Here is a 57,671-nt window from a genome sequence, read left to right on the forward strand (position 1 = left end):
GGTTATTCAACACGCGTGTAATTACGCACCAATTTGTCTGTCCAGGCATTGAGTCCACCTGTCATATTGAGAACCTTGAACCCTTTTTCATTAAGCAGCTCACATGCCTTACCGCTGCGATTTCCACTGCGGCATATAACTATAATTTCTTGTGATGGGTCTAACTCTTCATGTCTGACGTCCAGTTCGCCAAGGGGAATGTGATTAGCACCTGCTACGTGTCCTTCCATCCATTCTTCTGGTTCCCGGACATCCAGCATGGTCAAAGTTTCACCTTTGTTAAGACGTTCTGCTACCTCTTGAGGTGCTATTTCCTTAAATGACATGTGTAAGTTTCCTCCATAGATGATTTATTTCATCGTGTTTTAATTAACGGCTTTTCACAAGAAGCTCTACCGCTTCTTTCACCAATTTACCTGTATCATTATTGCCAGCCTCCTGTTCAGCCATAATGCACTGTTGAAGATTTTCTGCGACGATTTGCGCAAGAGCTCTGTCAGAGGCATTACGGACGGCAGACAGCTGGGCTACGACCTCTTTACAAGGTTTTCCTTCTTCCATCAATCGAAGTACCCCACGAACCTGGCCTTCAATTTTCCGCAAACGTGTTTTTAAGCTATCTGTATAGTTGTATTCCATATATAATCTACTCTCCTTCATAACATACCTGTATAGGTATATTATAGAGCAAAAAATGTTAGCTTACACCTTTAAATGAATAAGTTTACCTTGCCGTTTGTTGCATCACCCAGGTAAGCGGCAACACCAGCATATTCCAATCCATCGATCAGCTCTTCTTGTTTCAGACCCAGAAGGTCCATGGTCATGGTACAAGCAACCAGCTTCACACCCTGCTCCTGTGCCAGCTCCATTAACTGAGTCAGAGATAAAGCATTATGCTTTTTCATCACATGTTTAATCATCTGCGGACCAAGCCCGCCAAAATTCATTTTGGACAGCCCGAGTCTTTTTGCCCCTCGTGGCATCATCCAGCCAAAAGCTTTTTCCAAGAAACCTTTATTTGTATTGATGGTCTCATCCTTCCGAAGAGCATTCAGCCCCCAGAAGGTAAAAAATATGGTTACTGGTTACTTCGTGATCATAGGCAGCTGCGCCATTAGCAATAATAAATGCTGCAATTGCTTTATCTAATTCACCACTAAACAATACGATTGTTGATTTATCAGTCATTAATTAATAATACCCACTTTCTAATTACATATATCCCTATATGTTTATCTAGAGAATCACTACAATACAATTCTTTTTTATTGCTTAAAGGATAGTTGACCAAACCTTAACGGCTGTCAGGGCAATAAGCACGACTAGTCCATAACGAAGGATTTTAACATTTATCTTGGAACTTACTTTAGACCCCAATGGAGCTCCGATCAGACTTCCAACCACCGTGAATAAAGTAGGCCATAAAGGAATATGTCCGCCGGTAAGCTTTCCAATAACCCCCCCAACGGCTGAAACAAAGACGATCGCAAGTGAAGAAGCAATGGTCATGCGGGTTGGAATCTTGAGGAGGGTGAGCATGATGGGAATCAGGATAAAAGCGCCCCCTGCGCCCACAATCCCGGATACAATTCCGACTATAAAGGCAGAAACTATCGCAATCATTTTATTAAATTGAAGGTTCTCTGTGATTTCATCCGAGCCCTTACGAGGAATCAACATCAGAATAACTGCTATCACAGCAAGGATGCCATAGATCAGGTTAATGACGTCTCCTTGAAGCATTCCTGATATATATCCTCCGATCAGGCTTCCCGCCAAAATGCTGATGCCCATATAAAGAACTAATCCCTTATGAACGGCTGATGGCCCCAATTTGCCTTTACTTCGTTTCTGAAGTGCCAAAACGCCTGCAAGAGAGGCAAAAAAAACTTGGAACATACTGATCGAAGAAACCTCATGTGCTGAAAAGTGCGCTGCACCGAATACTGATGGTACATACAGCAGCAAAGGATAGTTAATGATAGCTCCGCCTATTCCAAGCAATCCTGAAAAGAAGGATCCGATTAAGCCAAGAGCGAGCATAATGATCATTAACAAGATATCCATAATCCCCCTCCTTTCTCGGTTGAGGGTATCTATACTTACAAAGTTTGAAATAAGCGAACACACTGCTGCGTGTTTGCTTTATTTCCATTTAGATTTTTTTAACATAAAACTTATAAATACCGTTGTTTTCCTCCTGGGAAATCAATTCGTGTTTGGTTTGTTTAACCCATGCTTGAAAGTCATTAACGGAGCCTTTATCCGTTGAAAGGACTTCCATGATTTGTCCGGATTCAAGACCGTCCAGCGCTTTTTTTGCTTTTACAATCGGCATAGGACATGCCAGTCCTTTCGTATCTACTACCAGGTTTGTTTTCATCATCATTTTTCCTCCTTTTAATGGTCGTGTACAGCACAGCGGTTAGGACCGATCTCCATCTCGCGCTGCTCATCTTCGTTTGGTGTGATTCTCCCCATATTCGTCTGGCGGATTTCTTGGTACGCATTCGGCTGTGGTGGAAGATTTTCAGTCACAATACGCCGGAATTCATCCTCTTCACGTATGTTAAGGCCAGGGTTTTTTTGATACAAGTCAGACAGTTTCCCCATCACTCGACCGCCTTCACTGAGCTCCGTCACCTTTCCGAAGTGAGCAGGTAATACGATCAGATCTTGAGACAATCCTGTGTAGCGCTTGTAAAGCGTGTCTCGAAGATCACTTACCCAATCTTCCGCAAGGCCCGCCAAATCAGGACGACCGATCGATTCAATAAACAAGATATCCCCGGTTAACAGGTACTGGTCATCTACAATAAATGATGTGCTTCCGATTGTGTGTCCAGGAGAGTAAATCGGCTGAATCCGAATTGTTATGGAACCTACCGTGATGTCACGACCTTCTTCAAGCTTTTCATAATTGAAAGTAACTTCGGTCGCATCTTTTGGGGGCAGCCAATAAGTGGCTCCAGTTTGCTCAGCCAGTTTACGTCCGCCTGAAATATGATCGGCATGCAGGTGTGTGTCCAACGTGTGTTTAATCTGTGCACCTTGCTCTTTCGCAAACTGTTCAAACACTTCTGTCATGCGAAGCGTGTCAATAACTGCAGCTTCCCCGCCTGAAACAACCATATAAGACAAGCAACCCTTGCCAATCCTTACGAACTGATACAAATATCCCCCATCCTTTAATTCTCCAATCTTCACTGGCTCCAGGTGCTCACTCCATGATTTCATACCGCCTTCAAGGTAATGCACGTTGCTTCTGCCGGCCTCAACAATTTGCTCTGCTACAAATTTGGAAGACCCCTCTTTCGCACAGACAACAAGCAATTTCTTGCCATCAGGAATCTTGTCGAGGGCATCATCTACACCGTCTAAGAGATCAAAATAAGGAATGTTAATGACATCTACGCTGTCTCCTTCAACTTTCCAATCGTTAAAGTCCGTTTCATTACGAACATCAAGGATAAAAATTTCTTCTTTAGCCAAGACAATACGCGTAAGTTCCTTTGCCGTCATCGCTTTTAATTCCATTTCCGTTTCTCCCTTCATTTAGAAAGTCAATGTAACGTTGGCATCCTTCGCAAAATCCAGAAAAGTGACAGCTCCGCCTACTTCAATGCCTTCGATAAAGTCCTCTTTTGTCAGGTTCATAACATCCATCGTCATCTGACAAGCAATAATCTTGACACCCATCTCCTGAGCCATTTCTACTAGCTGTGGGATCGATGGAACATTTGCATTTTTGAACCCTTCAGCAAAATGTTCAGCCCCTGCAGGCAGCGGCAATTGGTGATGAGCTTGCTTATGAATCAGATTTAATCCTTCAAAAGTGAAGAAAATGGCAACCTCTGCTTCAGTCGCTGCTGAAGCAGTTGCGATATTAAACACTTTATATGCATCGAACATTCCACCATTGCTTGCAATAATTGCTACTTTAGTACTCATTTGTAATACCTCCGTTATTTATTGTTTTTTTATTTATCTGTTGGACCCGTCCAACCAGTCATGCCCGGTTCTACATTATTGACTTTCTTGAATCCTTGTTCAGTAAGCAATTGACAGGCAAGATCACTGCGGCTGCCTGTACGGCACACGACATAAATATCTTCTTCCGGGTTAAGTTCCTGGATCCGATTCTCGAGTTCACCTAGCGGAATAGAAATAGCGCCGGTAATTTGCTTAAACGCATATTCGGCAGGTTCACGGACATCCAGTACGGTAATCTTTTCATTATCAGCAAGTTTTTTCTCCAATTCATGATTGGAAATGACATGTGGATGCTTCTTCTCTTCCTTTGTTTCAGTAACACTTGCTTTACGGACATAATGCTTGAGAACATCGCTATCCTCTACTGTACCGAGATAATGATGTCCGGTATTTTTAGCCCAACCTTGAATATCTGCCAAAGACCCTTTATCTGTAGCTTGTATTTCAATAACTTGACCAGCACCCAGTTGATCCATCGCTTTTTTTGTTCTTACGATTGGCATTGGACATGCAAGCCCTTTGCAATCGAGTGTCTGATCCACTTTAATTTCGGCCACTGCAGAAACCTCCTCAAAATTTGTTATGAACAAGACAAGCCATTAGTCACAGAACTCTTAAAAATAAGTCTTCCCTTTTGGCCTGCGGTTTACCATTTTGAAAAAAATATTATTGGGGTTATTTGCTCATTACATATACCCCTATAGGTATATTACAAAGAGTCTTTGTTCTTGTCAACCTGCATTACTGAATAATTTGATGTTCTCCAAACTTCGGGAAAATAGAAATTAAGCTACATCTCTTTTAAACTTTGTATGTTAAGAAATTTAAGAAACGTTAAAGTTCATAAAAAAAAGCCAACCACTAAGCTAAGCTGGTTTGCTCCGTCTACTCAAATACTCTAAAGAGTTGTTTCATTTTTTTACTTGTAACATAATAACTTCTAGGCCATTCCTCTCGGCGTCAATAATTCCGCGCCAACGAAGTTTACGCAAATTCCCAGACACTGTAGACTGCGGAACTCCAAGAAAGGATTAAATGCAAGTAACATTACAAGAACCTCTTTCCAGTAAACCTTTGATGATAGATAGTCTGATCGATGAGCGATCACCTTGATGGTGTCAGATAGGTAAGGTATAAGATTTGCACTTACTATTCTTATACCTTACCTCCATTTGAAATAATGATTTGCTAAGTATCTAGAATACAATATCGAAGCTTAGTTGAAATCAAGAATAAAAAAATTGAAGAATCAGACTTTTAAACTCCGGATTGAGCAATTCAGTTATTTAACAAAATATCAACGCTCACCAAGACTTGCTGAAGAATATTATCATAATAAGAGCGAACGGTCTCATCCAATCCTATGCTGAATTCCAGAACATTTACCTCAATGCCCAGCAAATAGGTTGTCAGATTGGGATATATTAACGGAATATGTTGTGGGATATGAAAGTTACGGGCTGAAATCCCCCGTTCATTCGGAATCAGATGATGAAGTTTGCAAATGGTCATTGTCCCAACGGGATTTTCTGAAATGACTGCATCAACTTTGAGGAGAACGTGGCATTTTCAATGTATTGCAAACAGAAATCAATGTCCGTCTCTCCAGCTATGTAAGTGACATGCTCATCGGTATTCATGACTCTCAATGCCTCGACCACGTAAACTCCGGTCCCGTCGTTCCCCATTAGTTGGCTTCCAATACCAAGCACGGTTAACCAACTCATCCCATCACCTGGAACGTTCTGAGATGCTTCTGATTAATACATCCATTATATCCTAATCGCTATGATACGCATACACACTAGTACAAGTAGTGACTCTGAATGAAACAATCAAAAATGTTAGAGTGATACGTGAACTATGGAATGACCAGGTTTCTTTTACAAAGGGTCTGCTTGTAAAACCAAAACCTTGTATATCAACGGAATTAAAAGTATTGATATTTTGAGTTTCATGATTTAATTCGCTCGAGCCCTTATGGTTCTAGATAAAAACTCGAAAACATACAATTAGGCTGAGTGATTCCATAAATTGATTTCTTAGCTACTTCTCCAAGATAGTGGGGAACTTTATGTCAAATTCCAACCTGGTAGGGAACTTTATGTCATTATACAACTGAGGACAAGAACTGTACCCATTGAACACTTGCTTCTACGCTTCTTTCTCCTGCAACTCTCAACCAATCAATAAAAAAGTTTGAACTAAATTGAGCTACTATCTTTTCTATTATCCAGAATAATGCGTTCCGATTAATCCCCCCGTACTTCTCATTTGACGACTAACGATTTGGTCTGCAAAGTATTTTAAATGATCTCTTATGATCAATGGTCCTCTATAGAAAGAATCATTAGATTGTCACTAATCTAGTTTGGAAAAATGATTACCGTCTTGGATCAGTATACATTTTAGCATGATTCCAAGACGGTAAATCCTAATTCCAGAAAAACTAAACGACCGTTCCCCGGTAATACGGGAACGGTCGCAACTTAAGTCTTGTTTTTTCTTTTTGTACTATCTACTTGACAAGGTTATGACCACAAATGTGTGCTTTTTCTTCTCATGTTCCTCTCCGGATATCAATACCCAATGCTACAGTTTGCTTGCATACATAATTTCGCCATATCCACCAACAAAAATGAATTTTCCGTACATCTTGATGCCGTCCTGCATTCTTTGTGTATCGACCCCGTCTAAACCTTGGTACTTCGGAGGAAGAGTGACCTGCTTCCACTGCACTCCGTCTTTGGAAAGATAGTACGTATTGGAACCGTTAATCTCCTGCTCATAGCTCGTAGCCATAGCAAAAAAGCTTCCGTCAAAAGAGGTCAGGAAGTCGAATCCGGTATAATCCCCTTTCGTGAACGTCGTCTTTTTCTTCGTCCAGTTCAATCCATCCTTCGATACCCAGTTCTTCAGAGAGTTGCTTTGATCTGCTGCAACATAAGAGCTGCCATTCCAGGCCAGATAAGCCTGATTCAAATCCATAGTCTTTACCAGCTTCCAATGAACACCATCCGTCGTCTGCATGAGCTTCGTCGTACCGACGCCGGTATTGAAGTTATGCACGCGGAAGGTGGCGAGCAGTCGTTTACCGTCCCAAACCATAGAGGTCAGCCAATTGTCGCTGACGTTGGGGATACGGGTCCATTTGAGACCATCTTTAGACGTATAGGTACCATAAGATTGGTCCGACGCTACAAAAAATTTGCCTGTCCACAAGATATTTCGCAATTGACCGTATTGATCTTTGAAAGGTACGCTTGCTTTCTTCCAGGTGTACCCATCCGCGGAATAGTAAATCCCGTTATGGCCCGCCACGACGAATTTATTCGCACCCCAAACCACATCGTATAAATTCGGTCTACCCAGCTTTTCCCGGTAGGCAAACGGCTTGCTGCTACGCCATGTAGTACCGTCATCGGTATATATGACAGTGCCGTTCATGCCAACAGCTACGGTTCTTTTCCCGTTTGTGGCAAGACCGCTTAGCTCGCCTCCCGTGTGCGAGCCAACTAACCGGTAACTCCAAGCAGCACCGTCCTTCGTATATACGGAATATGTGCTGTCGGGTGCATCCTGCCGGTCATTCGATCCAATCCCGGCAAATCCGTTAGCCACTGGATAGATAACATAAATATTGGTATAAAGATAGGAAAGATCTGTCTTCTTCCAATTCACGCCGTCTTTTGACGTATAAGCTACATTTTTATTGACCCCGCCTTTTTGATTGGTTGCACCTGTAACAATGTACTTGTTGTGACCATATACAATGGTCTTTAATTCTGCGCCACTTGGGGATTTGGCTTGCTTCTTCCACGTGAAACCGTCAGAGGACGTATAAATGCCGTTACCGACGCCAATGTATTGCTTTCCAGTCCAGGCCATGTCCCGAATAGCTGCAGACATGTTGTATTTTTTAGTGGACCAACTCTGCCCGTCCTTTGAGACAAGCACATATTGATCATCGTAGATGCTGGTTATAAAGTAAGTCCCATTTATATACTTCAGAGAGTTCGCCCCATACTCGTTAAACAACGAACGCGAGGTTGTCCAGTTCTCCCCATCTACCGACGTAAATATATGCTTTTCCCCCAAGGCTACAAAGCCGCCCTTCTCCCAGACCAATTGATGAATTGTTTCGTCCGGGTTAAAATTGATCTTCGTCCACGTTAACCCGTCTGTTGATATAAATCCTTCGGAAGGTTTCTCGTAAAGAGTAGAGGAATAGTCTGTGTTGGAACCAAACACCACATACTTGGATCCATCCCAATCAATGGCGGTTAAATGATATCCTCCAAACTTCGATAGAGCTTTCCAATTGATTCCGTCCTTTGATTTCATCACTGTACCGTAGGCACCTACGGCTATGTATTCGTTCTTCCCCTTAGCCAATGCATATGGTGCGTTAGAACTATAACTCGCGTCGACGGTCCATCCTTCACCAATAGAGATAGGCTGTTCCTTCAGCGTAATCGAGTCAATCGTCTTATCCTCAGCGCTCGCATCAACCGAACCTACGGGGTGAGACAAAAACAATAAAGATAATGACAAACAAACTCCCCATAAAAATGTGTTTTTTTTTCTCATGTTCTCCTCCTGTTGTTAAAAGCCTTGTTGTTGAAATCATTATTTATCTTACTCGCTTTTCCACAAAATGTAATGGGCCTTTTTGCCTATATAAACAAACGATTAATCCCTTGGACCTATTTTTAGAGTTATAAACCTTCCCGGGAAAATCCCGAAATCGACAAAGTTTCATATCACTTAAACGCAAAAATCCACAACTTCAATTGGTTGTGGATTTCCAGTATGGAAACGAGAGCATTTGAGGCCATGTCCATAAATAAAAACACATAACTACGGGTGTAGTCACAGTTTTGATGTCACCCGACTAATGTCCCGTAATTGACTATACATTCGGGTCTAGCCTGATTGTTTTTCTCTGTTTCCTCCACTGTAAGAAATGCTCCAGTCTACAGCAAGTATAAATCAGCTTCGGGTGCTGCATCGGAAAAATATCCTGAACCAACAGTGACTTCTGCGGTCATTAGTCCATGACAACTTCTCCAAGGAGCTTTGCCCGCTTTCTTAATTCCTAGCCGCCTGTGTTTATTTCTTTTCGAGTCATATGTTCCATAAGATATGTGAAAAATGTCCTTTATAATGCTGCCTATTGAGGTTTTAACTACATCGTTTACTATTTAGATAAGTATCTAATCGAAAATCGGACTATGTCCTTGTCCATTCCGGCAATCGGTACAAGTTCTTGTCCCCCCGACATTTGTTCGGTTAACTTGGACATTGTTATTATTGACAGTATCCTTTTCAACAATTGCACTATCCTGCCCGTTTGTTGAACAAAAAGCAGCTGATCACATTGGTCAGCTGCTTTCTTAGTTTTATTGAGTTAACGTTTCCCGTTACTTCAACGAAATGTTGTAGAGATTTGGCTGAACGACATCGTCTTACTTACACAATACCTCCGAAACCAGTTGTCGGGATCATGTCTTTAGTCGACCCATCCATTTTTTCAAGGGTTTTAGAACTTTCGTTTATGATATGGAAGACCCTCACCTTCTTCGCAATACTGTTTTAGACTGTACAAAAAAATAGCCCAGTTATAATTACATAAACGATAAAATGCGGTCAATTCCCTCCAATTCATCTGACGAAATATGATTGAAGTTTTCCCGTTTTTTTCCTCCATATCAAAAGAAATCGTCGTACCTATCCATTCTGGATCTGAATCGACACACTGCCACAATATCTTTTTATCCGTAGCAAGCTCATCAACGCGCATCATTGTTAAGCCTTTGCCTCCGAATCGGAACTCATTTATACAACCGATCTGATCACTGACTATTAGTTCATTTGTCCATATTTCTGAAAGTCCTTTTTCAGTGGTTAAAGCTTCATATACGGTTGAAGCTGGAACATTCACAGTCTGTAAGTGCTCGATACTTGGCATAGTGCTCATTCCCTTTCTTTAAGGATTTATTTATGAAAATATTAGTCTACGACGATTGAGAGTTTTCAAATTTTCTTTTATTATACGCCATAGTTGATGTGATTTCTTCTCGATTGCTATCCTACCCGTTAGTTAAGAAAACGACAGCCGATCGTCAGACCAACTGCTGTCAACTTAACGTAGCTGCTATTATCATTGAGTAAAACTTTAATTTCTGCATATGTAAGTTTGAACGAAGTAGCCAATTTACATAGGACAGCAGCACGGACTTTAGGAGACTGTGAATTCATCATGAGAGTCTTTAGATTTTCTTTCGACTCTCACTCTGAATGACGGCTGACTCATCAAATTTCTGGGTTTTATAAGTAGTAGTAAATGATTGGGTTGGATAAAATAGCCGCCACGTTCTCCCGGCTCTCCCCATCGTAAAACGACCACAAAAAAAGGCCAACCCGTAATTACTGGCTAACCTGATAATACCGCCAAAATGGCGACTTCTTAAGCGTATATGATTCTCTGGCCAAATTTTAAAACAATCATCCAATATTATTCTTCTTCATAAACAACGACGGTTTTACTTTCTTCTTCCCATTGCACGGTTGCATCCAAGGCCTCACTTATGAAACGTACGGGGACATAAGTACTGCCTTTTGTAATAGTGGCTGGCACATCCAAAGAGACGTTTTTGCCATTAACTGTTGCAGTTTTACTGTCAACCACAAGTTTAATGCTCACCCCATCCTTCGTGACAATGATGGAGCGTTCTTCGGGATTCCATGCCACTTCGGCTTTCAAAGACTCAGCTATGGCTCGAAAAGGAACAAACGTGTTGCCTTTTTTGACAAAAGGTTCGGAGTCAGAAGCTACCCCGTTCACATACAGCTTCACCCCATTTTTTTTACCCGCCTTTTCATTGAGTTTTCCCATTGTTTTGTACAGGTCCAGGTTTTTAAAATTGGCTTTAATGGCCTCTTCCTGCAAATACACCGCGTCAGTCACGCTACCGTTTTTTTCGAGCATTTCTGCTGCAGTTTCCAACGCCTTGTCCTTTTCAATGATTGCTTCAAGTTCTTTGATTTGTTCGTCCGTCAGCCCAGTCGCATATTTTGTAAGCAACATATCGGCTAGTACAGCAGCTGCCGGTTTATCTTCCACATGTTGAATAGCATTTAGCAAACCTTTGTATCCGTTGGAGCCTTTTTTCTTGGATTCGGTTGGATCGGTTGTATTCTCTGTCTCCGATGTTGAGGGATCCTTAACTTTGTCTTCTTCAGTGTTGACCGTTTCCGAAGACTCGACTTCCTCAGTCTGTTTCTCCTCCGTTGGAGTTTCTTTGTCTTTGGTTGCTTTTGACGATACCTCTTTACCTGATTGTCCGGGTGGTGTGTTTCCCGGTTTGGCAGAGGTTGTGCCTTCGGCGGTGGCAAGCATTAGCGCCAGACTGGTTAGCAAGATGACTGTTTTTTTCATAGACGATTCCTCCTGAAGTAAAAAAATATATGCTCCTTCATTATCGGCAGAATAAATACATTCTGATAGAAAATTTGCGAATAATTCGCCTATTTCCTTTTCTTGAATACATTGTATTGGAATCAAACCTGAAGGGCGGAATCAAATATGAATCATGCTGATCGTGAAGCGATCCTTTTTACTTCAAATGTTGGGGGTAGTTCGTACGACATTTGGCTTTATCAACCTTTAACAGGTCAGACGATTAAGCTGACCCAAGATCTTGGTGAGGAATTTTCAATTCCATATTGGTCGCCAGATGTCCGGAACTTCGCCTTTATCGGCAAGAAAAATATCGTGTATGTATTCAATCTAAACAGCAGGGCATGGGCACAAATTGATCAGATTTACCCTTATACTTTACTGAGTTGGTCCCCGGATAGTCTATACTTGTGTTATGTAAAAAACGGACGAATTGTGGTCTACAATATCAACTCCCAGCGGTTCGATCGTTCAAGAAGGAGCCACCGATGTCCAGTGGTTTCCTTCAGGAGAGGCTCTCCTGTATGCAGCTCCAGATGAAGCAGGCAATACCCAACTATATAAAATTAACCGAGATGGCATGAGCAAACAGCAATTAACTCAAAATACTGAGGGGCCTCTCCACAATGTCAGAATATCACCTAACGGAGAGTTTGTCCTATATACATCCCCGGGAGCCAGCATTTCGTTGATCACTACGGTGAACCTGACAACAGGAGCGAGCTACCAACTTAATGGTGGCCCTCAGGCGAAAAACTATTTCCCCGAATGGTCCCCGGACTCTTCACTCATCGCATACAGTGCCACCGACATCGTGGATAATCAATATGTTTCTTTAATCCAGACCGACAGCCGAGTTGGAGGGCAACAAAAAACATGGGCAGTCTCCACCTGCTTCTCTACCCCTTTAAGTTGGTCGCCGGATGGGAACCGACTCGCTTACTTATCAGGATGCAATAAGCAAGAACAAGCAACCGAAATTTGGATTATTGATATAAGAAACCCTAATAATCCGATCAAAATTGTTGAAGCAAGGTGGACTACAGCTCATAGATGGTCACCACGAGTGCATGATGTTCATCCGTATGGATTATATCTCAATCAGGTATACAAGGTGTCTTTCCATTATCCGCGAAGCTGGCACAAAGTTACCGAAGAACGATTCGAAGGAGCGGACGGATTTTTTCAGATATCCGCGATCTCTTCTGAGGAAGGAATTTACGAGGTATGCAGAGCGGAAGCTTTTCATATGTTAAAACCCTATGGGGCCAACCCCCAAATTTTCCCTGCTTTTATTCAAGCCCAAGAAGCCTGTTTCATATTTCCTTCGGAAGACCAACCCGTGGAAATGAGAAATCAGGCGGCACTTATTGTGAAATATCCTGCTCCTGTTGTGATTCAAGGAAATACGTATTCATATTTCATCTTATGGGCTGATCAAAATCACTTGATTTCACTGGGAAAGACACTTACTTTTATTTAACATAACATAATACTGAAATCTAATTATTAACTCATACATGAAAAAGGGTGCAAAACGAAATCATCATTTTGCACCGCAGCAGTATTGCAGAAATTAGCGAGATGTAAGTAAGTCCTCAGCCAATTTGACTAGACCTTCTTTCCGTAGACTGCTGTCCGCATTATCGGAAATTTCGTACAGCAAATGATTGCGATCGTCTCTCCACCCAATCCGGTGATGGGTACCGGAGTCAATTGCCTGATCAGTGGAATCGGATTGAATGTAATAGACTTCAATACATTGAATGTTCAGCTTCTCGGATTTAGCCTGATCCTGAAATATGGTCAACTTGGAGTCCGGGAGTAGTCTCGTAGCTGTAACATTCACATAATTGCTCCTTTTGGCATAGCGTGCTACTCCTTACCAACACTTTTGTGGCCAAAAACAATAAACCGCTCTGTTAAGGCGGTTTATTGTTGGATGGTACTCCATCCGCTTACATCACATTGTACATAATCATTATCACCCACCGCAACCATCGTACCATCAGATTTCAGTCCAATCGTATGGGCACACCCCGCCGAGACAGCTCGAATTTCGTGCCAGCCACTTACATCGCATTGGTGATGTTTATTCGAACCCACAGCAACCGTTGTACCGTCAGACTTAAGACCAACGGTATGACGACGACCCGCCGCTATGGTATAGTTACGGAACCGTTTCGTCTCAAACACCGCTTCCTTCCGTGAATTGTAGTCCATATCATTCCTCTACAAATTGAAATCTTGCTTTTCCTGTTAGCTCAACAGTAAGTCATAAAGTTTAGCGTTCATATCGTTCACAGAAAAGAGGCATGAGGACACCAACCTATTTTTCTTATTCGACGTTGTATTCTAATACTCCTAGCTGTCAAGAAAGCGGAACTACGCCAAGCACTAATCAAGGTACGTTGATGCCACCCGTTTGAAGGACTCATCCTCGTTTCAGTCGATATGGTAGCTGTTAACGTTCTGAGGTTGTTCTGTATTATGGTACTTAATGAGGTTTTAAGTGCATGCGCTCATTGTTTAGAAATATATCTAATTAGTAATCGGACTATGTTCTTGTCCATTCCGGCAATCGGTACAAGTTCTTGTCCTTAGCTTGGGACACGAACTTGTACCGATAATACGAAAAAGCCGCTATAATAGCGACTTTAACGGGTATATGTTCTTGTCCCTAGACATTAAAAGGTTGAAAAATTTGCCCAAGCAAATCTATCTCAATCAAGTCTTCAAAAGAATGTTTCCGTTCTGTCTGAAGACCAGAGACTGGCTGTACTAATCAATCTTATCCAAGTCGGCTATAATGAGACAATAAGTTCCCCTATTTCTACTCTTGCAACGGGCTATTCGGCAACGCGAACTTATACAGCAACTAATCCTCTTGGCGGTACTCTATATACACTTCAACATCAGATCTCTTGGAACTCTGATGGAAGCTGGGTTGTATCCCCCGCTCCTTATAGATCTATTACTCCATCCACGAAAATGCTTGGTTGGTCTTATGAAGGTGCAACAACGGATAAACAACGTGGTGGCGTAGGTCACAATTTTTATGAATCTAACGTGGTTGGACATTTCAAACTGACTCTTGTGTATGATGTACAAAATAGCTACCCAAGAATTTTCCTTAAAGGATGGGCTAACGGGACATTCGATTTTTCGGTTAGTGGATAATTAACTAATTATTGTTGTAACTTTTTTCTCCGCCCCAATACGCATAAAACTATCAGTGTAACGAAAGTTTTTAGTGGAAAGCGGGGCGAAATTTAAAAAGAAGGTTAACGTTTTTTTCGTTAACCTTCTTTTTTGGCGTATTGAAATACCGACCCATTTCGTATACCTTTAGGGACAATATGCAAGCTATCATCACCATACAAAAAAAGCGCCCTCCCTCGTTAATTACTTTTCTTGTTCGAGAATCGTACTTTCAACTACAGCTTTTTCAGAACCTGTAACTGCATTAGATTTTGTTCCTGTCTGCACTGTAAAGACCATTATAACAACGGCTATCAAAGCAAGTCCTCCAAAAGCATAAGCAATGTAACGCCTTAGTTTCTCACTACTTGAAAAGAAAAAGATTACAGCCGAGGCAAGCAACAAAAAAGCTATCATTGAAGCCATCCCCTTTCGTCCAAGTATTCACATTATTACTATTATATACGTTATGGACGAAAAAATTGTTACATCAATCACTTACACTGTAATCTAACACTCCATTGCTCCATCCTTTAAGCCAGATGCGAGGATATTTACTTTGTACTTCATAAACTACTGAAAATTTGAAATGCCCTATAACATTAGATTCATAGAAATTGGAACCTACACCACCACGTTGTTCATCCGTTGTTACACCTTCATAAGACCATCCAACCGTTTTTACCGAAGGGGTAATTGTTCTTGATGGAGCAGGTGAAACCACCTTGCTTCCATCTGATCTGAACGTAATTGAATGTTTGAAGGTATACAACGTAACACCGAATAAATTCGTAACTTCATAAGTTTGTGTCCCTGTGTAAGTACTCACTGCTAAAGGAGTGATAGGGCTATCTGTTGTTACATTGTATCCAACATGGATAAGATTGATTAATACATCCAATGCCTGATCTTCTGGCATTTGGGAGATATTTTGTTTTAATGTCGAGTCACTAACTCGAGCTTGTGTGAATTTCTCAACTTCAGAAGCCCCATTTTGGGCAAATTCACGAACAGCTTCTTTTTCTTCTTTAGACAATCCATCCCATAGGGCAACTGCATCTTCACTAGCAACAAGTTTAACTGCTAAAAGTTTTCCATATTCAGCATTATCTGATGAAAATATAGTATTAGACTGAATGTGCAGAGTACACGCGGCATTACGCATTACATAACCGCTAGACCCCGAAAAATAAGTATTAGACTGATCCCCAAAATCAAACCAGCGGCAGCCATGGACGGAAAAATAAAGTCCTAGACTGCCACTGGTTTAGTGAGCTATCGTACTCCGTTAACTCAATCAAGGATACAAACATACTTGCATGAAACACTCTTTTTCATCCCAAAAATGGGGTGGGACTGCAATAGTGAAATGAACGTAAAGTGTGGGATTCATCTAATAAATTTACTTACAGATGAGATCCACCGCTTGCATCGAGCAATTGACCGGTTACCCAACGGCTGTCCGACGAAGCGAGAAAGGCAACAATATCCGCTACATCCTCGGGTTCTCCCCATCTGTTAAAGGTTGAAAGACCGGCCGCATATTTTTGCCCATTGGGATCTTGCAACGTCCCGGCATTCATCTCTGTGTTAATAATGCCGGGCTGGATGGCGTTTACCGTAATATTGCGGCTACCCAGCTGTTTAGCCAGAAGATACGTAAATGTGTCGATGGCCCCTTTCGACATGCTGTAGGCGAACACACTTGGAGACGCTACGCGCGTCACAAAGGATGAAATATTAATAATGCGCCCTCCGTCTTTTAGACGCGGTAAAGCTTGCTGGGTAACAAAAAGCTGTGCTTTGACGTTAACCTTCATCACCTCTTCAAAAGATTCTTCAGTTGTCTCTTCTAGGCTAACTATTTGACCGATTCCAGCATTGTTGACAAGAATATCGAATCCGCTACCGCCAGTACGTTCCCGAATGTCATCATCCAGTACCGCAAATAAATCATGAATGCCATCGAGAGTGCTCAGGTCAGCGCCAATCGCGCACGCGTTACCTCCGCTTTGCTCGATCTGATGAACGACTGCCTCCGCTTCATTTCGTCTTTTTCCATAGTGCACGACGACAAATGCGCCCTCTTGTGCCAGACGCAATGCGATGCTGCGGCCAATTCCTCGGCTCGCTCCGGTTATTAAAGCGATTTTACCTTCCAACTTACTCATGTTTTCATCTCCTTGTCCGAATTCAAATATAGTTGTATCACAGGACAACTTTTGAAATGTTGCTCTCTCATTCGGTTACAAGGGGATGGCTACTGGTAGGTTTTTCCATGGTTAATCTTAAACTATCCTGCCCGTTTAATGGCCCTTCGTCAGTCTAATACTTTATTTTCTTCTGACACTATACTCTCATAGAGCTCCGTCAAGTAGTACTGTGCAGCAAGAACGTTAAAATCTAAATCGAGCCATGTGGTTGGTTCCAGATTTTTGAGCAGGTATCCTTGTGCTCCTCTTTTGAGCGCCTCAAGTAAATGAAGCATATCGTCTGAAACGGTAATCATAACAATCTTTACATAAGGGAAGATTAGCTTGATTCTCCGAGTTGCTTCAAGTCCATCCATAATGGGCATTTGAATATCCATTAGAATGAGATCTGGAAGCCACTTCTCCATGAAGTTAATCGCCTCTTGACCATTGTTTACCATACCGAGAATCTCAAAGTGCTCGTCTATACTTAAAATTTCACGAATGGCTTCCCTTGCATGCGCGTGATCATCAACCACCAATACTCTTGTTGTGGTCACTGTCATACTAGTCCCCCTTTTTGAATCTCAACTATGGTTTTTCCATCCTTACGATACATGTTCATAATCCATCCCATCTCATTGCAACGCTCCTTCATAATTCGTAAACCGAACTTGTTCTTCTTGGCAAACGGATCTCCCTCAAATCCTTTACCATTATCCGATACCGTAATTTTCCAGCTATGACTCATCCCTACTGCGGTGATTGATCCTTCTGTAGCTAACGCATATTTATCCATATTAATTAGCGCCTCACGTATACAAGCTAACAGCTCTATTTTTTCTTTATCCCCTTGGAGATGCTCCTCCAAATCCCAGCGAACATGGATTGGCGTGCGGATGTCTTTGGACATCGCAAGAATTTGCTTCACTAGTGATGGTGAGGTCTGGTGCACAGGATTTTCGTCCCGATCAAGTCGAAGATTGCTGATCGCTTGTCTGACATAACGGTTCACTTCATGAATCGTTTTACGAATGGATAGGACGTTCTGTTCTTGCTGTTCCCCGGCATTTCCCATTTCAAGCTTTTCTGCCTTAACGGATAATAAGAACAGAGATTGGGCAATTCCGTCATGAAGTTCTCGCGCCAGCTCTTCACGTGCTTCAAGAGCAGCTTTGGCAGAACGTGCACGTTCCAATTCTTTCTGAATGTTTTCAAGGATTCGAAATAGCTTTGTTAGCAATGTAATAGTAACGAGATAGACCAACACCGGTGTTAACCAATTGCCCAAATCCATCGAGATATAGGGAAGTAAAAATTGATGTCTGACATATTCCCAAATAGCGACTGTAATGGTTGGAATGAATAGAATCATCCATTTGATTTGTTTATAGGACATGATGCTCCTCCTGGTATTTAATAAGAAATTAATGGGGCAAACGAAGGATGTAACCAAACCCCCACAGGGTTTGGATGAGATCTTCACGATTCATTACATATTCCGATAATTTATCGCGTAATCGTTTAACATGGGTATCTACGGTTCGATAGTCCAGTTCTTCATCTTTCTCCACCTTCCAGACGATTTTGAGCAAATCCTGTCTGGAGAAAGCGATCTCCGGATGAGTTGCCAGATGGTATAACAAATCAAATTCTTTGGGTGTCATATGAATTTCTTCATCTTTTACCAGCACTTTTCTAGAAGTGGGATTAATTAAAATGGATGAAATCAGTACTTCACTGGCGGAATGATCGGGTATAACATGCCCGTAAAACCCTGTAAAACGTGCCATCATCGATTTGATCCGAAGCACAACTTCCCTGGGGCTGAAGGGTTTCATCACAAAGTCATCTGCTCCTGCCTTAAATGCTTCAATTCGGTCCGCTTCATCAGACTTGCCAGTCAGGAACATCACGGGAATATTTGTGCTCATTCGAAGATAATTGCATAGTTCGATACCTTTAATGTCAGGAAGCATCCAATCGAGAATAATTAATGCATAAGAACCTTTATGAAGTTTGCTCAAAGCTTGCACACCAAGGGAGGCCTCTTCGATAATAAATTGTTCTTTTTCCAGGTACATTCTAAGTAACCTCCGGACCCTTTCATCATCATCTACGATCAATATTCTGTTTTTTTGCAGGGTCCCATTCATATGTCATACCTCCATCTAATCAAACTGAAATAGCGTTCATTTACGTCTTGCTCTAGTGAGAAATGAGTAAAATGAGTTTATCGTAAACAGCATAACTTTAAATAACCCAAAAAAGCATGACTCTATAGAGCCATGCTTTTAGAAGATTCGCACTCAATTGCAAACAATGTATGAACGATGAATGGACATGGTCCCCAGGAGGGGGGGACAGCAACAAAAGGTCCTGGTAATGCCAAACCTCTTGATGCAGTTTCTTTTGTATATCTACTCGCTTTGCACAGCGAATTCATAATAACTTTAAGCCTTACGAAGCATTTGTCTCTCGCTTAGCTGTGAAAGCATATCCTTCGTCATGGCCTTCAGGTCGTAGCGAGCATGAAATCCCCATTCTGTTTTTGCTGCCGTCGCATCAATGGAATGAGGCCAGCTATCGGCAATCGCCTGTCTCTTCGGATCAACGTCATAATCGAGGATAAAGCCGGGAAGCTCATCCCGAATCGCTGCAGCGATCGCCTCCGGATCCACACTCATTGCGGTGACATTAAATGAGTTTCGGTGTATCAACCGGGAAGAATCCGCTTCCATTAAATCGATGATAGCGTTCAGGGCATCCGGCATATACATCATGTCCATGTTTGAGTCTTTGGCGATATAAGATGTATACCGGCCAGCCGTCACGGCTGCGTAATAAATTTCCACGGCGTAATCCGTCGTTCCTCCGCCGGGAGGTGTCATATAAGATATCAAACCCGGGAATCGCAGCCCCCTAGTATCCAGGCCGTATTTGTGAAAATAATAATCACAAAGCAGTTCGCCGGACACTTTGTTCACGCCGTACATCGTATTGGGCCTTTGGATCGTATCCTGCGGGGTATTGTATTTCGGAGTCGTAGGGCCAAAAGATCCAATGGAGCTTGGAGTGAACAATTGGCAACCGAGCTCTCTGGATATCTCAAGTGCATTCATCAATCCGCCCATATTCAAATTCCAGGCAAGCAGGGGTTTCTCCTCTGCGGTAGCCGACAGCAGCGCAGCCAAATGGATGATGGTATCAACTTCGTACCGCTTGGCGATTTCGAACATCGCCTTATCATTCGTCACGTCCAGCAGATCGAATGGCCCGGATCGGGTAATTTCGTGGGCTGATGACCTGAGATCCGTAGCAACGACGTGATCCGCACCATAAATCTCACGTAATTTAACAACTAACTCAGAACCGATTTGGCCCAGTGCTCCGGTCACCAATATCTTGTTCATAAGACATTCCTCCCGAAATGTACTCCCGCGAATGCAGCTAAATCAGCTTCATTTCCTTGCCAACTTTCTCATAAACGGAGATCACCTGGGCGAGCATCTCCTTGGTATGGGCAGCTGTCGGCATGTTGCGTATTCTTCCGGTTCCTTTCGGAACCGTCGGAAACAGGATTGCCTTGGCGTAAACGCCTTCTTCATAAAGCCGTTTGCTGAACTGTTGGGTGGTTACTTCATCGCCAATGATACAAGGTGTGATCGGCGTTTCGCTTTGGCCTACATCATATCCAAGCCGGCTCAAGCCATTTTTCAAATCATTGCCGTTCTCCCACAGCTTCTCGATCAGCTCTTTGTCATTCATCAAAATGTCGACAGAAGCGCTACAAGAAGCGATTGCAGCCGGAGGTAGCGATGTCGAGAACAGAAACGGACGGCTTCTCAGCTTCAACCATTCGATCAGTTGTTTTTTACCCGCCACATAACCGCCGACAACGCCGATCGCCTTGGAGAGAGTACCAATCTGAAAGTCAATGCGGTCGGACAATCCAAAATGCTTCACGGTTCCCGCACCTGCTCCGAGAACGCCCGAACCGTGGGCATCATCCACATACGTAATCAGATCGAATTCTTCTGCTATTTTCACGATCTCGGGCAGCTTTGCTATATCACCATCCATGGAGAAAACCCCGTCGGTGATGACCATAATTTTACGGTACTGACCGGATTCCCTAGCCTCTTTTGCCTGCTGTCTTAAATCATTCATATCCGAATGCTTAAAGCGAATCACCTTGGCTCTCGACAGGCGGCAGCCATCAATAATCGAAGCGTGGTTCAGCTCATCGGAAAAAATCGCATCATGCTGGTCCATTACCGCGGATATAGCAGCCATATTACAGTTAAATCCCGATTGATACACGATAACGGCTTCCGTTTTTTTGAAACGGGCCAGTTTTTCTTCAAGCTCAATATGAAGATCCATCGTACCATTAATTGTTCTCACAGCCCCTGCGCCTGCCCCGTATGTCTGCGACGCCTTAACTGAAGCATCAATCAGGCGGTGATCGGTTGCCAATCCCAAATAGTTATTAGAAGACAAATTGATTAGGGACTTTCCGTCAATACGAATAACAGGACCATTTGCACCCTGCAGTGTATCGATGAAGTTATATAGACCTTTATTCTTTAGATCTTCAATGTTCGAACTTAAAAATTGGTCCAATGCTTGACTTGACATTCGATTCCCTCCTCGATATACGTTTGTCCTCATACAGGAGACACATTATTCTGCGAAAAACCTTGTTATAAAGGGGGTTAGACTAATTTCAATGTAGCACCTTTTTTATTATTTGTACACATGTGGCGGACAAATAATAAAAATATCCGCAAAAAAACAAGCGATTGCTTCCCCCATTCCCGGAAGCAATCGCTACTATATCTTTGCTTTGATCCTCCTATCAAAAAAGCAGCCCCTTCAGGAGCTGCCTCATGTTATGCCTTATCTTGTAATTTTATCTGTTTCTGCTAACCCGCCAGCCTCGGCACCCGGATAAGGATTGATCTTCTGGATCGTTCCGTCTTCGTTGTATTTCAGCTCGGAATATTTAACGCAGCGCTTGTGGTTGACGCCTTCCGACAGGGAGCTGTCGTGATAGAACAGATACCACTTGTCTTCAACTTGCACAATGGAGTGGTGGGTTGTCCAACCGATTACCGGAGAGAGAATCTCGCCCATGAACGTGAATGGTCCCATCGGGTTCTTGCCGATCGCATATACGAGCTTATGCGTGGTTCCTGTAGAGTAGGACAGGTAGTAATAGCCGTTATATTTATGCATCCATGGGCCTTCAAAATATCTCCGGTCCTCGTCCCCGGCCAGAATCGGATTCCCGTCTTCATCAACAATCGATATCTCGGCAGGCTTGCCCTGGAAGGACAGCATGTCGTCGCTAAGCAATGCAACTTGCGGTCCAAGCGCTGGTTGGTCAGGAGCAGGTCCTTCTGCATCTGGCACGAAGCTGCCGGTCTGCCATTTCTCCAGCTGGCCGCCCCAGAGTCCGCCGAAATAGATGTATGACTGATTGTCGTCATCCACCAGTACGGCCGGATCGATACTGAAGCTGCCTTCCATATAAGTCGGCTGCGGCGTGAACGGGCCTGCCGGAGACTCTGATGTTGCCACACCCAGACGGAAGATGCCGTCATGGTCCCGTGCCGGGAAGAACAGGTAATAGGTATTGTTCTTATAAGCGGCATCCGGTGCCCAGAGCTGCTTGGAGGCCCACGGAATATCTCTCAGATGCAGCGCTTCGCCGTGATCGACTACAGGGGAATCGAAGTTGTTCATCGAGAGGACATGATAGTCTTCCATTTTATACTGGTCGCCGTTATCGTTGCTCGGCTCGTCATGATCGAGGTCATGGGAAGGATAGATGTAGATTTTGCCCTCGTATACATGGGCGGAAGGGTCCGCAGTGAAGATGTGGGTTACGAGCGGCTGGTGGGGCTTAGGTATTTGTTGTTGATTCATAAGGCATCTCCTTTGGTATTGGAATAATAGAATCCTTCATAATACATTGAATGCATAGTACCCTCCCTCTGAATTCAAAGCAAGCGTTTACAATCTCTAATATTATTGTACAAGCCCCGCTTGTTCTTTCCTATACACATACTAAAGATCTTCCCCCCCGAAAAAATGTACAATTCCCGCCTATTCCATTAGGCTGGAAATACACACCGATTTCTCATATTTAGTTTACCTGGGTGGACATTTATTGGTGAGTTCTATTACAGGCTGCAAACTTTATAACAGATCTTCTACTATGCAACTGATCTCTACCCATGTCACCGGCTCCCCCCATAGCGGATTCACACACTAAATCTTCGAAATCATCTGATGATCTGATAATGAATCTGTGTTATTCTAATCTGCAATACTTCCACTAGCGAAAATCCAAATAAATAATTGTTATTTGTCATGTCATAAGATATAACTGAGATGAGGTGACTAAAACATGGAAAATGTACGCGAGTTATTCCAAATCATGACTAGGAGGTTTGGTCTGCTCAATAAGAATTGTTGTACCGTGGGAGCTATTGATGTATCGCCCGCCCAAAGTCATATTTTGTATGAGGTGGATCGTCAGCACAATCCCTCCATGCAGCAAATTGCCGACACTTTAGGCACAGATATTACAACCTTCAGTAGACAGGTCCAATCCTTGGTAAAGCTTAAATTGCTTATGAAAACACCGGATTCCACAGACCGACGTGTATATCTACTATCACTTACAACCGAAGGGAAATTTGTAGCGACAACCATTGATCAGCAAATGAATGCCTATCTCGAAGAAATTTTTTCGCACATGAGTGGATTCGAGAAAGAGATGGTGATTAATTCAATTAAACTATTGAATAATGCAATGCTTCAATCTGACAACTGTTGTCAACCTGTAAAGGGATAATCTCATATCATACTCCGACGCGTCCAATAGAGACAGTGGCTTAAAATTCCTAATATTTTCCACATGTATGTTACATAACAGATAAGACGACCACCGAGATCAAACGGTGGTCATCTTATATTAATACACTGTATTCATGGAACGCAGCGCTTTCTCAAGCGACTCATATTCAACCTGCTGGGCAAAACTCAGAAGCTCACCATTAATGACCACCGCAGGTGTAGCAAACTCGAAGACCTTGTCTGACTGAATATGCGCAAAGCCTCGCTCCTCAAATAGCGATTTTAGTTTTCGTTTTGCAAGCGCCCGATCCATCGGAAGGGAATAATCATATACGTGAATCATTACCTCGTGTTCAAATGTTTCTTTTAATCTTCGCTTAAGTTCCGTATATTCATCCAAAGAAGCAGAGTCGTTCGGAGCAGTGCAACAGTCATCGGATCCCACCCCATTCTCATCGCAGCAATCCGTTGTTTGCTGTATATTTATATTTGGGAAAAGTTCAATGGAGTTCTTCGCGTTCAACTTATATTCCTCCTCACTTTAAGTAGTTACTTTCATCCGATGCGTCGGTTGTGGAGGCAGTGGACTAAAGCATTCGTGATATGTTTGTTCCCAAACCGTCCCAAGCTCCTGATCCATGGAGGCAATCGCATCCGATACGACTAAGTCCAGAAGTCCCGGTGAAGCTTCAATCCGAATGTTCAGAACGACCCGATACTGATTACCCTTATGAGAATAACGGTTAGTGTATACGGGTTGTGCGCCTGTCTGCACGACACTTGCCTTGACATAACCTGTCTCATTACCAGCATGCACTTTCAGATGCGCTACGGCCATCTTTTCCCTCATAAAATGCCCGTTTAATTTACTTAGGAGTCCATTTACCCACTGCTGAGGATTAAAGGTTTTTCCATCCGGATGTCTCACATCACCCAGCACATTCATCCACGCAAGCTTGGCTTCTCCTTCAGCATATACACTGTAATCAATATCCAAAAGTTTGTGACCGCTTGGAACGGTGCTATTCCATAAATCGAGTAAAGTATTCAAATGAATACCCGCAGTTGCCGAGATCGGCTGTATAAATGAATTCGGATAGCGCTGCTGAAGATAGGTGACCACTCTATCCATCTCTTCTTCCGTATACTGATCCAGCTTATTAACGGCGATAATATCTGCCTCGGCCAACTGTTTTTCGAAAATATAACTTACCGATTGAGAAAACAGAAGTTTGCCGCCCTCTTCCTCATTCAATTCAGCTAATAACCTGGCCGGATCAACCACGATGGTTAAGGGAACCGTTGTGAACTCATTCGCATAATACTGTTTCAAGGGTTGAATAACCGTTGCAGCGAGATCCGTGCAACTGCCAACCGCTTCACAAATGATGTAATCCGGCTTTTTATCCATCGCAAGTTGGTTTAAATGTTCATACAGATCCTCGAATCGACAACAGAAACATCCCCCGGTTACTTCTTTGGTTTCCAATCCACTGGTTTGTGCGAGTTCCGTATCAATCAATTCTTTGCCTTGGTCGTTGGTAATAATGGCCACCTGTTTTCCCTGCTCTTGCAAAACGTTGGCCATTTGTATCATTGTTGTCGTTTTGCCTGCTCCGAGGAATCCGCCAAGCAACACCATTTGCACCTTTTTCATGTAAAAGTGCCTCCTCTTATTATCAAAATGGGTTATTCATGAATGATTCTGTAGACATAAGCGGCCGTGATCGCGCCCATGGTTGTCCATACGATATATATCCATAAAAACTCCAGGTGTCCGGAGGCCAAGGCGGGACCTAAAGATCGTGCAGGGTTCATGGATGCTCCGCTTACAGGACCTCCAAACATCGCTTCCAAGGCGACGGTGCCTCCTATAGCGATCCCGGCAAATGATTTTGAAGCTTTGGCATGGACAGCAGAACTTAAAATGACCATCATCAAAATAAAGGATAGAATAAATTCCAGAATGGCACTTTGCAGCCAGTGTCCCGAAGGTATTGTCGCTCCCAATCGCCCTACATTACCAAACATGAATAATAAAGTAAGACTCGCGGCGTAAGCGCCAATACATTGGATGAGAACAAAAGAGAAGGCTTCAATCGCTGTGATTTGTCTCGAAAAATAGAAAGCGATTGTAACCGCCGGATTAAAATGTGCTCCTGATACATGCCCAAAGGCGTAGATTAACACCATGACAACGAGTCCAAAGGTAATCGCTACACCGATATGGGTTAATGTCCGTGTGGTGGTATCCACCACTACGGCACCTGTGCCGGCAAACACCAGAAAATAACTTCCGATCCATTCGGCGATCCATTTTTTTCGGAGATCAAGCAGTACAGAACTGCGACTGGTTTCAAAGTTTATCATAGGCAAACCATCTTTGACTTCTGTCGCATTCAAACGCTTATCCCCCTCTTAACATTTTAAACAGCAACGTTTAAAAATACCGTCTTCAGGAACCGTAACGATCTCTTGAAATAGTTCATCCATATCGGGGTTAGGGTGTTTCCATTCGTAATAGAACTCATGTTCAATCAGTTCAAGCGATTGTATGGAAGCTTGTCTTAATAAAGGAGAACCCTTATACAAATATAGCCTGGTTTCATATTGTATTGGATCAATAATGTCTTTTAGTTGATTATCGTCTACAAAAGAACGAAAAGTCGTTAAATCATCGGTATTGGTCCAGGGGTTGAACATGATGAAGGTTGGATTAAGTGAGATCTCGATGTGGCGGAGATACGCAATAGCCTGTTCGATATCTTGAATAGAAGTGTCCTTGGCTACGGCATCCAGCACAATTTCGGATGGGAACTCTAAGGCTGAGGTAATGAACTTCACACCGAGTGCTTTCATTTCGGCTAATGTTTCCTTATTTTCAAGAATGTGATCTACCCGGGTAGTGAAGTCATAGGTGAGATCCGGAAATTCCTCGTGCAGCTGACGTAATATTTTGATACCGTGGTATTTGGCATTAAAAAAGTCTGCATCAATAAGGGATAAATGTGTCATTCCTCCTGCCACAAGGTTCCTGACATCCTGGAGTACAATCGATTCAGGTACCAGGATTACTTTACCCTCATAGGCGGCATACACCGAGCAATACAGGCATTTATGATGACAACCACGTGCGATTTCAGTCGAGCCCACGATTTGTTCAGAACCTAATAGTTTGTTGATCTGCTTCTGAGGATACTTGTAGAGAGGCGGCAGCATATATCGTGTGGGAACACTCAAATGATCTCTCGACATATACGGATGGATTTCTTTGCCTTGCAGAGCGTCACGTCCGATGAGAATACCATCCAGGGTACAATCGGTATCTCCAGACAGATACTTTGCGAGATTGACCAAAGGCCTCTCCCACTCCCCGCAAACACAGGAATCACTATACGTCCCGGCAAGCCTGCTGGCATTAATGGTTGCATGCTGGCCAAAGTACGTAATGTGTGCCTTCGGATTCACCCGGCGAATGATATGCGTTAGCTCGGTGGCCGCTTGCACAGCATCAAATAATGGAATGGAAATGGCAATAAGCTCTTGATTGAGAAAACGTTCCTCTTCTATCCCTTCAACGTAGGTATCCAGCACCGACACATCGAACCCTGCATCTAAAAAAGCGGTCAATGCGGTAGCAACCGTCATCGGTTGATAGCCACCTTCAAAGTTAGAAACCAACAGGACTTTCATGAGCCTTCCTCCCTTTCTTTCAAGGTTCTCCTTCGGTTAAGCCTTCGTGGCTTTAATCAAGTAATAGCCCACTTTCTCTTCCAGAAAATGATGAGCCTCAGCATGATCCTGCTGAAATTGCACATATTCATCTTTGTACTCCTGACTTGATTCCATCAGCTCAATGTAACGTTTGTTTTTGTCTTCTGTAAAATTGATCACTTCCAAATCGGTATAACCCGCGTTTTCAATTTGGGCAATGTTTTCGCTTAACTGGATACTCCCGGCACGGCAGCCACTGACCAAAGACAAGTCATTCTTGATAGAGGACGGAACGGGTGCATACGAAACAAAATCCGTATAGATCAAGGTTCCCTCGGGTGCTAACACACGTGTGATCTCCTGGATCGCCTTGAGCCGATCAGGTACCAGGTTGAGGACACACTCACTGTATATCAAATCAAACTGGCCATCCATATACGGGAGCGACTGCACATCGGCAACAAAAAAGCCCGTCTTTTTACGTAATTCATCCGGTAATTGGCTGCTTTTTTCCCTGGCACGGGCAATCATACTCTCACTGAAATCTACGCCAATAAATTGTTTTCCTTGTTTATACGACTCCACCAGAGAGAGCAGCGTTGTGCCCATACCACAACCGATATCAAGAATTCGCTGTTGATCTGAAGCAAGAACAATTGCTTTAATACGTTCTGTAGGTCCGGACGGAGAAAATTTATCGGTTCCTTCAGAGTAGCTACCTTCTCCTTCAGCGACAGCGTTGTAAAAGTCTTTGATCGCTTGTGTTGCGGCATCCATTTCAGCTGGACCAGGTGAGCAGCAGTTTGAAACATTGGAAACAACCAGTTCTGGTTTAGACATTTGTTATTTCTCCCTTCGAGATGTTTTGTATTTTTATGGAACGGACATAGGCAGACCACAAGATATAGAAAACAAGGGTGCCTACAATCCAAAGGAAACCTGAGAAATAAAACGTAGTATCAATATGAAATGTGTCCATTAGAATGCCAGACGTCAGTGGACCCACAATCATTCCCAGACTTGTTGCCGAACCCAGGAAGCCCATCGTCGCGCCCATTCCCGCCTCTCTTCCCAGAACAGTGGACAGTGCCGAAGAGGAAGCAAGCGTGACAGCAGACGTTAGTCCGGTTCCAACCATCAGTATGGCGATTGTCCACAGTGAATGCATGGAGGGAAACAGCACCAACAGAACCGTGGTTAACATGGATGAGATCAGAATTAATTTCATTTTGTTGAAACGGTCAACGATCCAGCCCAGTGGAACCTGTGTTGCACCTATGATGATGTTGTTCAAGGCAATTAAAAAACCGATCATCAGGGCATTAAGCCCTCTGCTCTGGGCGTATAGGGTGAAGAATGAAATCATGAACATGGAGAGAACAGCAACAATAACATTGACGGAGGATAACGCCAGAATGCCGGGATGTCGCCAGGGAGAACCCTTCAGATGAGTACTCTCTGAGACGGAATCGTTCGAATTAGCCACATCGATATCTTTCTTCGTCCGTGATGAAGGTAAGGCAAAAACAATCATTAAGGCGATCACCGCAAGGCCGAGTAAGGAGAAAAATGCATTCTGTGTCCCGTACTGATCCGAAATATATCCACCGAGCAACGGTCCCAAACCATTTGCCAGAAAAATAGCTGTGTTGTAGATTCCCATATATTTGCCCTCTTGTCCTTTAGGGCTAATCTCTCCCATGTAGGCCATAGCCATAGGCAGCATCATGGCTGAAGCTACACCATGAAGTAGCCGGGCCCCCAGAAGACCCGCTATACTACTTGCCAAACCATAACTTAGCGCGATAAAGGGATAAAGTATCAGGCTATAGATCAGGATGGCTTTTGGGCCTTTCTTGTCAGCCAATCGACCGATTGGAGTGCCGATTACAAGACGAACCACGTAAAAACCGCTGTACAATGTGCCGACCCACAGACCCGTGGCTCCTAAATTTTTCGCATACGGAGCGAGTAACGGAGCAACAATTCCCGTACCTACAACCAATATGAAGACAGATAAACATAGGAAAATGATATTCTTTTTCATAGGACACCCATACGTCTATCCGTGGACGAGGGTACCTTTCCATCTTGATCCTTAGTTATGAAAAAATGCATGGCTTCTTTGGCAGTATCCATGATTAGAGATGCGTGTTTTCCATCTACACCATGAGCAATCATATAACCCAATCGATTATAGTTGCTTTCCGTCATAACGACGTAATCTCCATCTTGAACAGAGCATTCTACTTGTTCAATACCTTCTATCGATTGAGCGGCTTGCTTGTCCAATCGAACATATCCTTCTTGATCTGCAAGCAAAAACTGAATTTGCGCAGAATCTGTCACGGGTGTGTCACGAGGAGCGCTCGCAAAGGCTCCACCTGTAACGATATGAAATGCCAATTTACGCAGATCATATCCGGTAACTGCATGCACCAAGCGATGAATTTGATCACCACCTACCCTGGCATTCACCTCAATTATTTTCGGTCCTTGTGGAGACAGCTTAACCTCCGTGTGGGTGACAACATAATCTGCTCCCAAGACCGCCAAGGCCTGAACGACGAGTTCATGAATCAAGGCGGAGTCCTGCTCTGATAATCGGGCGGGAACCAAGTGTCCTTCTTCAATTAATGCGGAAGTATTTTTAGCGGTAATGGCAATGATATGTGTGGCTCCATGGATCGTACATGATTCGACACTGAATTCAGGTCCTTCGATATATTCCTCAACGAGAATATGCTTCTCCAAAGGTTGCCCAACCCAATTTTGAATCTTTGTGCTGATCAGTTCTGCAGCGGTCCATGCTTCTTCTAATGTATTGCATTTCTGTACCATATGACTGCCTGCATCATTGGAAGGTTTCACGATCACGGGTAAATTCATTTCACTAAGAACATGGAGTATTTCTGCAGGTGACTGGATTAATGCGTATTGAATGGGGGATACCTGATGTCGGGTTAAACATGCGCGGGTTTGTGCTTTGCTGCGGCAATTTTGAGCGGCCTCTGAAGATAAGTGGTATTGCAGACCCAGGGCCTCAGCTATTTTCGCACCCAGAACGATGCGATATTCATTGTTCGTGTATACCGCAGTAATGGGAATCCTTTTTGATATCTCGAGCGCTTTGGTGACTACATCGTCTTCCTGATTCAAGTCCATTTCGATCGGAAAATCTGCAATGATGGCATCTTCAAGAGGGATCTGCGTATTCAGGAGAATAACCCTATACCCCTGTTCCTTGACGAAAAGGATTTCTTCAACATCATCTCGCCGACCAATAAGCAGAACTGCAGGATGATTTACCATTTCAATCCCTCCTTATCTGCAACACTCCGATTGGGAACTTTGTGGCAGGTTAGTCACATGACTGGAGCTTTCTACACTGAACAATTTCCTCGTTTGGGTCGCGGCGACGATGCCAGCAACCTGTCCAATTTCTTCATTCGTTATGAACTCTTGCTTGGCAGATATCAGTGCTTTCTTTACCTCTTCTTGATCACCAGCGATCATCGCACTTGTCAGTTCAACTAATGCTCGATCCCTGGCTGAAAGGTATTCAGCTTTCAGAACCTCCTCCACAAAATCGGTATACTTTTGATGTAACTCAGGCAGTAATTGGAGCATGTTAAACTCACCTCACATTAGAATGGGTTGCTTATTTATATCAATCCATCTTTATGTAAAGACAGACATGATAACATTCCTGAAATAGTTGTTTAACGCAAGTATTCACATGTCCTGTTATATATTTAGAACCGAAGTGAATTCGACCGAATCGTTAAAAAATCTTCATAATTCAAGTTTTTTCACCTTGTAATAAGGATTCAAAACCCATTTACTTGAATAATTTTCCTTTATTATATTCTGTTAATTTGCAAATAGCAACTTTATTTTTCATTCTTCAGCATGATATTCAAGTGTTGATTTCCAAAAGTAGTCATGCTAGAGTTTGATCATGAATCTATCATTATTTACATTAGGTACAATAAAAGTGAGGGATGGTTCTATGCAAACGGTATTCATCCGACAAGCCAAAGTGAACGATTTAACCCGTATACTAAGCATCTATAATCAAGGCATTGAAGATCGAATTGCGACACTGGAAACACAAACAAAAGATATGATATACATACAGAAGTGGTTTAACGAACATCAAGGAAGACATGTCGTACTGGTGGCTGAGGTGTCAGAGCAAGTCATTGGATGGGCGTCGTTGAATCCGTACTCCCACCGCTGTGCTTATAACGGTGTCGCTGATTTGTCGATATATATTCATAGAGAGTACCGTGGAAAAGGCATTGGAAATACGCTCCTTCTGGAGTTGGAGAATCAAGCGAGGAAGCATAACTTTCATAAAATTGTGTTGTTCACCTTCCCCTTTAATAAGGCTGGACAGGGCTTATACCAAAAGTCGGGATACCGCACTGTAGGCATTTTTGAACAACAAGGTATGATGGACGGAGAGCTGATCGACGTTATGATTATGGAAAAACTCCTTCAACAAACTTAAATACACTGGTACATTGATGAAATGAAGAGTTCAGCATGCCTGAAAATCCTTCAGAAAATACCAAAAAGACGTTGTCATGGAGTATGACAACGTCCCCTGATAGAGAAGTGGTATTAACTTTTCTTTGCCTCGAACATATTTTTCAGCACATTACGCATTTCAGGCTTGATAGAAATATCCGGGCGTCTCTCCATTGCCAGTTTTTCAGCTTCTTCAACTGTAGCGGCTTCACCCAGATTCATCAGCAGAGCTGTAGCTACGGTTCCGGTACGGTTCCGGCCACCAGCACAGTGAAAGAATACTTTTTTACCTTCCTGAACAGCCTCCGTCACGGCTTGAATGGCTGACTTGATGGATTCCTCCTGATCATTCCGATCTTCAACAATCGGATAATGATGTCGCTTGGCCGAAGCAGGAAACCCCTCTTGTGCCTTACCGTCATCCCGGAGATCAAATACTTCAGTAACACCTTGCTCCTTGATCGCACTCAGAGCAGCATCTGCTCCTCCAATATATACTTTACCTTTAACGAGTTCATGATAGTTAGACATTGTTATCCGCTCCTTCTCTAGTTGGACTTAACAGCAGCTTGAGCCTCCACTAACGACCAGTCCAGGTCCATCAGCAGATTGTTCCACATCCAGGGTAATTGATTCGACGGTAGCTGCAATCTCAGGATCGACAGCTACGCGAATCGCATTGATTTCCTGTACCACATCATTATCTGCAGGATCAGCGAGCCCTAGTTGAAAACTGGGCCCACAGCATCCGCCGCCTACCATGGCAAACCGAAGCGTATGCACGCCTGCTTCTTTCATTATTGCCTCGATATAGGTTTTAGCACCATCGGTAATCATCATCGTCGGTTGTCTCCTCTCTATACTTCACTCGTACTTCTCGCTTCAGTCCAGGTCTTTAAGCTGTCATACCCAACTACTTCTCTGGATTCCCATGGTATAATCACGGTGTTTCCATCCGAAGCTTTATGAATCTGCTGAATCCATTCCTGCTCAGCGATGGCCCGTCCGCTAAGAATGGGGTCCATGGTGTCTGTCACGGCAAAACTTTGATTAATGGTCCACCACTTGGTCGGTATACTCGCCCGCTGCAAGTCCTGTTCCAAACGAAAAGCCTCATAATACGGTGTAGCCTCTGCGAGTGTAACAATAACAACACTTGTTTCATTGGGATCACGAAGTCGTGGTAACAAATGCTGAACCGCAGCGGGTATGACACCTGCAGAACGGGAAATCTCTTTATGGTACTCTTCTGTTGCATCGAGAAGAAGTAACGTATGCCCTGTTGGAGCCGTATCGATAACCACAATCTCATCGCCGCTTCGTTCAACCAGATTGGCAAATGCACGGAAAACCGCAATTTCTTCAGTACAGGGTGATCTTAAATCTTCTTCCAGGTAAGCCAGACCATCCTCATCCAAAGAATCCTTGTTCTGCTCCAGAACTTCCTGTTTATATCGTTCCAGTTCGATTTTTGGATCGATACAGCTCACGGTGATGTTATCCGTCTCTTGTTCAAGCACATGACTCAGATGGGAAGCGGGATCGGTTGTGCTCAGATGTACCCGGTGACCTCTCTCTGCAAGACCAACTGCAATAGCGGATGCAACTGTTGTTTTGCCTACGCCACCTTTTCCCATGGTGAAGATCACTCGGATACCCTTGTTCTCCATATCATCTACGAGATGTTGCAAAGGGAAAACCAGTGAAGATTTTACATTTTTCTCTTGTACCCGCCTACCCTCCGGGGCATCGAAGAAATGTCGCAAATGCTCAATGCCAGTGATGTTAAACGGCGCTAGAGGAATTTGATAGATTGGAAGCTGCTGAACAGCTTCAGGAAGTTTCTCCAACGCACGTACCTGTCGACCGTAAAAAGCAGAAGAAACCGTATCCTGTTCCATAACCGAAGAAAGCATCCCGTTCACGATCAACAACTGATTCTGAATACCGATCTCTCCAAGCTCTTGCGATGCCCGCGCAGCTTCCTTCAACGGCGAATCATCCGGACGAGTCACAAGTACAAGTGTCGTCTCGTTGGAATCAGACAAGGTCTGGACGGCATCCTCATATAATGTTTTTTTCGCTTCCAGACCGGCAAGCGGTCCCAGACAGGAAGCCCCATGCGTACTTTCAGATAAAAACCCGCTCCAGGCGGTCGGCAATTGTAACAAACGCAGCGTGTGGCCTGTCGGAGCCGTATCGAACAAGATGTGATCATACTGCTCTCGCAGTTCTTGATTAGTCAGCATGGAACTGAACTCATTAAAGGCAGCTATTTCAACCGTACAGGCTCCAGATAATTGCTCTTCCATCGTGGCAATCACTGTATCTGGAAGCACGCCGCGGTATGGCCCAACCATTTCAGCTTTGTACTCATTAGCTGCAGTTTCAGGATCGAGATTGGCGGCATCCAGATTATTCATTCCAAGTACAGGTACGGGGTGATTAGAGAGCTCCATACCAAAAACATCCTGTAGGTTAGAAGCTGGATCGGTGCTCACCAGCAAAACACGCTTCCCCGAATCGGCAAGGGATACGGCTGTTGCACAAGCCGTGGACGTCTTGCCTACGCCCCCTTTACCGGTAAAAAACAGATAAGGGGTTAACGACATGGATTTCGGTTCAAATCGGTTGTACATGTTGAGAGGACCTTCTTCCCTAAAGCTTGGATTTGGTGTTGACTTCAAGACGTATTCTCGGCTTAGCCACCAGTTCTTCTTCCGTCAGACCCGTCCATTGAACGAATTCTTCGTTGCTTGGATACCCATTTTCTTTTACCACTTGACCATCTACAATGATAATGGGCAGCACTTGAGGACCCTTTTCAGCTAGAAGCTGTCCTACAAGCGGACTTGCCACAAAAGCATCAGGTTCACTGGTTAAGTTATAACGTGATACCTGAAACTGTTTCTTCTGCAAATTATGGACGACAGCAGATACACGAATGAGTTCCGGATCAACACCTGGACCACACACGCCAGAAGAACAACACATCGCAGGATCGTAGATCTCCATGGTTTTCAACGCGAACACCCCTCTCGAAATTAGAAAAGCCGGGAGACATTCTCCCGGCAGTTTGTATTATTTGCCGGTTTCAGCGAACGTTTTAATGCGCTCCCCAATCTGGTCACGAACCGTTTGGAATACAGCCCATTTCTCTTCATCTGTACCTTGCGCTCTGGCAGGATCATCGAATCCCCAATGTTCCCGCTTCACATGTGGTGGTGTCATTGGACATTTATCCGCAGCGTCTCCACACAATGTAACTACAAAATCAGCATTGTTCAATAACTCGGAATCGATGATATCGGAAGTTTGAGTGGAAATATCCAGGCCGACTTCCTTCATAGCTTCAACTGCTTTTGGATTCAGACCATGTGCCTCAATGCCTGCACTATAAATGTTCCAGTCCTCACTCAGATATTTCTTGGCCCAGCCTTCGGCCATTTGGCTCCGGCATGAATTGCCTGTGCATAGGAAGTACAGTGTTTTTTTACTCATGTTCATCGTCTCCTCGTTGTTTGAATATTTTAATGTTTTTATATAATGCTTAACCACAGATACAGACCCAATAGCGTAATAAGCAGAGTCGGAACGGTGATAATGATACCTGTCTTGAAGTAAGTACCCCATGAGATTTTGACGCCTTTTGTGCTAAGCACATGAAGCCAGAGAAGCGTCGCCAGTGAGCCAATCGGGGTAATCTTGGGACCTAAGTCCGAGCCAATAATATTGGCATAGATAAGCGCCTCCCGAACAGTCCCTGTAGTTGTGGTTGCATCAATGGCAAGCGCATCAATCAGCACGGTAGGCATATTGTTCATCAAGGATGAAATGATTGCCGCGATAAAGCCCATACCAATCGTTGCAGCAAACAATCCCTGATCCGCCACAGCCTGAATGACCACGGCTAGTAGATCCGTTAAACCCACGTTACGTAGACCATAGACCACGACATACATCCCGATGGAGAAGAATACGATGGCCCACGGCGCTTCTTTGACAACTAATGTCGTCGGAACAGCAGAACTGCGGGAAGCCATGATCAGGAAGAATATCGCGACAACACCTGCCACCAGGGATACCGGAATGCCGATAAATTCACTAATAAAGTATCCAATGAGCAGAACTCCCAAGACCACCCACGACAATCGAAACATCTTCATATCCTTAATGGCAGATACAGGAGGTTTCAAATCACCGGCATCAAAACGTTTGGGAATACTCTTTCGGAAGAAGAGATACAATACGCCGATACTCGCCACCAGTGAGAACAGATTCGGAACAAACATCCTGCCTGCATACTCCATAAACGTAATACCAAAGAAGTCGGCAGATACAATGTTGACCAGGTTACTTACAACCAGTGGCAAAGAGGTCGTATCCGCAATAAATCCGCTGGCAATAATAAAAGGGAACACTTTTTTCTCATCGAAGTTCAGTGCGCGTACCATGGCTAGAACAATTGGCGTCAGAATCAGTGCGCCTCCGTCATTGGCGAAGAAAGCAGAAACCACAGCTCCCAGGATCGAGACGTAAACAAACATTCGGACACCATTGCCGTGAGCAGCCTTGGCCATATGTAAGGCAGCCCATTCGAAAAATCCGATACGATCCAGAATTAACGAAATTAGAATGATCGCTACAAACGCAAGCGTGGCATTCCAAACAATTTGCGTCACATCCCATACGTCTTGGAAATTGACTACACCCACAAGTAAAGCAAGAATTGCTCCGCCGCAAGCAGACCAACCAATGGACAGGTTTTTAGGCTGCCAGATGACGAGAACTAGCGTAATTAAAAAGATAATGCAGGCCATGACGACAGAAAACACAAGTTCTACCTCCTCTAATCAAATGCATTATAGCTTATAACATTCTCCTCATACCTTCATGTCATTCAATCATTATATAATGATGTACTTATATGATGATCAAAAGTTCAACTACAAATGCGAGGTACGTCCACCTTGTTCAAAGTACGGAGAATGTTTTGGGAATCAGGCATGGCGTCCAGAACGGTTTGGATATAAGGCGTGTCATCCACGTTTAAAGAATAGTAGACCCACTGTCCTCGTTTGTTTTCCTTGACCATCCCTTGATCCTTTAATTTTCGTAAATGTTGACTAATCCCCGGTTGAGAAATATCCAAGACTTCAACAAATTCGCAAACACACCAATCCCGATCTTTAAGGAGCGTTAACATGGTTAAACGAGTTTTGTCTCCCAAGAGCTTTAGTTTGTCTGCCGCTTCATGTATGGTCTTCAATTGAATTCCTCCTTCCATATAACACATAAGTGAATAATTATATTATAATATGCTTATTGTATTATATCAACCCTTAAACGTAAAAAAAAGTGTGCGTTGACTCCACAGTATAAAGAGTCAACGCACATGTTTTATTCGGTTTAGTATTCGGCCTCCCTTAACACTGGGAAGCGACTCCTTTTTTACCCAAAGACAGCAGCACAGTTTCCTGATCTGGCATCTGATCGAGCACCGCTTTAATGTACGGCTTATCTTCAACATCTAAGGAATAGTATACCCACTGCCCCCGGCGTGTTTCACTAACAATCCCCTGAGACTTTAATTTGCGTAAATGCTGGCTAACTCCGGGCTGAGACATATCAAGCACTTCAACGAAATCACATACACACCATTCTTTTTCTCTTAAGAGAATGAGCATGGTCAGACGGGTTTTATCTCCAAGCAACTTTAACTTATCTGAAATTTGTTCAATGGATTCCACTTGCGATCATCCTTCCCAGCGTTCAACAATCCTGACTAACATATAAGTTTATATTTATATTCTATAGCAAGGATATGTTAAAAACAAGGGAGCCTGTGTAATGCCCTCTTTCGTGAATATCACCTTCAACCGAAACGTCCCGCAACATAATTCTCCGTTTTTGGATTTTTCGGATTACTAAAGATTTGACTTGTGTCGTCGTATTCAACCAATTCTCCATCCAGGAAAAACGCACATTGATCTGATATCCTTGCAGCTTGATGCAAGTTGTGAGTTACCATTACAATCGTATAGGATTGTCGAAGTTCTTTAACCAGTTCTTCAATTTTAAGGGTGGATAACGGATCTAATGCAGCAGTAGACTCATCCATCAGCAAAATTTCAGGATTCATCGCCAGAGCCCGGGCAATACACAAGCGCTGCTGTTGTCCTCCTGAAAGTTGCAGAGCGGATTTTTTGAGCAGGTCTTTCACTTCGTCCCATAAAACCGCTGCTTTCAGACTCTTCTCCACAATATCATTCAACTCGGGTTTGCGGGTAATGCCGTGTAACCGAGGACCATAAGCGATATTATCATAGATCGATTTGGGAAACGGATTAGGCTGCTGAAACACCATGCCCACTTTTTTCCGGAGTAGTTCGACGCGGACTTGATCATCATAGATGGCATGCCCCTTAATGCGAATGTTTCCTTCAATCCGCACCCCATCAATACGATCATTCATCCGATTAATGGTTCGAAGAAGTGTTGATTTCCCACAGCCAGACGGACCAATAAACGCAGTTATCGAATGTTCTGGTACATCCAGACTAATATTTTTCACAGCCTGTTGCTGTCCGTAAAACACACTCAAGTCTTGAATTTGGATGGCGCTCATACAATATGTCTCCTTAAAATTACAGGTTTTTCTGATATTTATTCCTCAACACAACGGCAATAAGATTAAGCGTAAGCAGCAGAATGAGCAGAACAATGATACCACTCGCGGCTAAATCGTGAAACGAAGTCTGTGGTTTGGATATCCAGTTGTAGATCTGTATAGGAAGGACCGTAAATTGATCCATCAGATTACTAGGTAAGAAGGCTACATAGGTTAAAGCTCCAATCATTACCAGAGGAGCCGTTTCTCCGATGGCTCTGGACACCGCCAAAATAATCCCGGTCAAAATCCCTGGAAAAGCGGACGGAAGGACAGAACGTTGTACGGTCTGCCATTTGCTGGCTCCAAGTGCAAAAGAAGCATCTCTGCGGGAACCTGGAACGGATTTGATCGCTTCTTGTGCAGACACGATAATCACCGGCAGGACAAGCAGTGTCATGGTTAATGCCCCGGATATCAGACTTCGCTCCAGGTTTAACCCTCTCACAAAAATAGTGAGTCCCAGGATACCATAAACAATGGATGGAACTCCGGCAAGTGTACTGATATTAAGCTGTATTAGCCGTGTCAGCCTGTTCTTTTTTGCGTACTCCTCCAAAAATATAGCTGCTCCGACACCAATAAGAAATGAAATGGGAGCCATGATACAGACCATATAAAGCGTGCCAACGAGGGCTGACTTCAAGCCAGACCCATCTGCCCTGCGAGAAGGATAATTGGTGAATAACTCAGGAGTAAACCTAGCCACTCCGTCAATCATAATATCGATAATAAGAAGCATAAGTGCAAGTACTCCGACGGACGTTGCCGCCAGAAACAAAATTTTCATCCATCCGTCTCTTTTTTTTCTGGCCTGAACCTGTTTTGTTTCTGTACTCTGGATGTTTTGCTTCACCATCGTTTCAGGCATTTAGTAGACCTCCCTATATCTTTTCGATACAGCCGCAGCAATGATATTTAATATAAGCGTGATCACGAACAACGTTAGTCCTACAGCAAAAATAGAACCATACGCCAGTGATCCATGCGGAGTATCTCCCAAACTCACTTGCACGATGTAAGCGGTCATGGTTTGAATACTATCGAGCGGATTCGCCGTAAGCTGAGGAGTCGCACCTGCTGCAACTGTTACAATCATGGTTTCCCCTATAGCACGAGAAAAGGCTAGAACAAAGGAAGAGATGATTCCGGATAATGCTGCTGGAAGAACGACTTGTACTGCCACTTCAAATCGTGTAGCCCCCAGCGCATAAGCTCCATGTCGCAAACTGTTGGGCACCGCTCTCATAGCATCTTCACTGAGTGATGAAACCATGGGAATGATCATGACACCAACGGCAATTCCTGCACTTAACGCATTAAACAGACTTGTTCCGGGAATAATGGTCTGAATGACAGGGGTAATGAAGCTTAAAGCGAAATATCCGTAAACGATGGTCGGAACACCGGCCAAAATCTCCAGCACAGGTTTCACGATGTTTCGTACTCGGAGTGTTGCATATTCACTCAAATATATGGCTGTTGCCAGCCCTACAGGGATGGCAATGCAACAAGCAATAAGCGTTACCATTAATGTTCCAAACATTAACGGGACTACCCCAAAGCTTACTGGTTGAATTAACGGTGCCCATGTCGTGCCTGTTAAAAATTCAAAAATCGGCACCTGCTTGAAAAATGCAATGGATTCTGAAACGAGTGTGTATACGATGCCTATGGTTGTAAGGACGGACACCAATGCACATAAGAATAAAAGGAAAGGCATCACATAATCTGCGTATCGTACCTTGTTAGAGCGAAACGGATGATCTCCTTGGGGTGTTGTGTTCATATCTGCTCTCCTCTATAAAAAAACTAAAGCGTGTGCGACACCTCTTGGCCTCCAAGAAGCATCACACACGTTAAGGTTTTACGCGGTTACTTTAACTTCTCCAAATCTTCCTTATACATTTCTTCTGGCAAACGAATGTAGCCTACCTCTTCTGACAATTCAGCAGCATTTGTCAAATAGTATTCAACAAATGCCATTACTTCGGGCTTTTCCAGCTTTTGTTTGTTCACATAAATATAAAGCGGTCTGGATAGAGGTGCATAGGTCCCATCATTAATCGTTTCATGTGTAGGTGTAACTGGACCCTTTCCTCCATCAATTGGAACCACCTTCAACTTGTCCTGATTCTCTTCATAGTAGGCAAAGCCGAAATATCCAAGGGAATACTTCTCACCTGCCACACCTTGCACCAGTGTATTATCATCTTCACTGAATGTGACTTGTGCATCGTTCCGGCTCTGCTGCGCTTCCTCGTTAATCGTTTCTGTGAAGTAGTCAAATGTTCCTGAATCGGCACCTGGTGAGTAGATTTTAATATTCTCGTCGGGCCATTCACTGCGTACGTCACTCCATTTCATGACTGTACTTCCAGGTTTGAAAATGCTGTGCAGCTCTTCAACGGTCAGGTGATCCACCCAGTCATTCTCGGGATTGACCAACACGGAAAGACCATCATAGGCAACTTCAAGCTCCAGAAATTCTACACCATTTGCTTTTGCATCTTCGGCTTCTTCCGGTTTGATTGGACGGGAGGCATTATTGATCGCTGTCTCTCCGCTAGCAAATCGTTTAAACCCGCCTCCTGTACCTGAAACCCCAACGGTGACACGGACATCCCCATGTTCTTTACCGAACTCTTCAGCTACTGCCTCAGTAACGGGATATACCGTACTTGATCCATCAATATCCACCGTTCCTGTCAATTTCTCCGATGCGCCCTGTTCTTCTGATGTAGCGGTTTGTCCATTCCCTGTACTCTCGGTATTACCTGTACCCCCTGCGCATGCTGACAAAGATAATGCACCTACCAATACCAACAGCATATAAAACCATTTACCCTTTTTCATGATCCCCATCGCTCCTAAAATTTAATGTTTATATACATATATCATTATTAGTTTATATGATTAAATGAATTCTCCTTTTGTGTTAAATCTGTGTAAAAGGTTTAGCGGGCATAGAATGCTTTATACCCTGCCCTTATCAAATGAGAGTAATCCATATTCGTTAAGCAGCTCCCTTACGTACATTTTGATCTCATCTCTAGTTTGACGAACAGCAAGGATCGTAGGATTATTTGTAGCAAGTGGATCGGTAATCGGCCATACTCGGTAATCCAGACCAAAAGGAATTACGGGACAGGCCTCTCTGGTCTCATCGCACAGTATGATAATAACGTCGGAATCCACAAATGAAATCATATTCAAGAGTTTGCCCGACTCTTCATGACAAGCCACATGTTCTTCCTGAAGAACTTGAACGGTGAGTGGATGAATAGGCCTCGGATCAATTCCTCCACTATCTACCTGAACCTGATTGTTCGCATAAAATGAAGTATACGAAGCCGCGAGCTGACTCCGGCAACGATTATGTGTACACCAGAAAAATATTCGTTTCGGCTGTTTCATTAACTCACTCCTTTAAATTGCAAGCAATATCCAAAGTTTCGTTTCGTTCGAATACGTATCTGGTCATCAAACACCTTTATTTTTCGCCGAAGTTCATTCACGTAATATTCAACACGCCTTCGGTCCAGCTCCATGTCTTTCGCTAAAAGACGTTTTAATTGTTCAGCCGATGTATATCGCTCTGTACGTTGAAGAAGCTGCATGAACAGATAGATCTCAACCTTGCGCAATGATTGACGAATATGCCCTAAACGTATCTCCATGCAATCCAGATAAATCTCAATTTCATTTAATTTAAATGCTTTATGCTGAACAGAAACTTGCCAGTCATAAGGTCGAATCTTCATTCTGTGCTTGGCCCAAATCGACTCTAGTTTCAAGTTTAATTCTTCAAATTCAAAAGGAGCACAAAGTTTTTCCGTTACATGAGCCAATAATCCACTGGCCTCACTTTTTCCATTATCGAATGGCAACTCACATAGCAAGAGTATGGGTGGCACATGTCGGAAAGATCGGATTGTCCGAAGAACAGTCTGCTCCATAGCCCGATGCGAATCCAGAATAATCAGATCTAGTTGGCTTGAGATTGTATATTGTTTATCTTCATAATTCTTGACATGGTAGCCCTGCTTGGATAAACCAAAGTGCAATAAGTTAATCATCATAGGATTATGATGAATAATTAAGATCTGTTTTGGTACAAAGTCCATCCATTCCATAGCAAAATCACACCTGCTCTCCGTAGACTATATTGTGTGTGTGGACGTTGTTCAGGTATTTCGAGTACGCGATGAAGAACTGCCTAATGAAAATATATAAGTTTATGCTTATATTGTAATTCCTAATTTGCCCAAAGAAAATGATTTTACAGAAATTTTACAAAACACTGTTTTTCAGCACTCCGATTCCAAACACCTTAATTGACGCTGGCTGGTTGAATAAGAATAGAAAAAGTACGCCAACAACTTGGTTGTTAGCGTACTTTTTCTGAATTTCAATTGATCTCATTGTTTAATAGAACAAGATGAACTGCAGTCCGTTTGTTGTTGAACTTGCTGGACTTGTGGAAGACTGACACTGCATACACCGGTTTCAGGCAGATCCAGCTCTACTTTTAAGGCAGCTTCAGGATCACCGACTAAAAAGGCCACCACGGATCGAACCTGTTCATATCCTGTAGCCATCAGAAAAGTAGGCGCACGTCCATAACTCTTCATACCTACTATATACAATCCTTGTTCCATCTGACGGAGTTCTTTCTCCCCATGCGGACGAACGGTGCCGCAGCTATGAACATTCGGATCAATCAATGGTGCCAGGGTTTCGACACTTTCGGTAATCTGGTCAATGCTAAGCCTCAACTCTCTTAAGAAGGTAAAGTCTGGTCTGCTACCTGTATTCACAATGATCTCATCCACTTGAGCTATTTCCTGAATAACACCACGTTGCTCTCCAATGATGGTGACTTGATCGCCTTTCTGCTGAAGTTCCTGAATATGGAATGGTGTTATCACGTTGACCTTTCCAGCATCAACGAGTTGATGCAATCGACTGCCTAACTCACCTCTGGCTTCAAGCTGATCGCTCGCTTCTCCGCCATAAGCATCTTCTACACGATCTCTCCGCATTATCCAGGTGAGCTTCGTATGGGAATTCGTTTCTTGCAATTTTGCTAGATCAAGTAAGGTATTTGAGGCTGAATGGCCGCCACCTACGATAGCAATATGTTTATCTGCATAGCGGTCTCGGTCCTCCCCTAGCACATCCGGGATGCCATAACATATTTGCTTATAAAGGGCTTTCTCCCCAGAAGTTAATACGCCGCTGGAAAGCACCGGGTTTGCATTCCCCCAGGTTCCGGAAGCATCAATGACAGCTCTTGTCTCATACCGTTTGGCCCTGCCCTCTTCTTCTACATAGATCAAAAAAGGTTGTTTCTCACGGTCTGCTGTTTTCATTTTGTCTGCATTTTTGCGACTGATCCCGACTACGCGTGTATTCAAATGAAGGTAAGATTTAATGTCAGGTAACTCAGCAAGTGGTCGTAAATACTGATCTCTCAGTTCATGGCCTGTTGGTAAACCATCAGAACTCGGCGCAATCCATCCGGCATTGGCCAATAACCGACCGGCCGCTTTATCGACGTTATACTGCCATGGCGAAAATAGACGAACATGGCCCCACTTGGAGATATTCTCACCTACTATACTCCCCGCCTCAAAAATGATAAAGGATTGGCCAGCTTCAATCAGATGTGCTGCTGCTGCCAGACCAATAGGTCCAGCACCAATGATGGCTACAGGTAAATGAGATAGCTCTCCATGGTGTACAGGCTCTTGAAGAGAGATCGGCTTTTCCGTGAGCGTAGGTGAACAACAGGACTCGACTTGTTTGAATTCAATGTTTTTCATTTCAAACGACCTCCAGTAATTGTTTAAATGTATATTTGCAAAATACAAGTATTAGAGAAGTGTATCGGGGTAATACCGTTGATTACCCCACTGGCGTACAGCACATTTTCGATTTTAACATACTCTCATTAAGCAGTTTAACAGATTGCATAACGATTGCTTTTTCTGTATCGGTCATGAAAGAAAAAACCTCTTCCAGATGTGTATTCATCCGATGATCTATAGCTGTTGTTACAAACTTCCCCTCAACTGTCAAACGGAGAATGTATACTCTTCGATCGTCAGGATGAGGTGTTTTTCGAACCAGATTCTTCTTAATTAACGTCTGGATTTGACGACTAAAGGTTGTAATATCCATCGCAAGCGTTTCGGCAATTTGTTGCATAGATGGCTCATGTTGATGGTCAATTTCGTATAGGATATGACTTTGGATTAAAGATATTTCCTGCTCTCCAACCGTGCAACAATTTTTATCCAGCAAGCCGAAGCGACGTACCATAATTTGCAATAGCTCTCTTGGGTTTTGATTATCTGGCAACATAATCACCTCTTGGTGACTATTATAAACAAATTATTTGTATATTGCAACTAACGTATATGCTTCTGCTTTTCCAGATTGTTTTGAATATGTTTGACGACATATTCAGCGTCTGGTCCCACACCTCGAAGGGTCGCTGATGCAAAGGAGCGCTGTCCAGACAGACCTACATAATAGAGTCCGGTGACCTTCCTGCTGATCCCGTTCTTCTGCTCGGGTTCTCCTTGACCATCCAATCCACCTAATGCATCGATATAAGAAACGTTAGAACGATATCCCGTCGCAAAAATGATGGTTTGGACCTCTTCTTGTGTTCCGTCAGACCAGATAACCCCATTATCATAAAATGCAGTGAACATTTTCTTTTGCCTTGGGTTCCCGGCTTGAAGTCGCTGCTTATATCCATCCAAATCCAGAACGGATGAACCGTTCGCAAATGACTTTCCAAATCTCCAAAACGAATCGATCCCCGTTAGCTTAAACCAAAAGTGAATATCCTGGCCCAAGAGACGCTGCGGGATTAATGCTACTGGTTCTCTCACAGCAAGTGTTGTTTCAGCTACTTCGGATAGTTCCATCGCAATCTGAACTGCGGAATTCCCTCTCCCTACCACAATGACCGATTGATTTTGAAAAGGGGCAGGTGTTCGATAGGTAGCAGAGTGCAAGATGGTTCCCTTAAATTGTTCCTGCTTAGGTATCGAGGGGGTATAAGGTTGACTAAAAGACCCTGTCGCTGAGATCAGATTACGAGCCATGTATTTCTCTCCAGATGAAGTTGTTACTCTAAATATTCCGGATTCTTTAGATATTTGGTTTACACGCCTGTGGTACACCAAAGGCAATTCGAAATGAGAAGCGTAATCCTTCAAGTATTGGATAACCTCATCTCGATGTGGGTAGCGATCCCCTGGTGACTCTATCGGAAGTCCCGGCAGAGACGAGTACATGGCCGGTGAGAATAACTTCAAATTATCGTAATACTGAGGCCAGGCTCCTGCTGCTTCTCCACCTGCCTCCAAAATCAGGAAGGACAGCCCTCTCTTTTTCAAATGATAACCGGAAGCAAGTCCTGCCTGACCTCCACCGATGACAATGACATCCCAGATTGGTTCCATAATGCATCTCCTTCACAAATAATTTGTATTTTGCAAGTATAATACATGAATATGAATTGCATCATGTATTTAGTTGTTCAACCCAACACTCAGGTTAGATTTAGAATTAAACTCATTCAAAGATGAATTTAAATTCACATTGAACTGTTTGTATTATTATAAGTATAACAATTTAATTGCAATATGCAACTTTTATATCAACGGCCAGAACCTCATCACCGTTATGTATTAACGTTCGCACGAGACTCGAACCGAAACGGCCGAGTCCGATGACAATATATTATATTTATTCTTTTCTTCTCCTCCTTTCCAGTTTTGTTAAACATCATCTAGCCATCGGTTAATATATTTTGATTCGGTTCGTTGAAAACGAATCGATTGATCCGTAATTTCAATTAAGAAATACCTGTCTTTCTTAGTAAAACATTCGACCAGGTACTTCTCTAGCAGATCAATATCATCATCCGTTTTGATAAGCACAAGATTAGAGTGAACATACTTAATATCGTAAAGCATATCCAAGTGAGATTGAATACACCGATCCGTCCATCCACTTTTCTCAGGTGAGTAAGAAAAAAGATACGTTTTTGCAACCATTCTCATTCCCTCCATAACTAAAACATTTTACGAGTACTATCGAGATTACGGGAGCCAATTAACGAAGAACACAGTATTAGAGTAAATTCTTCATATTAAGCAGATTGATAATTTGAAAATCAGGATATTTCAGCGCACTGTTTTTGATGCAGAATATGCAAATCAATTATGAAATCCAATACTAAACGGTTAAATATATGGGGCTGGCATAAATGAGTAGGATACATGGCATCCTGTAACACAACTTTTTGTGCGTGAGGAAAGTTCACCATTTCTTGTTGAACTTGCCGCAGCCTCCGTTCGTTTTGCGCTCCTGTCACACATAAAACAGGAACTCGAATTTGTTTGGTGCAGGTCAGAATGTCAATTTGGCTTAAAGCAATGTGCTGTTTGATTAGCTCAGTTGGACGTTTATGCTGCAATTCTCTTCTAAGAATGTGATAAGCAATAAGCCATTTATTATAACTAACTCTTAAAGAGCGAATGAAGAATTCGGCTGGAAGATAGTGAGTAACCCATGCAAGAGCCTCAACCATGCTCTTAATTTTTTTATTTTTGACAGCGGGGATAGCTTTCACATCACTATCTACAAGAACGAGAGCATGAACAAATCCGGGATATATAGCTGTGAATTTTTGAGCCAGAATGCCTCCGCTCGAACTTGCCACCAGAATTGCTTTGGGTACTCCCAGTTTTTCTAATAGTTCTTTTAGATCTTCGCATTGTGTATCAATAATCCGGTTAACCTCAATATCCATTCTGCCAGACCGTCCATATCCTCTTAAGTCAAATACGATTACCCTGACCCGTTTGCTGAAATATTCAACTTGAGGTCCGAATACATGATGAGACGAAAGGTGATCATGGATAAATACGATTGGAACACCACTACCATGTGTTTCATAATAAAGGGATGTACCATTTAATTGAACCTGCGGCATGGCTATGCCTCCTATCATCGTGCTTAACTCCTTAAAAAAACACAAAAAGAGCCCGCTGTTGGCAGGCTCCTCCGGGTCAATCCATATCTTATTATAATTATTATATAACCCCAAATATAGACTGTAAAGCAACGAGCAATAATTAATTGAATGAAACTATGCTTACTTGAGGAATATGAACGGAGAACTATACCGTTTTTGTGTGTTGTCTGTAATTATAGAGGCTCTTGCCCATTATTGCATAACATTATCTCCTCCATATAGGCAACTGCATAGAATATAGGATACACCAACCTCAAAGGAGAATGAAGATGTCCCATGAACTACAGCGTCACAAAGATATGCATCATCCCGTACTTAGCAGTTGGAATAATCATGCCCAGGCTGCTCCCTCTTCATGTTGCAATACCAATGTAACCGTTAGTCATCCCTGTACAAAAATAGAAGTAAAAGATTATGGACAACGCCCGCTTGTGATCAATATAGACCAGGCAACAAAACACAATCAAAATTATCGTACTGCCCTATGGACTGGTAAATATTTTCAAGTGACTCTGATGTCTATCCGTGTTGGTGAAGATATCGGATTGGAAGTCCATCCGACAACCGATCAGTTCATCCGTATTGAAGAAGGTCAGGGACTTGTGCAAATGGGAGATGAGAAAGACCAATTGAATTTTGAAACCATGGCCTGTGAGGATTATGCCGTTATAGTACCTGCTGGAAAATGGCACAATATAACTAATACAGGCGATATCCCTCTTAAGGTATATGTTATCTATGCGCCCCCAGAGCACCCTTATGGGACAGTTCATGAAACCAAAGATATCGCCATGGCTGCGGAAAAATAACTACCTTTAGAGAGAATACATTCATTACAATATGCAATTCCCATACAAAAGCCGAATTAACCCTCGTATTCTCAAAGGTTAATTCGGCTTAAGTTAAGTAAACTTACATACAATCTAAAGCAGTTGCTCTTCGATACGTAAGAACTGATTATACTTGGCGACTCGTTCTGTCCTTGCGACCGATCCCGTTTTAATTTGGCCTGCTGCCATACCTGCAGCAAAATCAGCGATGAATGTATCTTCGGTTTCACCTGATCGGTGCGAGATCATTGTAGAATAACCATGTTTTCTGGCTAATCGAATGGTTTGTATGGATTCAGTAATTGTACCAATTTGGTTTAATTTGATTAATATAGAATTACCAATTTGTTCAGAAATGCCTTTCGTGAATATTTTCGGATTAGTTACAAATATGTCGTCGCCAACTAATTGAACGATGTTTCCCAGCTTATGAGTCATCTCTCTCCAGCTATCCCAATCATGTTCGGATAGCGGATCTTCTATAGAAATAATTGGGTATTCGTGAATTAATTGTTCATAATATTCAATCATCTGTTGGCTGTTCAACTGCTTCCCTTCAAAATGATAATGTCCATCAGTATAAAACTCGCTGGCAGCAGGGTCCATGGCAATCGCCACATCTTTACCAGGCTGATAACCTGCTTGCTTTATAGACTCCATCAAAAAATCAAGAGCTTCTTTACTTGATTTTAATTTTGGGGCAAAACCGCCCTCATCACCTAAAGATGTTGCATAACCGGCTTTCTCCAAAGTATTTTTCAAAACATGATAGACATTAACAATTCGTTCCATGCCCTCTCTGAAGGAAGTTGCCGCAACCGGAGTAATTAAAAATTCCTGAATGTCAATTCCGGAATCTGCATGTTTTCCCCCATTGATAACATTAAAGAATGGTCTCGGAATTTCCGCATCCATTCCACCAATATAACGATAGAGAGGAATTCCCTGAGACAGTGCTGCTGCTCTGCATATCGCCATAGATGCACCCAATATTGCATTTGCTCCTAATCGACTTTTGTTCTCCGTTCCATCCAGTTGTATTAACAGATTATCAATCTTGGTCTGATCAAAGGGTGAGCAGCCTATTACAGCTGAAGCAATTTCATTGTGTACATGCTTCACTGCTTCTAGGACACCCTTTCCTCCAAGTCTTTTGTTATCGACGTCTCTTAATTCTACAGCTTCATTCTCACCTGTAGATGCTCCAGACGGCACGGAGGCTCTGCCCAGTGTTCCGTCAGATAACAAACAATCAACCTCAATAGTTGGATTGCCTCTTGAATCAAAGATCTCACGGGCCATCATATTCTTGATTAATGCATTCATTTCAAAATATCCCCCTCTAGAAAAGTTGTTTATCCATAGGTTTACCCATAAATGCACATTAAATAACGGCAGCATCAAACCTGTAATGTGAAAATTCTTTTTCTCATAAACGAAAAATCACCAATCAAGAACTAACCTGAAGTAGGCATCTCATTGTTTCTCAACTCCACACTCATTTTTTTTCTTCAAGCTTTTCACTGAAGCAAGTGTAGTTCCCTCAGGAATTGAAATAAGGTGACTTTTAGATATTCCGATTTGTTGCGATGTGTAGATTCCGGTATGTCCTGAAAATAAATAACTTACAATACAAGCGATGAAGAGATAAATCGCCCCCTCTGAACCAAACAATTCGATCCCCATGAGGAAACAGGCAATAGGAGTATTGGTTGCTCCACAAAATACAGCAATGAAACCTAAAGCCGCTAAAAATGGAGCATAGAGATTTAAAAATGAAGCTAACGAATGCCCCAAAGTGGCCCCGATTGCAAAAAGAGGTGTTACTTCACCCCCTTGAAAATTAGCTCCGAGAGTTAGAGCCGTGAACACAAGTTTACCTAAAAAGGCAAATGGATGAACTTCGCCAGTAAACGAATCTTCAATTAACGGGATACCCAAACCAAGGTAATCTCTTGTTCCAAGAAGATATACTAATGCGATAATGATCCCCCCACCAACAGCACTTTTGATCATAGGGTTCTGAAACAAACGTGTATAAAGCTTTTTGAGTGTATGCGTTAATTCACTAAAAACAATGCTCGTCAAGCCAAACAAAATTGAAGCAAAAACGACCTTGAGTATTACGATTAATGAAAAAGCAGGAATTTCACCAATAGGGTAGTGCAAATGTGTAACACCCCAAAAGGAGGTCGCAACAATATTTCCTACAAAACTTGCGATAAATGCTGGTATCAAAGCTTCATGCCTAATTAAACCGATGGCTAGAACCTCTAATCCAAATAGGGTACCGGCTAAAGGTGTCCCGAATATTGAACCAAATCCCCCGCTGATACCACAGATCAATAGAATCTTTCGATCCACGGGTCCAACCCGCAATAACTTTCCGAACCATTCAGCCAAGCTTCCTCCCATTTGTACAGCGGTACCTTCCCGACCTGCCGAACCTCCAAACAGATGTGTAATCACAGTGCCGAATAGAACAAGTGGGGCCATTCTGAGTGGTATCGTCTCATTTCCTTTATTAATTTCTTCAATTATAAGATTATTACCCTTAGCGCTATTTTTTCCATATCTAGCATACATAAAACTAACCAATGCTCCACCGACAGGAAGCAAAAATAATAACCATGTATGCTCCATTCGGAGTTGGGTTACACCGTCCAAAATATGTAGAAAAAAAGCTGATGCAGAGCCTGTCAAAATACCTACTCCACTTCCGAGAATAATCCACTTGAGCAGAGATCGACACAGCATCAAAAAACGCCATTTTCCAAACATTTCAAACCACCTTGAATTCCTTTGTACCATAACATTCAACCCTCTCTGATGTGTGTTTGACAAAAAAAATAGACTCCTACCAGGGGAATAGAAACTTCTCACTGGTAGGAGTCATTAGCCTTACGGCGGTTAAGGCGAACTCCATCGCCTTATGAACTTGATGATATAATACTCTTAAATTATTGTCAGGTCAATCCTTTTTTATACACTATAATCAGGAACCTAAATGTCGATACAGCGTTGAGATGTTTTGTATGGTCAGCTATGGAGAATAACTGAGGTAGAAATATTAGGAATCGGCCGTAAGCCTATTTTAGAGTATGAGATTTCAGGTTCTCCCGTTTCCGGGATCTGTTCCATCTGAGCTTCATTCGCTCTATCCGAAATCGCAAATTACTGTTCTTTATACACGCGTACATAATCCACTTGCATCGTCGCAGGGATATCGGAGGCGTTCGGCGTACGACCACCGTCAAAGTTTCCGCCGATTGCCAAGTTCATAATAAGGTAGAACGCCTCATCGAAAGGTGCATTCGGATTATTCGGTGCAGCTATGGAATACCACTGCTCGTTAGTGACTTTATAGAAAAACTTACCGTCTACATACCATTTAATGTTGTCCTCTTCCCAGACTACAGAGTATACATGATAATCATTGGCAATAGTTTGCCCCTCTGGGAAGTGATAATCGCCGCCCGAATACTGGTTTCCGGGCCATTGTCCACCAAAGTGTATGGTACCGCTTACTGACCCAGGCAGACGGCCTCTCGCTTCCATAACATCAATTTCACCTGATGCAGCCCAAGTGCCGTATACCGAATCTTTTGGAAGCATCCACAGTGCTGGCCATACACCATCACCTGTAGGAAGCTTGGCACGAAAATCTACTCTGCCGTACTTCAAGGACAGTTTATCCTTGGTGTTAATCTTTCCCGAAGAATACTGTGCATACCGATTCGGGTCTTGTGGGAAAGATTTGCTGTCGTTCATGGCTTTGATATTCAGCTTTCCGTCCTGTACATATACATTTTGGGTGCTGTTTGTGTAGTGCTGCAGTTCTGCATTTCCCCATCCCCAAGTACCGGGATCGTTATTGAGATAATATCCTGTTTCATAGTTCCATTTACTTGTATCCAGCGTAGTTCCGTTAAACTCATCCTGCCAGATGAGGTTCATGCCCGCGATTGCCGGATCGGTTGGCGTTCCGATGGATATATCCTCTTGATCGGATACATCCGGACGCGGAGCATTTGGATTGCCGATGAAGGTATAGTTGACGAAGTTGTTGCCAATATTTCCACCCGCCTGTCCGTTCAGCGGATATCCGATACGGATCTGCATATTTTCTTGGATTGGCTGGAACCAAAGACCATAGATATAATCGGCCCAGTAGCCCCACTGGTTGGCATCGGACATATTGTTATACCCATTACCGGAGTATGCAAATTTGCTCTGGCTGGAGTTACTCAAATCAACCCATTGCCCATTCATGTTAATTTGGTATATAAAATTGTCCAGTTCCTTGGCGATTGGTGCGCCCCCATCAATTTTGGGAAGCGGAACCCCAATGGAACCATTCGCATCTGCTGTGAAGGTTGTTCCTTCGTATGGCGTAATGACATATGAATTTCTTGTAGGTTCATTAAACGTAATGGTATAAACAAGATTAGCCGAAGAAGTCTTTGATTCTAATTTGACATTGATCGACTCCGTTACGTTAAACCAGTACCCACCGCCGCCATCCGTGAATTGGCCAAAATTGTGATCGTAGATCCAGCCGCTGGCTGCGTTATTGTCAATATCAATCCAGGTGCTGCTGTTTACAGGTTTGACATACACCTTCAAATCATCCGCAACAGCTTCATAAGTGACAGCAGGATTATTGTTGAACGTTGGATATGTAAATCCTGCACCGCCTGTGAAACTTGCTGTGATTTGTGGACCTTGTGTCGGATTCATCGCTGTAATGGTTGTTTTGTTGATGTTTTGGAATACAAGTTGATACTCCAGCTTAACACCATTCGCTTTGGAGTACAGTTGAATCTCGGTTGTTGCGGAGAGGGTGAACCAATAGCCATTGAAGCCACCATCGCTCCAGTGCCCCCAGTTTTGGTTATAGATATATCCGCCTGCCTGGTCGATATCAACCCAGTTGTTGCCCACTTTCACATTAACGCCCACATCACTGTAAACGTCATTCCATGTCGCGGAGCCACCATTGAACTTAGGCATAACAAATCCGTAGCTGGCCTTGCCAACCCCAGATTTTGAGATAACAGGCCCGTCTGCGGGTGAGAAGTACTCCATTGAGGTTACAGTAGTTCCCGCTGCCTGAACCTTTGAAGCCGGCAGTAAGCCAATACTGGCCAGCATCACAACCACAAGCAACATACCGAGCCCCTTTTTCATAAACCGTTTCGCCCTAAAGTGAGATGGATTCATAATTGCCCTCCTTTAATAGAATAATAGTTTAGTTTCTCCCAATCCATGCGCATTAAAGTAATCGCTTACATTGAGGGATATCTTTATTCTAGCGAATAGGTTAATTTGCTGAAAAGGTACAATTGTTTTTGTGGTATCCCATTTTTTTGGCTTTTGATTCAATCTGTCCTCTGCCGCATCATCTGCCGGTACTCTGTGGGTTGGATCTGCATCACAAGTCGGAACGCACGTGTAAAGCTTTTGTAGTTTTCATAGCCAACCATAGCTGCCACCTCAACAATTTTATGATCGGTTTCGGCGAGAAGCCGCCGCGCTTTATCCAGACGCACATCTCGTAGGTACTCAGCAAAACCTTTACCAATATTCTTCTTAAACAGATTTGAAAAATAAGCATAATTAAGCGATACATGATTGGATACCATCGCGAGATCAAGCGGTTTGTGGTAACTCTCGTGAATATAACGAATGGCTTCATTTAGATCCTGCGAATGGCGATAGCTGCACTTATAGTCATAATATAACTGATTTAGCCGAAGCAGCTGCTGTTGCAGTGCTTGTATATAATCACGCATCCCTTGATAATCAAAGAGATTACGCAATGATTCAAGGTCCAGCACTTCTTCCCCCATATAAGGGTGGATAACTCGTTGGTATTCCTCCATCATCTGAACGGTGGCGGCGCAGAGCTGTTGGGTATAGCGAATAGGATAGCGTTGCAGCACCTTTTTGTGAAATATTGCCGAAATACCCTGTGTAATCGTTCCGCTGTTATCTGTTCCAATCGACTGGAACAGTTCGTATAAGTCTTCATAGGGAAGTTGCCACTGCTGTTCCATATGCTCAATATGTGCTGGGAAGATACTGTACTGATCAGGAAACAGGTAACTGTGGCGATAGAGCTCAAGCACTTGGGTATAGCTGTCGGGTAGTTCTTTTAACCCCTGAATCGGGTTAGTCATGGCCGTTATGACATTGATCTTTCCTTCCTTGAGCGCTGCAGGCAAAACACTTGGATCTATGGACGCATCCACCGCAAGGATCAGGTATGGCCGATGTTGCAGGCAAATACAACCTTGTCTGCCAAACACACGATAAGCAATGGCTTCCATACTATGAGCGCTGCTGGCTCCGGGCTGGTTCATGCAAACTTCTTCCCGCAGCAGGGCTAGGCGATAATTACGCCATAACGCATCATTTTGTTCCTCAATCTGAAGAATCCATGCGTCATCACTTAACGCACCTTGCATAAACATTTTTAATTCTTTACGATCGGTCTCTTGGGCGAGACGGGATACACGCTGCATATTATGCGTAAGTGCCTGCCGTGTCTGGATCTCTTGCCATACATGCTCCAGGGAATGTTGCAGATCCTCTCGCTTCAAAGGTTTGAGCAAGTAGCCCTTTGCCCCAAGCCCGATCGCTTTTTGGGCATATGTAAAATCACTATAACCGCTGATAATGAGGTATTCCACATCCCTGTATTCCTCTTTGGTTTGAGCCATGAGTGCCAACCCATCCATATCCGGCATCATAATATCGGTAATAACGATGTGAATGCAATGTTGCCGCAATAGGGACAGCGCCTCAATCCCGCTGGCGGCACAGTATATGTTGTTCAGCTCCAGAGGAAATTGATGCAGCATGGCCTGCAGGCCGTCACGAATGTGTTTTTGATCGTCCACAATCAGGATATTAATCATGCTCTACCACCCTCCAAGATTTACATTTTCCCAAGGCAAGCGTATCGTTACACAGGTATATGCACCTTGTACACTATCAATCCACAGACCGCAATTCTTGCCATAATGAAGCTGCAACCGCTTATTCACGTTTTCCAAACCAAGTCCGCTCCTGCTAGTAACCATCGGCGTATCCGATTCGCTCCGCAGTACTGTCTGAAGACGGTGTAACATCTCAGGGTCTAACCCCTCTCCGTCATCTCTTATGTTAATGAAAAGCAGACTGTCATTCTCCACAGAAAAGGTAATCTCTATAGTTACCCTGCCGCCTGAAGGTGCCCCGTGATGAACTACATTTTCAACGATGGGCTGCATACACATCCTGGGAATGGCGTAGCGAAGTATCTCCTGAGGAAGATCCGCCGTCATAACGATACTGCCGCCTTCCATAAAGTTGATAAATTCAATATAACTTTGGATATTGGCAAGCTCCTCACGAAAAGCAACGGTATCGCTACGCCACTGCATGCTGTATCGTAGCTGCGAGCCCAACGACACCAATGAATTGGCTATAGCAGGCTGTCTCTGTACCTCTGCCACCATACGGATCGATTCCAGGGCGTTATATAAAAAATGGGAGTTAATTTGCGAATGCAGGGAGTGTAACTGTGCGTTTTTGGCAATTAACTGCTTATCCACGACCTGTGTCATTAAATGTTTGACCTCATGTAACATTTTATTGTAATTCACCGCCACCTCATCGATTTCATCTCCTCTTTCGTTCTCATCAAGGCCTGTATTAATCATTGCATCCAGCTCGCCTTTCCGTACCTGACGCATGGATACCAATACGCTGTCCAACCGCCGGAAAATACGCCGCGTCGTTTGGGATACGAGTAGCATAATCAGCAGCAATACACATAATGTAATCGTTACCACAAATGCATGCCAACTGCGCGGTCCCTTCATCAATGCCTGATGGGAAGCAATATCAACCACATAAGTGTTCAACGGAGCGATGTATCGATACAATACATAGTAGCTCTGATCTCCTGCCTTAACCTGAAGCGGACTTTCCTGCGGTAATATATCCAGCTGTCGATGAATACTGCTAAGGATCTCCTTCAGCGCCTGCCCATACTTCTCAGAGAACTCATGCTGCGGATTGTAAACATACTGGAGAGGATCGCTTGCGTTCATCAACACCGAAAAGAAGTCTCCCCTGCTCTCCTGGAGCAAGTCGCTGTAAAACATGCTGTGCGGGACTCGCACTTCCATAATACTAGGACGTTTTTGTTCCTGCCCTTGAAGGCGAACCAGACGATAGTAGGATAAAGTGTGTTCACCATCTCTAAAAGAAAATAAACGGTAAGCCGCACCACCTTCGTCCCGAAGCTTTACCCAATAATCCTGCGGCCAAAATTTCTTATAATGATAGATTTCCGGCCAGATTTCGTACAAGTTTGGGTTATCAACGTAAAAGCTAAGTTCACTGATCATCGCATTGCTTTGAATGATATTAAGCATTTGCTCAAACTGGTTCTGCTTGAACTTTACCAGACGCAGTCCATCCACAAGCATATTGGAATGAATAAAATCCACAAAAGACTTTTGAGTAAGGGCTGTATTGGAAGCGTTCTCAATCATATCCATTCTTCTGCGTAATTGTTCATTCAGCCATGAAACGTGACTGTTGCCCGTTGCCATAGCGTCCTTATATAGCTGGGTTTCTTGCATGCGGATATACACAAAGGATATCAATATAACAGGTATGGCAATCATCAGGCTAAATGCCAGAAACAGCTTCTGGGATATACGGGCATTGCGATAAAGCTTCTTCAATCTCTTCAGCAGGTATTTCATTCTGATGTATTCACCACCTTTGTTATACCCTATATTACTAGTTAGCTGATAGGTAGCCATGTATTAGGGACTGGTTACCTGGCTATCATGGCTTTTCGCAGTTCCAGTTCAGCCTGGCGATATTCCATCACCTGGTTAAAGCCGTAGTTCACACGACGTATCAGAAAGTTTTCGAAAATTTTGTCAAAGGCAGCTTCATCCTTCGCTGTAATCAGTTCTGGCAGCACCTCTTCCCAATGCTGAGAAATACGTGACCAGGCTAACGCTATATCGGAATCCCCTACAGGATCGAGTCCCTTATAGATGCCGCTGTCCAGATCGGCCTGTTGGTTGGCGAACTCCTCCATTTGCTTAATGGATGGGGCATTCTC

58 protein-coding genes, 3 pseudogenes and 1 riboswitch (1 of these 62 running past the window's edge) are annotated in these 57,671 nt (G+C 43.2%); of the genes and pseudogenes, 4 read left to right on the top strand and 57 right to left on the bottom strand.

Annotation, left to right across the window (positions count from 1 at the left end; translation table 11 throughout):
• Positions 1-2 precede the first annotated feature (2 nt).
• From J7E78_RS02685 to J7E78_RS02740, 12 genes and pseudogenes are all read right to left on the bottom strand, one after another.
• Entirely contained in the window at positions 3-326 is a 324-nt protein-coding gene (locus tag J7E78_RS02685) for a rhodanese-like domain-containing protein (protein WP_215074824.1), read from the bottom strand.
• Between the two features lie 43 nt (positions 327-369).
• Complete coding sequence (locus tag J7E78_RS02690) at positions 370-639, bottom strand: metal-sensitive transcriptional regulator (protein ID WP_215074825.1); 270 nt, start codon at positions 637-639, stop codon at positions 370-372.
• A 71-nt stretch (positions 640-710) separates the two neighbouring features.
• Positions 711-1,191: pseudogene (locus J7E78_RS02695) on the bottom strand (DsrE/DsrF/DrsH-like family protein).
• Positions 1,192-1,275: 84 nt separating this feature from the next.
• On the bottom strand, positions 1,276-2,070 hold the full coding sequence (locus J7E78_RS02700; RefSeq protein ID WP_215074826.1) for a sulfite exporter TauE/SafE family protein: 795 nt from the start codon (positions 2,068-2,070) through the stop codon (positions 1,276-1,278).
• 88 nt (positions 2,071-2,158) lie between these two features.
• Complete coding sequence (locus tag J7E78_RS02705; protein ID WP_215074932.1) at positions 2,159-2,386, bottom strand: sulfurtransferase TusA family protein; 228 nt, start codon at positions 2,384-2,386, stop codon at positions 2,159-2,161.
• A gap of 17 nt (positions 2,387-2,403) precedes the next feature.
• Complete coding sequence (locus tag J7E78_RS02710; RefSeq protein ID WP_215074827.1) at positions 2,404-3,540, bottom strand: MBL fold metallo-hydrolase; 1,137 nt, start codon at positions 3,538-3,540, stop codon at positions 2,404-2,406.
• An 18-nt stretch (positions 3,541-3,558) separates the two neighbouring features.
• Complete coding sequence (locus tag J7E78_RS02715) at positions 3,559-3,954, bottom strand: DsrE/DsrF/DrsH-like family protein (protein ID WP_110822062.1); 396 nt, start codon at positions 3,952-3,954, stop codon at positions 3,559-3,561.
• A 29-nt stretch (positions 3,955-3,983) separates the two neighbouring features.
• The gene (locus tag J7E78_RS02720; RefSeq protein ID WP_397330450.1) at positions 3,984-4,553 is read right to left on the bottom strand and encodes a sulfurtransferase TusA family protein; all 570 of its coding nucleotides are present in this window, start codon (positions 4,551-4,553) and stop codon (positions 3,984-3,986) included.
• Positions 4,554-5,504: 951 nt separating this feature from the next.
• A complete protein-coding gene (locus J7E78_RS02725) occupies positions 5,505-5,723 on the bottom strand; it encodes a hypothetical protein (RefSeq protein WP_215074828.1) in 219 nt (72 codons plus the stop codon).
• Between the two features lie 865 nt (positions 5,724-6,588).
• The gene (locus tag J7E78_RS02730) at positions 6,589-8,586 is read right to left on the bottom strand and encodes a hypothetical protein (protein WP_215074829.1); all 1,998 of its coding nucleotides are present in this window, start codon (positions 8,584-8,586) and stop codon (positions 6,589-6,591) included.
• Between the two features lie 952 nt (positions 8,587-9,538).
• Complete coding sequence (locus tag J7E78_RS02735) at positions 9,539-9,967, bottom strand: SRPBCC family protein (protein ID WP_215074830.1); 429 nt, start codon at positions 9,965-9,967, stop codon at positions 9,539-9,541.
• Positions 9,968-10,513: 546 nt separating this feature from the next.
• Positions 10,514-11,437: a copper amine oxidase N-terminal domain-containing protein gene (locus J7E78_RS02740; protein WP_215074831.1), complete on the bottom strand. Its 924-nt coding sequence runs from the start codon at positions 11,435-11,437 to the stop codon at positions 10,514-10,516.
• Between the two features lie 709 nt (positions 11,438-12,146).
• Between J7E78_RS02740 and J7E78_RS29230 the strand changes: the two genes are divergently transcribed.
• Positions 12,147-12,941, top strand: a complete 795-nt coding sequence (locus tag J7E78_RS29230) for a TolB family protein (protein ID WP_251034776.1) — start codon at positions 12,147-12,149, stop codon at positions 12,939-12,941.
• A gap of 93 nt (positions 12,942-13,034) precedes the next feature.
• Here the strand turns inward: J7E78_RS29230 and J7E78_RS02750 are convergent, their stop codons facing one another.
• From J7E78_RS02750 to J7E78_RS02800, 11 genes and pseudogenes are all read right to left on the bottom strand, one after another.
• Positions 13,035-13,307 carry a hypothetical protein gene (locus J7E78_RS02750; protein ID WP_215074832.1) on the bottom strand — a complete coding sequence of 91 codons (273 nt, stop codon included), beginning with the start codon at positions 13,305-13,307 and terminating at the stop codon, positions 13,035-13,037.
• Between the two features lie 83 nt (positions 13,308-13,390).
• Positions 13,391-13,621 (bottom strand): annotated as a pseudogene (locus tag J7E78_RS02755) (chromosome condensation regulator); the annotation flags it as partial.
• A 1,242-nt stretch (positions 13,622-14,863) separates the two neighbouring features.
• Positions 14,864-15,076 carry a hypothetical protein gene (locus J7E78_RS02760; protein WP_215074833.1) on the bottom strand — a complete coding sequence of 71 codons (213 nt, stop codon included), beginning with the start codon at positions 15,074-15,076 and terminating at the stop codon, positions 14,864-14,866.
• Positions 15,077-15,149: 73 nt separating this feature from the next.
• Positions 15,150-15,824: a hypothetical protein gene (locus J7E78_RS02765; protein ID WP_215074834.1), complete on the bottom strand. Its 675-nt coding sequence runs from the start codon at positions 15,822-15,824 to the stop codon at positions 15,150-15,152.
• Between the two features lie 241 nt (positions 15,825-16,065).
• Complete coding sequence (locus tag J7E78_RS02770; RefSeq protein ID WP_215074835.1) at positions 16,066-16,830, bottom strand: SDR family oxidoreductase; 765 nt, start codon at positions 16,828-16,830, stop codon at positions 16,066-16,068.
• A 236-nt stretch (positions 16,831-17,066) separates the two neighbouring features.
• Positions 17,067-17,411 (bottom strand): annotated as a pseudogene (locus tag J7E78_RS02775) (response regulator); the annotation flags it as partial.
• 2 nt (positions 17,412-17,413) lie between these two features.
• Positions 17,414-18,250: a sensor histidine kinase gene (locus tag J7E78_RS02780; RefSeq protein WP_215074836.1), complete on the bottom strand. Its 837-nt coding sequence runs from the start codon at positions 18,248-18,250 to the stop codon at positions 17,414-17,416.
• A 28-nt stretch (positions 18,251-18,278) separates the two neighbouring features.
• Entirely contained in the window at positions 18,279-19,007 is a 729-nt protein-coding gene (locus J7E78_RS02785; protein WP_215074837.1) for a response regulator transcription factor, read from the bottom strand.
• Positions 19,008-19,304: 297 nt separating this feature from the next.
• Positions 19,305-20,264, bottom strand: a complete 960-nt coding sequence (locus J7E78_RS02790) for an L-threonine 3-dehydrogenase (RefSeq protein WP_215074838.1) — start codon at positions 20,262-20,264, stop codon at positions 19,305-19,307.
• Between the two features lie 37 nt (positions 20,265-20,301).
• Positions 20,302-21,492, bottom strand: coding sequence for a glycine C-acetyltransferase (locus J7E78_RS02795; RefSeq protein ID WP_215074839.1), 1,191 nt, complete (start codon positions 21,490-21,492; stop codon positions 20,302-20,304).
• 261 nt (positions 21,493-21,753) lie between these two features.
• Positions 21,754-22,785, bottom strand: coding sequence for a glycoside hydrolase family 43 protein (locus J7E78_RS02800; protein ID WP_215074840.1), 1,032 nt, complete (start codon positions 22,783-22,785; stop codon positions 21,754-21,756).
• A gap of 484 nt (positions 22,786-23,269) precedes the next feature.
• Here J7E78_RS02800 and J7E78_RS02805 point away from each other — a divergent pair, with 484 nt between their 5' ends.
• Positions 23,270-23,719: a MarR family winged helix-turn-helix transcriptional regulator gene (locus tag J7E78_RS02805; protein ID WP_215074841.1), complete on the top strand. Its 450-nt coding sequence runs from the start codon at positions 23,270-23,272 to the stop codon at positions 23,717-23,719.
• Between the two features lie 120 nt (positions 23,720-23,839).
• Here J7E78_RS02805 and vcpD read toward each other — a convergent pair whose 3' ends face one another.
• Genes vcpD through J7E78_RS02845 form a run of 8 tightly spaced genes read right to left on the bottom strand, consistent with a single transcriptional unit; the run spans position 23,840 to position 31,065 of the window.
• Positions 23,840-24,244: an ArsD-related vicinal cysteine protein VcpD gene (gene vcpD, locus J7E78_RS02810; protein WP_215074842.1), complete on the bottom strand. Its 405-nt coding sequence runs from the start codon at positions 24,242-24,244 to the stop codon at positions 23,840-23,842.
• Positions 24,245-24,262: 18 nt separating this feature from the next.
• The gene (locus tag J7E78_RS02815; RefSeq protein WP_215074843.1) at positions 24,263-25,378 is read right to left on the bottom strand and encodes a GTP-binding protein; all 1,116 of its coding nucleotides are present in this window, start codon (positions 25,376-25,378) and stop codon (positions 24,263-24,265) included.
• Positions 25,379-25,410: 32 nt separating this feature from the next.
• A complete protein-coding gene (locus J7E78_RS02820) occupies positions 25,411-26,124 on the bottom strand; it encodes an MIP/aquaporin family protein (protein WP_251034778.1) in 714 nt (237 codons plus the stop codon).
• Positions 26,125-26,139: 15 nt separating this feature from the next.
• Positions 26,140-27,414 (bottom strand): arsinothricin biosynthesis radical SAM protein ArsL, encoded by a 1,275-nt coding sequence (gene arsL / locus J7E78_RS02825; RefSeq protein ID WP_215074844.1) that lies wholly within the window; start codon positions 27,412-27,414, stop codon positions 26,140-26,142.
• A 36-nt stretch (positions 27,415-27,450) separates the two neighbouring features.
• Positions 27,451-28,275 (bottom strand): putative arsinothricin biosynthesis methyltransferase ArsM, encoded by an 825-nt coding sequence (gene arsM / locus J7E78_RS02830; protein ID WP_215074845.1) that lies wholly within the window; start codon positions 28,273-28,275, stop codon positions 27,451-27,453.
• Positions 28,268-29,482 carry an MFS transporter gene (locus tag J7E78_RS02835; RefSeq protein WP_215074846.1) on the bottom strand — a complete coding sequence of 405 codons (1,215 nt, stop codon included), beginning with the start codon at positions 29,480-29,482 and terminating at the stop codon, positions 28,268-28,270. The genes arsM and J7E78_RS02835 overlap by 8 nt, the downstream gene beginning before the upstream one ends.
• Positions 29,479-30,747, bottom strand: coding sequence for an ATP-grasp domain-containing protein (locus J7E78_RS02840; protein WP_215074847.1), 1,269 nt, complete (start codon positions 30,745-30,747; stop codon positions 29,479-29,481). Before J7E78_RS02840 ends, J7E78_RS02835 begins: the two co-directional genes overlap by 4 nt.
• Positions 30,748-30,759: 12 nt before the next feature.
• Positions 30,760-31,065 carry a carboxymuconolactone decarboxylase family protein gene (locus J7E78_RS02845; protein ID WP_215074848.1) on the bottom strand — a complete coding sequence of 102 codons (306 nt, stop codon included), beginning with the start codon at positions 31,063-31,065 and terminating at the stop codon, positions 30,760-30,762.
• A 382-nt stretch (positions 31,066-31,447) separates the two neighbouring features.
• On the opposite strand from J7E78_RS02845, the gene J7E78_RS02850 reads away from it, so the two are divergent.
• A complete protein-coding gene (locus J7E78_RS02850) occupies positions 31,448-31,951 on the top strand; it encodes an arsinothricin resistance N-acetyltransferase ArsN1 family A (protein ID WP_215074849.1) in 504 nt (167 codons plus the stop codon).
• Positions 31,952-32,064: 113 nt separating this feature from the next.
• Here J7E78_RS02850 and J7E78_RS02855 read toward each other — a convergent pair whose 3' ends face one another.
• The 20 genes from J7E78_RS02855 to J7E78_RS02945 form a co-directional block, all read right to left on the bottom strand.
• Positions 32,065-32,502 (bottom strand): protein-tyrosine phosphatase family protein, encoded by a 438-nt coding sequence (locus J7E78_RS02855; protein ID WP_215074850.1) that lies wholly within the window; start codon positions 32,500-32,502, stop codon positions 32,065-32,067.
• A 27-nt stretch (positions 32,503-32,529) separates the two neighbouring features.
• Positions 32,530-32,811: an iron-sulfur cluster biosynthesis family protein gene (locus J7E78_RS02860; protein ID WP_215074851.1), complete on the bottom strand. Its 282-nt coding sequence runs from the start codon at positions 32,809-32,811 to the stop codon at positions 32,530-32,532.
• 17 nt (positions 32,812-32,828) lie between these two features.
• Complete coding sequence (gene arsA / locus J7E78_RS02865; protein WP_215074852.1) at positions 32,829-34,610, bottom strand: arsenical pump-driving ATPase; 1,782 nt, start codon at positions 34,608-34,610, stop codon at positions 32,829-32,831.
• A gap of 19 nt (positions 34,611-34,629) precedes the next feature.
• Positions 34,630-34,995 carry an arsenite efflux transporter metallochaperone ArsD gene (gene arsD / locus J7E78_RS02870; RefSeq protein WP_215074853.1) on the bottom strand — a complete coding sequence of 122 codons (366 nt, stop codon included), beginning with the start codon at positions 34,993-34,995 and terminating at the stop codon, positions 34,630-34,632.
• A 57-nt stretch (positions 34,996-35,052) separates the two neighbouring features.
• Positions 35,053-35,472: an arsenate reductase (thioredoxin) gene (arsC, locus tag J7E78_RS02875; RefSeq protein ID WP_215074854.1), complete on the bottom strand. Its 420-nt coding sequence runs from the start codon at positions 35,470-35,472 to the stop codon at positions 35,053-35,055.
• Positions 35,473-35,510: 38 nt separating this feature from the next.
• Positions 35,511-36,806: an arsenic transporter gene (locus tag J7E78_RS02880; RefSeq protein ID WP_311516912.1), complete on the bottom strand. Its 1,296-nt coding sequence runs from the start codon at positions 36,804-36,806 to the stop codon at positions 35,511-35,513.
• Positions 36,807-36,913: 107 nt separating this feature from the next.
• A complete protein-coding gene (locus J7E78_RS02885) occupies positions 36,914-37,240 on the bottom strand; it encodes an ArsR/SmtB family transcription factor (protein ID WP_251034779.1) in 327 nt (108 codons plus the stop codon).
• Between the two features lie 157 nt (positions 37,241-37,397).
• A complete protein-coding gene (locus J7E78_RS02890; RefSeq protein ID WP_215074856.1) occupies positions 37,398-37,721 on the bottom strand; it encodes an ArsR/SmtB family transcription factor in 324 nt (107 codons plus the stop codon).
• Between the two features lie 125 nt (positions 37,722-37,846).
• Positions 37,847-38,599: a phosphate ABC transporter ATP-binding protein PstB gene (gene pstB / locus J7E78_RS02895; protein WP_215074857.1), complete on the bottom strand. Its 753-nt coding sequence runs from the start codon at positions 38,597-38,599 to the stop codon at positions 37,847-37,849.
• A gap of 19 nt (positions 38,600-38,618) precedes the next feature.
• Positions 38,619-39,512: a phosphate ABC transporter permease PstA gene (gene pstA, locus J7E78_RS02900; protein WP_251034780.1), complete on the bottom strand. Its 894-nt coding sequence runs from the start codon at positions 39,510-39,512 to the stop codon at positions 38,619-38,621.
• A complete protein-coding gene (gene pstC, locus J7E78_RS02905; protein WP_215074858.1) occupies positions 39,513-40,430 on the bottom strand; it encodes a phosphate ABC transporter permease subunit PstC in 918 nt (305 codons plus the stop codon).
• An 86-nt stretch (positions 40,431-40,516) separates the two neighbouring features.
• The gene (locus J7E78_RS02910; RefSeq protein ID WP_215074859.1) at positions 40,517-41,497 is read right to left on the bottom strand and encodes a PstS family phosphate ABC transporter substrate-binding protein; all 981 of its coding nucleotides are present in this window, start codon (positions 41,495-41,497) and stop codon (positions 40,517-40,519) included.
• A 120-nt stretch (positions 41,498-41,617) separates the two neighbouring features.
• Positions 41,618-42,058 (bottom strand): arsenate reductase/protein-tyrosine-phosphatase family protein, encoded by a 441-nt coding sequence (locus J7E78_RS02915; protein WP_215074860.1) that lies wholly within the window; start codon positions 42,056-42,058, stop codon positions 41,618-41,620.
• On the bottom strand, positions 42,058-42,777 hold the full coding sequence (locus tag J7E78_RS02920; RefSeq protein WP_215074861.1) for a winged helix-turn-helix domain-containing protein: 720 nt from the start codon (positions 42,775-42,777) through the stop codon (positions 42,058-42,060). The genes J7E78_RS02915 and J7E78_RS02920 overlap by 1 nt, the downstream gene beginning before the upstream one ends.
• Before the next feature lie 285 nt (positions 42,778-43,062).
• The gene (locus tag J7E78_RS02925; protein ID WP_215074862.1) at positions 43,063-44,469 is read right to left on the bottom strand and encodes an NAD(P)-binding domain-containing protein; all 1,407 of its coding nucleotides are present in this window, start codon (positions 44,467-44,469) and stop codon (positions 43,063-43,065) included.
• An 82-nt stretch (positions 44,470-44,551) separates the two neighbouring features.
• Positions 44,552-45,010, bottom strand: coding sequence for a MarR family winged helix-turn-helix transcriptional regulator (locus tag J7E78_RS02930; protein WP_215074863.1), 459 nt, complete (start codon positions 45,008-45,010; stop codon positions 44,552-44,554).
• Positions 45,011-45,057: 47 nt separating this feature from the next.
• A complete protein-coding gene (locus J7E78_RS02935; protein ID WP_215074864.1) occupies positions 45,058-46,125 on the bottom strand; it encodes a flavin-containing monooxygenase in 1,068 nt (355 codons plus the stop codon).
• A 172-nt stretch (positions 46,126-46,297) separates the two neighbouring features.
• Complete coding sequence (locus tag J7E78_RS29655; RefSeq protein WP_397330454.1) at positions 46,298-46,402, bottom strand: NAD-binding protein; 105 nt, start codon at positions 46,400-46,402, stop codon at positions 46,298-46,300.
• Positions 46,403-46,443: 41 nt separating this feature from the next.
• Complete coding sequence (locus J7E78_RS02940) at positions 46,444-46,722, bottom strand: hypothetical protein (RefSeq protein ID WP_215074865.1); 279 nt, start codon at positions 46,720-46,722, stop codon at positions 46,444-46,446.
• Between the two features lie 119 nt (positions 46,723-46,841).
• Entirely contained in the window at positions 46,842-47,663 is an 822-nt protein-coding gene (locus tag J7E78_RS02945) for an alpha/beta fold hydrolase (protein WP_215074866.1), read from the bottom strand.
• Between the two features lie 311 nt (positions 47,664-47,974).
• Between J7E78_RS02945 and J7E78_RS02950 the strand changes: the two genes are divergently transcribed.
• Positions 47,975-48,514, top strand: a complete 540-nt coding sequence (locus J7E78_RS02950; RefSeq protein ID WP_251034781.1) for a cupin domain-containing protein — start codon at positions 47,975-47,977, stop codon at positions 48,512-48,514.
• A gap of 114 nt (positions 48,515-48,628) precedes the next feature.
• Here J7E78_RS02950 and eno read toward each other — a convergent pair whose 3' ends face one another.
• The 6 genes from eno to J7E78_RS02980 all read right to left on the bottom strand — a co-directional run.
• A complete protein-coding gene (eno, locus tag J7E78_RS02955; RefSeq protein WP_215074867.1) occupies positions 48,629-49,861 on the bottom strand; it encodes a phosphopyruvate hydratase in 1,233 nt (410 codons plus the stop codon).
• A 150-nt stretch (positions 49,862-50,011) separates the two neighbouring features.
• On the bottom strand, positions 50,012-51,316 hold the full coding sequence (locus J7E78_RS02960; RefSeq protein ID WP_215074868.1) for a voltage-gated chloride channel family protein: 1,305 nt from the start codon (positions 51,314-51,316) through the stop codon (positions 50,012-50,014).
• Between the two features lie 98 nt (positions 51,317-51,414).
• Positions 51,415-51,474: riboswitch (Fluoride riboswitch) on the bottom strand.
• A 235-nt stretch (positions 51,475-51,709) separates the two neighbouring features.
• Positions 51,710-53,758, bottom strand: coding sequence for a glycoside hydrolase family 16 protein (locus tag J7E78_RS02965; protein ID WP_251034782.1), 2,049 nt, complete (start codon positions 53,756-53,758; stop codon positions 51,710-51,712).
• A gap of 158 nt (positions 53,759-53,916) precedes the next feature.
• Complete coding sequence (locus J7E78_RS02970) at positions 53,917-55,458, bottom strand: response regulator (protein WP_215074869.1); 1,542 nt, start codon at positions 55,456-55,458, stop codon at positions 53,917-53,919.
• A 3-nt stretch (positions 55,459-55,461) separates the two neighbouring features.
• Complete coding sequence (locus J7E78_RS02975; RefSeq protein WP_215074870.1) at positions 55,462-57,300, bottom strand: sensor histidine kinase; 1,839 nt, start codon at positions 57,298-57,300, stop codon at positions 55,462-55,464.
• Positions 57,301-57,374: 74 nt separating this feature from the next.
• A protein-coding gene (locus tag J7E78_RS02980; protein WP_251034795.1) for an extracellular solute-binding protein crosses the window boundary here: on the bottom strand, positions 57,375-57,671 show its end. It continues 1,356 nt past the right edge of the window; 297 of the gene's 1,653 nt are visible here — the last part of the coding sequence; the start codon falls outside the window, past its right edge; it ends in the stop codon at positions 57,375-57,377.

Origin of the sequence: Paenibacillus polymyxa (assembly GCF_018614975.1) — a bacterium.
GTDB lineage: Bacteria > Bacillota > Bacilli > Paenibacillales > Paenibacillaceae > Paenibacillus > Paenibacillus polymyxa_E.

Coding starts and splice junctions, on each gene's coding strand:
- J7E78_RS02730 (WP_215074829.1), bottom strand. CDS start 8,586: ATGAGAAAAAAAAACACATTTTTATGGGGAGTTTGTTTGTCATTATCT.
- J7E78_RS02920 (WP_215074861.1), bottom strand. CDS start 42,777: ATGGAATGGATGGACTTTGTACCAAAACAGATCTTAATTATTCATCAT.
- J7E78_RS02950 (WP_251034781.1), top strand. CDS start 47,975: ATGTCCCATGAACTACAGCGTCACAAAGATATGCATCATCCCGTACTT.
- J7E78_RS02855 (WP_215074850.1), bottom strand. CDS start 32,502: ATGTCTAACTATCATGAACTCGTTAAAGGTAAAGTATATATTGGAGGA.
- arsL (WP_215074844.1), bottom strand. CDS start 27,414: ATGAAAGTCCTGTTGGTTTCTAACTTTGAAGGTGGCTATCAACCGATG.
- pstA (WP_251034780.1), bottom strand. CDS start 39,512: ATGCCTGAAACGATGGTGAAGCAAAACATCCAGAGTACAGAAACAAAA.
- J7E78_RS02945 (WP_215074866.1), bottom strand. CDS start 47,663: ATGCCGCAGGTTCAATTAAATGGTACATCCCTTTATTATGAAACACAT.
- J7E78_RS02965 (WP_251034782.1), bottom strand. CDS start 53,758: ATGAATCCATCTCACTTTAGGGCGAAACGGTTTATGAAAAAGGGGCTC.
- J7E78_RS02910 (WP_215074859.1), bottom strand. CDS start 41,497: ATGAAAAAGGGTAAATGGTTTTATATGCTGTTGGTATTGGTAGGTGCA.
- eno (WP_215074867.1), bottom strand. CDS start 49,861: ATGAATGCATTAATCAAGAATATGATGGCCCGTGAGATCTTTGATTCA.
- J7E78_RS02915 (WP_215074860.1), bottom strand. CDS start 42,058: ATGAAACAGCCGAAACGAATATTTTTCTGGTGTACACATAATCGTTGC.
- J7E78_RS02970 (WP_215074869.1), bottom strand. CDS start 55,458: ATGATTAATATCCTGATTGTGGACGATCAAAAACACATTCGTGACGGC.
- J7E78_RS02800 (WP_215074840.1), bottom strand. CDS start 22,785: ATGAATCAACAACAAATACCTAAGCCCCACCAGCCGCTCGTAACCCAC.
- J7E78_RS02790 (WP_215074838.1), bottom strand. CDS start 20,264: ATGAACAAGATATTGGTGACCGGAGCACTGGGCCAAATCGGTTCTGAG.
- J7E78_RS02690 (WP_215074825.1), bottom strand. CDS start 639: ATGGAATACAACTATACAGATAGCTTAAAAACACGTTTGCGGAAAATT.
- pstC (WP_215074858.1), bottom strand. CDS start 40,430: ATGAACACAACACCCCAAGGAGATCATCCGTTTCGCTCTAACAAGGTA.
- J7E78_RS02785 (WP_215074837.1), bottom strand. CDS start 19,007: ATGAATGGGACCCTGCAAAAAAACAGAATATTGATCGTAGATGATGAT.
- J7E78_RS02705 (WP_215074932.1), bottom strand. CDS start 2,386: ATGAAAACAAACCTGGTAGTAGATACGAAAGGACTGGCATGTCCTATG.
- J7E78_RS02795 (WP_215074839.1), bottom strand. CDS start 21,492: ATGTCAAGTCAAGCATTGGACCAATTTTTAAGTTCGAACATTGAAGAT.
- J7E78_RS02765 (WP_215074834.1), bottom strand. CDS start 15,824: ATGCGTAATGCCGCGTGTACTCTGCACATTCAGTCTAATACTATATTT.
- J7E78_RS02860 (WP_215074851.1), bottom strand. CDS start 32,811: ATGATGATTACCGATGGTGCTAAAACCTATATCGAGGCAATAATGAAA.
- J7E78_RS02685 (WP_215074824.1), bottom strand. CDS start 326: ATGTCATTTAAGGAAATAGCACCTCAAGAGGTAGCAGAACGTCTTAAC.
- J7E78_RS02840 (WP_215074847.1), bottom strand. CDS start 30,747: ATGGTAAATCATCCTGCAGTTCTGCTTATTGGTCGGCGAGATGATGTT.
- J7E78_RS02735 (WP_215074830.1), bottom strand. CDS start 9,967: ATGCCAAGTATCGAGCACTTACAGACTGTGAATGTTCCAGCTTCAACC.
- J7E78_RS02715 (WP_110822062.1), bottom strand. CDS start 3,954: ATGAGTACTAAAGTAGCAATTATTGCAAGCAATGGTGGAATGTTCGAT.
- pstB (WP_215074857.1), bottom strand. CDS start 38,599: ATGAGCGCCATCCAAATTCAAGACTTGAGTGTGTTTTACGGACAGCAA.
- J7E78_RS02760 (WP_215074833.1), bottom strand. CDS start 15,076: ATGATAGCTTTTTTGTTGCTTGCCTCGGCTGTAATCTTTTTCTTTTCA.
- J7E78_RS02835 (WP_215074846.1), bottom strand. CDS start 29,482: ATGAAAAAGAATATCATTTTCCTATGTTTATCTGTCTTCATATTGGTT.
- J7E78_RS02975 (WP_215074870.1), bottom strand. CDS start 57,300: ATGAAATACCTGCTGAAGAGATTGAAGAAGCTTTATCGCAATGCCCGT.
- J7E78_RS02700 (WP_215074826.1), bottom strand. CDS start 2,070: ATGGATATCTTGTTAATGATCATTATGCTCGCTCTTGGCTTAATCGGA.
- J7E78_RS02935 (WP_215074864.1), bottom strand. CDS start 46,125: ATGGAACCAATCTGGGATGTCATTGTCATCGGTGGAGGTCAGGCAGGA.
- J7E78_RS02710 (WP_215074827.1), bottom strand. CDS start 3,540: ATGGAATTAAAAGCGATGACGGCAAAGGAACTTACGCGTATTGTCTTG.
- J7E78_RS02815 (WP_215074843.1), bottom strand. CDS start 25,378: ATGAAAAAGGTGCAAATGGTGTTGCTTGGCGGATTCCTCGGAGCAGGC.
- arsA (WP_215074852.1), bottom strand. CDS start 34,610: ATGTACAACCGATTTGAACCGAAATCCATGTCGTTAACCCCTTATCTG.
- J7E78_RS02725 (WP_215074828.1), bottom strand. CDS start 5,723: ATGAGTTGGTTAACCGTGCTTGGTATTGGAAGCCAACTAATGGGGAAC.
- arsM (WP_215074845.1), bottom strand. CDS start 28,275: ATGTCTAAACCAGAACTGGTTGTTTCCAATGTTTCAAACTGCTGCTCA.
- J7E78_RS02930 (WP_215074863.1), bottom strand. CDS start 45,010: ATGTTGCCAGATAATCAAAACCCAAGAGAGCTATTGCAAATTATGGTA.
- J7E78_RS02845 (WP_215074848.1), bottom strand. CDS start 31,065: ATGCTCCAATTACTGCCTGAGTTACATCAAAAGTATACCGATTTTGTG.
- J7E78_RS02805 (WP_215074841.1), top strand. CDS start 23,270: ATGGAAAATGTACGCGAGTTATTCCAAATCATGACTAGGAGGTTTGGT.
- J7E78_RS02740 (WP_215074831.1), bottom strand. CDS start 11,437: ATGAAAAAAACAGTCATCTTGCTAACCAGTCTGGCGCTAATGCTTGCC.
- J7E78_RS02780 (WP_215074836.1), bottom strand. CDS start 18,250: ATGTCCTATAAACAAATCAAATGGATGATTCTATTCATTCCAACCATT.
- J7E78_RS02925 (WP_215074862.1), bottom strand. CDS start 44,469: ATGAAAAACATTGAATTCAAACAAGTCGAGTCCTGTTGTTCACCTACG.
- J7E78_RS02770 (WP_215074835.1), bottom strand. CDS start 16,830: ATGAGTAAGTTGGAAGGTAAAATCGCTTTAATAACCGGAGCGAGCCGA.
- arsC (WP_215074854.1), bottom strand. CDS start 35,472: ATGAGTAAAAAAACACTGTACTTCCTATGCACAGGCAATTCATGCCGG.
- J7E78_RS02940 (WP_215074865.1), bottom strand. CDS start 46,722: ATGGTTGCAAAAACGTATCTTTTTTCTTACTCACCTGAGAAAAGTGGA.
- J7E78_RS02960 (WP_215074868.1), bottom strand. CDS start 51,316: ATGTTTGGAAAATGGCGTTTTTTGATGCTGTGTCGATCTCTGCTCAAG.
- J7E78_RS02850 (WP_215074849.1), top strand. CDS start 31,448: ATGCAAACGGTATTCATCCGACAAGCCAAAGTGAACGATTTAACCCGT.